Source organism: Buttiauxella agrestis (assembly GCF_900446255.1).
Classification (GTDB): Bacteria; Pseudomonadota; Gammaproteobacteria; order Enterobacterales; family Enterobacteriaceae; genus Buttiauxella; species Buttiauxella agrestis.
In genome coordinates, this window is record NZ_UIGI01000001.1 from 2,697,352 (window position 1) to 2,753,843 (window position 56,492).

57 protein-coding genes (2 of these 57 only partly in view) are annotated in these 56,492 nt (G+C 52.7%); 29 read left to right on the forward strand and 28 right to left on the reverse strand.

What is annotated here, in order from left to right:
- Positions 1-264 carry the end of a LacI family DNA-binding transcriptional regulator gene (locus tag DY231_RS12850; protein ID WP_115628808.1) on the forward strand. 708 nt of this gene lie to the left of the window's left edge, so the window shows 264 of its 972 coding nt (coding positions 709-972); its start codon lies off the left edge, out of view; its stop codon occupies positions 262-264.
- 59 nt (positions 265-323) lie between these two features.
- On the opposite strand, the gene DY231_RS12855 is transcribed toward DY231_RS12850, so the two are convergent.
- The gene (locus DY231_RS12855) at positions 324-749 is read right to left on the reverse strand and encodes an ester cyclase (RefSeq protein WP_115628810.1); all 426 of its coding nucleotides are present in this window, start codon (positions 747-749) and stop codon (positions 324-326) included.
- A 102-nt stretch (positions 750-851) separates the two neighbouring features.
- On the opposite strand from DY231_RS12855, the gene DY231_RS12860 reads away from it, so the two are divergent.
- Entirely contained in the window at positions 852-1,787 is a 936-nt protein-coding gene (locus DY231_RS12860; RefSeq protein ID WP_172588691.1) for a LysR substrate-binding domain-containing protein, read from the forward strand.
- Positions 1,788-1,827: 40 nt separating this feature from the next.
- On the opposite strand, the gene DY231_RS12865 is transcribed toward DY231_RS12860, so the two are convergent.
- Entirely contained in the window at positions 1,828-3,186 is a 1,359-nt protein-coding gene (locus DY231_RS12865; protein WP_115628814.1) for an esterase-like activity of phytase family protein, read from the reverse strand.
- 159 nt (positions 3,187-3,345) lie between these two features.
- Between DY231_RS12865 and DY231_RS12870 the strand changes: the two genes are divergently transcribed.
- Entirely contained in the window at positions 3,346-4,884 is a 1,539-nt protein-coding gene (locus DY231_RS12870) for a methyl-accepting chemotaxis protein (RefSeq protein WP_115628816.1), read from the forward strand.
- A gap of 90 nt (positions 4,885-4,974) precedes the next feature.
- On the opposite strand, the gene DY231_RS12875 is transcribed toward DY231_RS12870, so the two are convergent.
- Complete coding sequence (locus tag DY231_RS12875; RefSeq protein WP_115628818.1) at positions 4,975-6,087, reverse strand: cobalamin-independent methionine synthase II family protein; 1,113 nt, start codon at positions 6,085-6,087, stop codon at positions 4,975-4,977.
- A 237-nt stretch (positions 6,088-6,324) separates the two neighbouring features.
- On the opposite strand from DY231_RS12875, the gene DY231_RS12880 reads away from it, so the two are divergent.
- Positions 6,325-7,242, forward strand: coding sequence for a bestrophin family protein (locus DY231_RS12880; RefSeq protein ID WP_115628820.1), 918 nt, complete (start codon positions 6,325-6,327; stop codon positions 7,240-7,242).
- Positions 7,243-7,258: 16 nt separating this feature from the next.
- Here DY231_RS12880 and DY231_RS12885 read toward each other — a convergent pair whose 3' ends face one another.
- Both DY231_RS12885 and DY231_RS12890 read right to left on the reverse strand, forming a co-directional pair.
- Positions 7,259-7,762 carry a DUF1993 domain-containing protein gene (locus tag DY231_RS12885; protein WP_115628822.1) on the reverse strand — a complete coding sequence of 168 codons (504 nt, stop codon included), beginning with the start codon at positions 7,760-7,762 and terminating at the stop codon, positions 7,259-7,261.
- Between the two features lie 77 nt (positions 7,763-7,839).
- Positions 7,840-8,229: a rhodanese-like domain-containing protein gene (locus DY231_RS12890; protein WP_115628824.1), complete on the reverse strand. Its 390-nt coding sequence runs from the start codon at positions 8,227-8,229 to the stop codon at positions 7,840-7,842.
- A gap of 65 nt (positions 8,230-8,294) precedes the next feature.
- Between DY231_RS12890 and ftrA the strand changes: the two genes are divergently transcribed.
- Positions 8,295-9,323, forward strand: a complete 1,029-nt coding sequence (ftrA, locus tag DY231_RS12895; protein WP_115628826.1) for a transcriptional regulator FtrA — start codon at positions 8,295-8,297, stop codon at positions 9,321-9,323.
- A 54-nt stretch (positions 9,324-9,377) separates the two neighbouring features.
- Positions 9,378-9,746, forward strand: a complete 369-nt coding sequence (locus DY231_RS12900; RefSeq protein WP_115628828.1) for an RcnB family protein — start codon at positions 9,378-9,380, stop codon at positions 9,744-9,746.
- 35 nt (positions 9,747-9,781) lie between these two features.
- On the opposite strand, the gene DY231_RS12905 is transcribed toward DY231_RS12900, so the two are convergent.
- Positions 9,782-10,075 (reverse strand): hypothetical protein, encoded by a 294-nt coding sequence (locus DY231_RS12905; RefSeq protein ID WP_115628830.1) that lies wholly within the window; start codon positions 10,073-10,075, stop codon positions 9,782-9,784.
- Positions 10,076-10,211: 136 nt separating this feature from the next.
- Here DY231_RS12905 and DY231_RS12910 point away from each other — a divergent pair, with 136 nt between their 5' ends.
- Positions 10,212-10,622, forward strand: coding sequence for a GFA family protein (locus DY231_RS12910; protein ID WP_115628832.1), 411 nt, complete (start codon positions 10,212-10,214; stop codon positions 10,620-10,622).
- A 47-nt stretch (positions 10,623-10,669) separates the two neighbouring features.
- On the opposite strand, the gene DY231_RS12915 is transcribed toward DY231_RS12910, so the two are convergent.
- The gene (locus tag DY231_RS12915) at positions 10,670-11,692 is read right to left on the reverse strand and encodes a DUF2157 domain-containing protein (protein ID WP_115628834.1); all 1,023 of its coding nucleotides are present in this window, start codon (positions 11,690-11,692) and stop codon (positions 10,670-10,672) included.
- A 119-nt stretch (positions 11,693-11,811) separates the two neighbouring features.
- Here DY231_RS12915 and tam point away from each other — a divergent pair, with 119 nt between their 5' ends.
- On the forward strand, positions 11,812-12,573 hold the full coding sequence (gene tam, locus DY231_RS12920) for a trans-aconitate 2-methyltransferase (RefSeq protein WP_115628836.1): 762 nt from the start codon (positions 11,812-11,814) through the stop codon (positions 12,571-12,573).
- Here the strand turns inward: tam and DY231_RS12925 are convergent.
- From DY231_RS12925 to DY231_RS12935, 3 genes are all read right to left on the reverse strand, one after another.
- A complete protein-coding gene (locus DY231_RS12925; protein ID WP_115628838.1) occupies positions 12,563-13,507 on the reverse strand; it encodes an AraC family transcriptional regulator in 945 nt (314 codons plus the stop codon). The genes tam and DY231_RS12925 overlap by 11 nt on opposite strands.
- Before the next feature lies 1 nt (position 13,508).
- Positions 13,509-14,909, reverse strand: coding sequence for an aldehyde dehydrogenase family protein (locus DY231_RS12930; protein WP_115628840.1), 1,401 nt, complete (start codon positions 14,907-14,909; stop codon positions 13,509-13,511).
- Positions 14,910-15,015: 106 nt separating this feature from the next.
- Positions 15,016-15,444, reverse strand: a complete 429-nt coding sequence (locus tag DY231_RS12935) for a multidrug/biocide efflux PACE transporter (RefSeq protein WP_115628842.1) — start codon at positions 15,442-15,444, stop codon at positions 15,016-15,018.
- Positions 15,445-15,546: 102 nt separating this feature from the next.
- Here DY231_RS12935 and DY231_RS12940 point away from each other — a divergent pair, with 102 nt between their 5' ends.
- Positions 15,547-16,410 carry a LysR family transcriptional regulator gene (locus DY231_RS12940; protein ID WP_115628844.1) on the forward strand — a complete coding sequence of 288 codons (864 nt, stop codon included), beginning with the start codon at positions 15,547-15,549 and terminating at the stop codon, positions 16,408-16,410.
- A 71-nt stretch (positions 16,411-16,481) separates the two neighbouring features.
- Here DY231_RS12940 and DY231_RS12945 read toward each other — a convergent pair whose 3' ends face one another.
- Positions 16,482-18,443, reverse strand: a complete 1,962-nt coding sequence (locus DY231_RS12945) for a peptidase U32 family protein (RefSeq protein ID WP_115628846.1) — start codon at positions 18,441-18,443, stop codon at positions 16,482-16,484.
- Between the two features lie 245 nt (positions 18,444-18,688).
- Here DY231_RS12945 and DY231_RS12950 point away from each other — a divergent pair, with 245 nt between their 5' ends.
- Both DY231_RS12950 and DY231_RS12955 read left to right on the forward strand, forming a co-directional pair.
- Entirely contained in the window at positions 18,689-20,635 is a 1,947-nt protein-coding gene (locus tag DY231_RS12950) for a putative bifunctional diguanylate cyclase/phosphodiesterase (RefSeq protein ID WP_115628848.1), read from the forward strand.
- A gap of 52 nt (positions 20,636-20,687) precedes the next feature.
- The gene (locus tag DY231_RS12955) at positions 20,688-21,854 is read left to right on the forward strand and encodes a benzoate/H(+) symporter BenE family transporter (RefSeq protein WP_115628850.1); all 1,167 of its coding nucleotides are present in this window, start codon (positions 20,688-20,690) and stop codon (positions 21,852-21,854) included.
- Here DY231_RS12955 and DY231_RS12960 read toward each other — a convergent pair.
- The gene (locus DY231_RS12960; RefSeq protein WP_115628852.1) at positions 21,834-22,706 is read right to left on the reverse strand and encodes an AraC family transcriptional regulator; all 873 of its coding nucleotides are present in this window, start codon (positions 22,704-22,706) and stop codon (positions 21,834-21,836) included. The two genes, DY231_RS12955 and DY231_RS12960, sit on opposite strands and share 21 nt — an antisense overlap.
- A 178-nt stretch (positions 22,707-22,884) precedes the next feature.
- On the opposite strand from DY231_RS12960, the gene DY231_RS12965 reads away from it, so the two are divergent.
- Positions 22,885-23,790: a DMT family transporter gene (locus DY231_RS12965; protein WP_115628854.1), complete on the forward strand. Its 906-nt coding sequence runs from the start codon at positions 22,885-22,887 to the stop codon at positions 23,788-23,790.
- Positions 23,791-23,840: 50 nt separating this feature from the next.
- On the opposite strand, the gene DY231_RS12970 is transcribed toward DY231_RS12965, so the two are convergent.
- Entirely contained in the window at positions 23,841-24,509 is a 669-nt protein-coding gene (locus tag DY231_RS12970; protein ID WP_115628856.1) for a DUF3313 domain-containing protein, read from the reverse strand.
- A gap of 200 nt (positions 24,510-24,709) precedes the next feature.
- Here DY231_RS12970 and DY231_RS12975 point away from each other — a divergent pair, with 200 nt between their 5' ends.
- Positions 24,710-25,102, forward strand: a complete 393-nt coding sequence (locus DY231_RS12975; RefSeq protein ID WP_115628858.1) for a VOC family protein — start codon at positions 24,710-24,712, stop codon at positions 25,100-25,102.
- On the opposite strand, the gene tehB is transcribed toward DY231_RS12975, so the two are convergent.
- Positions 25,099-25,686 (reverse strand): tellurite resistance methyltransferase TehB, encoded by a 588-nt coding sequence (gene tehB, locus DY231_RS12980; protein WP_370511311.1) that lies wholly within the window; start codon positions 25,684-25,686, stop codon positions 25,099-25,101. The genes DY231_RS12975 and tehB overlap by 4 nt on opposite strands.
- Before the next feature lies 1 nt (position 25,687).
- Positions 25,688-26,680 carry a dicarboxylate transporter/tellurite-resistance protein TehA gene (tehA, locus tag DY231_RS12985; protein WP_115628862.1) on the reverse strand — a complete coding sequence of 331 codons (993 nt, stop codon included), beginning with the start codon at positions 26,678-26,680 and terminating at the stop codon, positions 25,688-25,690.
- 112 nt (positions 26,681-26,792) lie between these two features.
- On the opposite strand from tehA, the gene ydcK reads away from it, so the two are divergent.
- Entirely contained in the window at positions 26,793-27,722 is a 930-nt protein-coding gene (ydcK, locus tag DY231_RS12990) for a YdcK family protein (RefSeq protein ID WP_115628864.1), read from the forward strand.
- A 6-nt stretch (positions 27,723-27,728) separates the two neighbouring features.
- Here ydcK and rimL read toward each other — a convergent pair whose 3' ends face one another.
- Positions 27,729-28,283: a 50S ribosomal protein L7/L12-serine acetyltransferase gene (gene rimL / locus DY231_RS12995; protein WP_115628866.1), complete on the reverse strand. Its 555-nt coding sequence runs from the start codon at positions 28,281-28,283 to the stop codon at positions 27,729-27,731.
- Between the two features lie 185 nt (positions 28,284-28,468).
- Between rimL and hpxO the strand changes: the two genes are divergently transcribed.
- The 3 genes from hpxO (at position 28,469) to DY231_RS13010 (ending at position 30,375) form a co-directional block, all read left to right on the forward strand.
- Positions 28,469-29,626 carry an FAD-dependent urate hydroxylase HpxO gene (gene hpxO / locus DY231_RS13000; RefSeq protein WP_115628868.1) on the forward strand — a complete coding sequence of 386 codons (1,158 nt, stop codon included), beginning with the start codon at positions 28,469-28,471 and terminating at the stop codon, positions 29,624-29,626.
- A 114-nt stretch (positions 29,627-29,740) separates the two neighbouring features.
- Positions 29,741-30,016: a type II toxin-antitoxin system HicA family toxin gene (locus tag DY231_RS13005; protein ID WP_115628870.1), complete on the forward strand. Its 276-nt coding sequence runs from the start codon at positions 29,741-29,743 to the stop codon at positions 30,014-30,016.
- On the forward strand, positions 30,013-30,375 hold the full coding sequence (locus DY231_RS13010) for a type II toxin-antitoxin system HicB family antitoxin (RefSeq protein WP_115628872.1): 363 nt from the start codon (positions 30,013-30,015) through the stop codon (positions 30,373-30,375). Before DY231_RS13005 ends, DY231_RS13010 begins: the two co-directional genes overlap by 4 nt.
- Before the next feature lie 71 nt (positions 30,376-30,446).
- On the opposite strand, the gene DY231_RS13015 is transcribed toward DY231_RS13010, so the two are convergent.
- The 3 genes from DY231_RS13015 to DY231_RS13025 form a co-directional block, all read right to left on the reverse strand.
- The gene (locus tag DY231_RS13015; RefSeq protein WP_115628874.1) at positions 30,447-32,102 is read right to left on the reverse strand and encodes a glucan biosynthesis protein D; all 1,656 of its coding nucleotides are present in this window, start codon (positions 32,100-32,102) and stop codon (positions 30,447-30,449) included.
- A 232-nt stretch (positions 32,103-32,334) separates the two neighbouring features.
- Positions 32,335-33,111, reverse strand: coding sequence for a transporter substrate-binding domain-containing protein (locus tag DY231_RS13020; protein ID WP_115628876.1), 777 nt, complete (start codon positions 33,109-33,111; stop codon positions 32,335-32,337).
- 12 nt (positions 33,112-33,123) lie between these two features.
- On the reverse strand, positions 33,124-34,293 hold the full coding sequence (locus DY231_RS13025; protein ID WP_115628878.1) for a pyridoxal phosphate-dependent aminotransferase: 1,170 nt from the start codon (positions 34,291-34,293) through the stop codon (positions 33,124-33,126).
- Positions 34,294-34,415: 122 nt separating this feature from the next.
- Between DY231_RS13025 and DY231_RS13030 the strand changes: the two genes are divergently transcribed.
- From DY231_RS13030 to fbpC, 7 genes are all read left to right on the forward strand, one after another.
- The gene (locus tag DY231_RS13030; protein ID WP_115628880.1) at positions 34,416-35,273 is read left to right on the forward strand and encodes a LysR substrate-binding domain-containing protein; all 858 of its coding nucleotides are present in this window, start codon (positions 34,416-34,418) and stop codon (positions 35,271-35,273) included.
- Positions 35,274-35,552: 279 nt separating this feature from the next.
- A complete protein-coding gene (locus DY231_RS13035) occupies positions 35,553-36,182 on the forward strand; it encodes a response regulator transcription factor (RefSeq protein WP_034495122.1) in 630 nt (209 codons plus the stop codon).
- Complete coding sequence (locus tag DY231_RS13040) at positions 36,183-37,724, forward strand: MASE1 domain-containing sensor histidine kinase (protein WP_115628882.1); 1,542 nt, start codon at positions 36,183-36,185, stop codon at positions 37,722-37,724.
- An 87-nt stretch (positions 37,725-37,811) separates the two neighbouring features.
- On the forward strand, positions 37,812-39,155 hold the full coding sequence (gene uhpC / locus DY231_RS13045) for an MFS transporter family glucose-6-phosphate receptor UhpC (protein WP_115628884.1): 1,344 nt from the start codon (positions 37,812-37,814) through the stop codon (positions 39,153-39,155).
- Between the two features lie 9 nt (positions 39,156-39,164).
- Entirely contained in the window at positions 39,165-40,196 is a 1,032-nt protein-coding gene (locus DY231_RS13050) for an ABC transporter substrate-binding protein (RefSeq protein ID WP_034495116.1), read from the forward strand.
- Positions 40,197-40,262: 66 nt separating this feature from the next.
- On the forward strand, positions 40,263-42,341 hold the full coding sequence (locus tag DY231_RS13055) for an ABC transporter permease (RefSeq protein ID WP_115628886.1): 2,079 nt from the start codon (positions 40,263-40,265) through the stop codon (positions 42,339-42,341).
- A 14-nt stretch (positions 42,342-42,355) separates the two neighbouring features.
- Positions 42,356-43,405 (forward strand): ferric ABC transporter ATP-binding protein, encoded by a 1,050-nt coding sequence (gene fbpC / locus DY231_RS13060; protein WP_115628888.1) that lies wholly within the window; start codon positions 42,356-42,358, stop codon positions 43,403-43,405.
- 119 nt (positions 43,406-43,524) lie between these two features.
- On the opposite strand, the gene hglS is transcribed toward fbpC, so the two are convergent.
- Positions 43,525-44,868: a 2-oxoadipate dioxygenase/decarboxylase HglS gene (hglS, locus tag DY231_RS13065; RefSeq protein WP_115628890.1), complete on the reverse strand. Its 1,344-nt coding sequence runs from the start codon at positions 44,866-44,868 to the stop codon at positions 43,525-43,527.
- A gap of 255 nt (positions 44,869-45,123) precedes the next feature.
- On the opposite strand from hglS, the gene pcaH reads away from it, so the two are divergent.
- From pcaH to pcaQ, 3 genes are all read left to right on the forward strand, one after another.
- A complete protein-coding gene (gene pcaH / locus DY231_RS13070; protein ID WP_034495085.1) occupies positions 45,124-45,861 on the forward strand; it encodes a protocatechuate 3,4-dioxygenase subunit beta in 738 nt (245 codons plus the stop codon).
- Positions 45,861-46,481: a protocatechuate 3,4-dioxygenase subunit alpha gene (gene pcaG / locus DY231_RS13075; protein ID WP_115628892.1), complete on the forward strand. Its 621-nt coding sequence runs from the start codon at positions 45,861-45,863 to the stop codon at positions 46,479-46,481. Before pcaH ends, pcaG begins: the two co-directional genes overlap by 1 nt.
- A gap of 224 nt (positions 46,482-46,705) precedes the next feature.
- The gene (gene pcaQ, locus DY231_RS13080; protein ID WP_115628894.1) at positions 46,706-47,629 is read left to right on the forward strand and encodes a pca operon transcription factor PcaQ; all 924 of its coding nucleotides are present in this window, start codon (positions 46,706-46,708) and stop codon (positions 47,627-47,629) included.
- A gap of 53 nt (positions 47,630-47,682) precedes the next feature.
- On the opposite strand, the gene pcaC is transcribed toward pcaQ, so the two are convergent.
- Genes pcaC through DY231_RS13110 form a run of 6 tightly spaced genes read right to left on the reverse strand, consistent with a single transcriptional unit; the run spans position 47,683 to position 52,756 of the window.
- The gene (pcaC, locus tag DY231_RS13085; RefSeq protein ID WP_115628896.1) at positions 47,683-48,069 is read right to left on the reverse strand and encodes a 4-carboxymuconolactone decarboxylase; all 387 of its coding nucleotides are present in this window, start codon (positions 48,067-48,069) and stop codon (positions 47,683-47,685) included.
- A 4-nt stretch (positions 48,070-48,073) separates the two neighbouring features.
- Positions 48,074-48,832 carry a 3-oxoadipate enol-lactonase gene (pcaD, locus tag DY231_RS13090; protein WP_115628898.1) on the reverse strand — a complete coding sequence of 253 codons (759 nt, stop codon included), beginning with the start codon at positions 48,830-48,832 and terminating at the stop codon, positions 48,074-48,076.
- On the reverse strand, positions 48,829-50,184 hold the full coding sequence (locus DY231_RS13095; protein ID WP_115628900.1) for a 3-carboxy-cis,cis-muconate cycloisomerase: 1,356 nt from the start codon (positions 50,182-50,184) through the stop codon (positions 48,829-48,831). Before DY231_RS13095 ends, pcaD begins: the two co-directional genes overlap by 4 nt.
- A gap of 9 nt (positions 50,185-50,193) precedes the next feature.
- On the reverse strand, positions 50,194-51,396 hold the full coding sequence (pcaF, locus tag DY231_RS13100; protein WP_115628902.1) for a 3-oxoadipyl-CoA thiolase: 1,203 nt from the start codon (positions 51,394-51,396) through the stop codon (positions 50,194-50,196).
- Positions 51,397-51,405: 9 nt separating this feature from the next.
- Positions 51,406-52,062 carry a 3-oxoacid CoA-transferase subunit B gene (locus DY231_RS13105; RefSeq protein WP_115628904.1) on the reverse strand — a complete coding sequence of 219 codons (657 nt, stop codon included), beginning with the start codon at positions 52,060-52,062 and terminating at the stop codon, positions 51,406-51,408.
- Positions 52,063-52,072: 10 nt separating this feature from the next.
- Complete coding sequence (locus DY231_RS13110; protein ID WP_034495072.1) at positions 52,073-52,756, reverse strand: 3-oxoacid CoA-transferase subunit A; 684 nt, start codon at positions 52,754-52,756, stop codon at positions 52,073-52,075.
- A gap of 172 nt (positions 52,757-52,928) precedes the next feature.
- Between DY231_RS13110 and DY231_RS13115 the strand changes: the two genes are divergently transcribed.
- On the forward strand, positions 52,929-53,735 hold the full coding sequence (locus DY231_RS13115) for an IclR family transcriptional regulator domain-containing protein (RefSeq protein WP_115628906.1): 807 nt from the start codon (positions 52,929-52,931) through the stop codon (positions 53,733-53,735).
- A 33-nt stretch (positions 53,736-53,768) separates the two neighbouring features.
- On the opposite strand, the gene smrA is transcribed toward DY231_RS13115, so the two are convergent.
- Complete coding sequence (gene smrA / locus DY231_RS13120; protein ID WP_034495069.1) at positions 53,769-54,332, reverse strand: DNA endonuclease SmrA; 564 nt, start codon at positions 54,330-54,332, stop codon at positions 53,769-53,771.
- Between the two features lie 67 nt (positions 54,333-54,399).
- Positions 54,400-55,296 (reverse strand): LysR family transcriptional regulator, encoded by an 897-nt coding sequence (locus DY231_RS13125; protein ID WP_115628908.1) that lies wholly within the window; start codon positions 55,294-55,296, stop codon positions 54,400-54,402.
- A 175-nt stretch (positions 55,297-55,471) separates the two neighbouring features.
- Between DY231_RS13125 and DY231_RS13130 the strand changes: the two genes are divergently transcribed.
- On the forward strand, positions 55,472-56,492 hold the 5' portion of the coding sequence (locus DY231_RS13130) for a M20 family metallo-hydrolase (protein WP_115628910.1). Its footprint extends 290 nt past the window's final position; the window shows 1,021 of its 1,311 coding nt (coding positions 1-1,021); it begins with the start codon at positions 55,472-55,474; its stop codon lies beyond the right edge, outside the window.

Below are 56,492 nucleotides of genomic sequence, written 5' to 3' on the forward strand. Positions count from 1 at the left end.
GCCATCTCCGATGCATTAGCGGGCGGCGCGCTGCATTTTGCCCACGAGCAAGGCCTGCGTGTCCCGGAAGATGTGGCGATAATGGGGTTTGATGGCGTCCCGTTTGGCTCGGTGACTTATCCCCCGCTCACCACCATCGAACAGCCGATGCATCAGCTTGGTGTGCGCAGCGTGCAGTTGTTGCTCGAACGCATCGATAACCCGGAAGTTGAAACTGTGAATGAGATTCTGGACTGGAAGCTGGTGGTTCGGGGATCGGTGTAGGGCTTTATCGTGGTCAATAAGCGCTGCTTTTTATATCCTGAAGCAGCGCCGTATTAATATTACTGGTAATCAATAATCCCGACTTGTTTGGCCATGAATAATTCATTCCTTTCGACAATTTCTTCTACTACTTTACCTGCGGCGTTAAATCTAAAATAAGTCAATGCCGTCCAGGTGACGTCTTTTCCGTGAACATCAAATCCGTGCCAGGTATTAGAACCACGCGCCACATGTTTCAGATGAACCACAACCACATCGTCGGTCACGACTTCTTTGCTGAAGGTGGTTTCTATCGATTCATAGCGGTTAATAACATGTTCGAGCAGCGCTTTTTTGAAGTTCTCAACACCGTGAACAGGCGCATCACAATCAGGGCGATGAATAATCACGTCTTTATCAAAATATTCTTTAACGCGCTCCGCATCTTTTCCATCAACACAATATTTAAAGTATTTCTTTACTGTTTCAAGATTATTTATGCTCATCACTCAATCTCCGATTTAATTATTTAAAACGAGTATAGGGACGTTTGTGATATTCGTAAATAACATATATATTGCATGTGGTATGCAAAAAATGGATATCTTATGAAACTCGACAGACTCGAACGCTGGGCAACCGTCAGGCACTTTCGCCTGGCTATCGCACTCTTCGAATACGGCAGTGTTTTGCACGCTTCACGTTCGTTAAATGTGTCGCAACCTACAGCCAGCAAGCTGTTGCTCGATCTTGAGGATGCGGTAGGGGCTAAGTTGTTCCTGAGAAATCGCCGGGGAGTCACGCCCACCGAACTGGGACGCGCATTTGTTGACCGCAGCAAAATGGTGCTGGCTCAACTTGATCATGTTTCGCAAGCTATCAGTGCCCTGGGAACGGGTCATGCCGGGCGGGTTGCCATCGGCAGTTTATTAACCGGTTCGAGTTATCTGGTTCCGGCGGCGATTGCAAAACTGAGCGTTTCCCGGCCCGACATTCGTATTAAGATTATTGAAGGTGTCAGCGGGGAATTATTGCCGCGACTGGTTTCCGGTGAACTCGATTTTTTAATTGGCAGATTATCAGATATTAGTTCCAACGCGGTGGTCACTCAGGAAGCTTTATTTAATGAGAATGCCATGGTTGTCGTCCGTAAAGGTCATCCGCTGGAGCAAAATCCTCATGCAACACTCGAGAAATTAAAACAGGAAGCGTGGATATTACCGCCCATTGAAACGACATTACGTAAGCAGTTTGATAATACTTTTTATAATAACAACATTGATCCGCCGCATGCGACTATCGAGACGGTTTCCTTCTTCAATATATTATGGCTGTTAAAAAAGACCGATTTATTAGGGATTCTGCCGCAATCCATTGTTACGGATATCACTTACAGCAACGATCTTGTGCGTTTACCGTCATTTGAACCGCTGGTTCTTGAGCAAATCGGTATTTCCCGTTTGACCGGAACGGAACTCTCGCCTGCCGCCACTGCGTTGGTGGAGTCCATTCGTGATGTGATGGGAAGTTCATCGGGAATGTAAAACAGGGCAGCCATGTGGCTGCCCTATTTTTACCTGAATCTTACTTCAACGCTTCTGGCAGCTTAATCACCCAAAGCTCATTTTGCGACTCGGGTTTTTCCAGCGGTTTTAACGAGATTTTGGTGGCAACTTCTTTACCGTCGCGGGTTAAATGCCCTTTGCCGTCCACTTCATATTGGTCAGCTTTTTTAGCGTCGGCATCAGGATTTTCCAGCACCGGTTGCAGGCCGAAATCGTTGTCATTGATCACCGCGATGGTCTGGTTATCAATCAGCGTCATGCCTTCGGCTTTCTCCTGCTGCCAGCCCAGTTTACGCAGATCAACCACCTCTTTTTTCTGCGCCAGTTTAATGCCACGGGCATTCAGTTGTGTGGCATCGTCAAACTCGGGCGCTTTATCTTTATCAAACGAACTCAGATCGCTGGCCTGGCTGAGATCAACCACATACACCAGGTTGCGCATGACTTTGTTTTTGTCGCCGCCCTGTTCGATAAGCAGCAGGCGGTTGTCATCCAGCGCCACGATATCGCCGATTTTGGCATCTTTAGCTTTCTTATAAACATCCACGTCAATCGGATAACCGTACATTTCGGTTTTGCCGGTTGCAGGATTGAAGCTCACCAGGCGGGTAAATTGCGCGGTGTTTTTCGTTTTCCCGTCGATATCCAGCGTACTTTGCACGGCAGCAATAATGCGCCCGTCTGGCATACGCGTAATGCCTTCAAAGCCACGGTTAGCCTGGCGCCATTTGATAATGTTTGGCAAACCGCCCGCCACGCCCTGCTCGCCTTGTTCCGCCTGCGGGCCATATTTTTTGAGGATTTTACCGTTGGCATCAATGTTAATGATGAAAGGACCGTATTCATCACACAGCCAGTAACCGCCTTTGCCGTCCGGCGTGATGCCTTCGGTATCCAGCCCGCGCTTGTCGCTCGATAATTGCTGCAAAGTGTCACCCAGCGCGATTTCATTGGTCGCGCCAATCAAACCTTCAGGCAACGGCAAGCCGCTAATTGGCCCGTTTTCATCATGTAAGGCGTGTGCATCTGTCGCTTCGGCTTTGCCCCCCGCCACGCGAATGGTCATCAGCAATGGGGTGAACTTTGGATTAGCAAAAATCTTCGACTCTTTTTTGCCTGATTTAGGCGAGTCGGCATTCGGGCCGCGATCGGTGACTGTCGCAAACACCAGCGCATCGCCGTCTTTACGGATAAATTGCAGGCCGGAACCCACGCCCACCGGCAATCCGTTCGGGAAGTTGGCAGCGTACGCGCCCTGATACTCAACATGATCACCCTGAGGAAATGTGACAACGTAACGATCAACTTGCGGCTCCGCCGCCTGGCTTGCCAAAGGAAATAGTGAGGTCAATAACAGCGCAAAAGGTTTTAATTTCATGATGTTCGCATCCTTTATTTTGGTCATCGATTTATAAAGCAGCCTTATGACAGAAATATGACGAAAATAAGACCGCTAAATTTCCCGCCCCGAATGCCGATAACCCTCACAGCACTGGCTGAAACGAGTCAGGTTATTTTCTAAACATAAGGGTTTTGTATGTCAGTACGGCGTTTTTCGATTTTAGTTTTCAGTACGTTGCTGCTTATTTTCTTAGCCAGTACCGCATCCAATATCTGGTCTTTAACGCGTAGCAACCAGTCTCTGGATAACGTCAACCGGGAAATCCGCGTGGTGTTATCGGTGATCGACCCGATTAACCACAGCCGCACCATGCGTGTTCGCGCCATGGAAGCGTTAGAAGAACGTGAGCAAGGTTCAGGCGACCAAAGTCAGCTGGCGTTGGATGGCGCAAAGCTGGTGCTCGGCAAAGCGAATTCCGCCTTTCAGGCTTATCTGGAAGCGCCAAAACAGCCTGGCGAACAAGTGCTGGCCGATGCTTATCAAACTGCTTTCGTAAATTATCGCGAACAGGGTTTGCAGCCGTTACTGGATGCGGTTGGCGCAAATGATTTGCAGCGCGCCCGCACGCTCGTGACCTCCACTCTGCCGCTTCTCGACAAACAGTTTGAAGTCGCGCTGGATAAGCTGCTGTCGTTTCGCGAGCAGTACGCGCAACAGCTCAACAAAGATGCGCAATCGGGCTTCAAGCAAAGCCTGGTAAGCATTGCGATTTTTGCGCTGATCTTCGCCATTATTCTCGGGGCAGCGTTCCTGCTGTTGAAGAAAAGAGTCCTTAACGAGCTGGATAAAGCGAAAGCACATTGCACAGAAATCGCCAGCGGTATCCTGCATACGCCGATTGTCGCCAACGCTCGGGATGAAATTGGTGCCATGATGCGCGAGCTGGAGCAGATGCGCGTTTCGTTGGCGAGTATCATCGGCCAGGTGCGTGAATCCAGCCAGACCGTGGCCTACGCGTCTGAAGAAATCGCGGCCGGGAACACCGATCTTTCTGCCAGAACGGAAGAGCAAGCGTCGTCTTTGGGTGAAACAGCCGCCAGCATGGAGCAGCTTACCGTGACGGTGAAATCTACTTCCGACAATTCTCATCAGGCAAATAAGCTGGCAAATGGCATGTTGATTGCCGCCAATGACGGCAACGAGATTGTTAGCGAGGTGATTGATTCAATGCGTAATATTGAGTCTAGCTCCAGCAAGATCGATAACATTATTAGCATTATCGAAGACATTGCTTTCCAGACCAATATTCTGGCGCTGAATGCGGCGGTTGAAGCCGCGCGTGCCGGTGAACAAGGGCGTGGTTTTGCCGTGGTCGCCAGCGAAGTGCGTAACCTGGCGCAACGTTCGTCGGTTGCCGCGAAGGAGATCAAAGAGCTGATTGAGCTGTCAGGTGAGCAGGTGAATATCGGCAGTAATCTGGTGAATCGTGCGGGCGAAAGTATGCAGCGGATTTCTAACGCCATTAAGCAAGTGACGGGATTAATGGAAGAAATTGCGGTGTCGACCGGCGAGCAAAGCCGCGGCATTGAACAAATCAACCTGGCCGTGGTGCAAATGGATGTGGTGACGCAGCAGAATGCCGCGCTGGTTGAACAAGCCTCAGCGGCGGCGATGTCGTTAAAAGAGCAGTCGCAGGCGCTCAATGAAACGGTGGCGGTGTTTAAGCTGGCGTAAACTTGATGTCGGGTGACGCATGCGCTTACCCGACCTACAACTACATGATTTCGTAGGTCGGGCAAGCGCAAGCGCCCCCGACAAAACCGCTTACCAAACCTTTTCGGCAAGCTCCGTCACCAGACGCACTTTGTCCCACTGCTGCTCAGGCGTCAGGCTGTTACCCTCTTCTGTCGAAGCAAAACCGCATTGTGGGCTAAGGCAAATCTGGTTGATATCAACATACTGTGCCGCTTCGTTAATGCGTGCCTGAATCAACTCCGGGTTTTCAAGTTCGCCATTTTTCGTCGTCACCAGACCTAAAACCACTTGCTGATGGCCGGGACGCACAAAGCGCAACGGCGCAAAATCACCGGAACGATCGTTGTCATATTCAAGGAAGAACGCATCAACGTTCACGGTGCCAAACAGCACTTCAGCCACCGGCTCGTAACCGCCTTCAGAGATCCACGTCGAGCGGAAATTACCGCGACAAACATGCAGCCCAATAACCAAATCATCAGGCTTGCCTGCCAGGGCTTTATTCAGCACTTCGGCATAAATCTGCGCCAGTTGGTCCGGGTCGTCACCACGCTGGCGGATTTCCTGACGCTGCGCATCCGAACACAAATATGCCCAAACGGTGTCATCAAGTTGCAGATAACGGCAGCCCGCCGCGTAAAACGCCTGAATCGCATCGCGCCAGGTGGTTGCCAGATCGTCGAAATATTCTTTCAAATCAGGGTACACGGTGCTGTCGATTGCATTACGTCCGCCACGGAAATGCAACACGCTCGGGCTTGGGATCGTCATTTTCGGTACGGCATCGCCACTGATGCTCTTCAGATAGCGGAAATCTTCCAGCATCGGGTGTTCACCGAAGCCCAGTTTGCCGACCACTCGCACGCTGTGGGCTTTGGTCTGCACGCCGTTAAACTGAATGCCCTGCTCCGACTCATAACGCTCAACACCTTGCAGGCCATCGAAAAAGTCAAAATGCCACCACGCACGACGAAACTCGCCGTCAGTCACCACATGCAGGCCGCAGGCACATTGCTGCTCAACCGAGGCACGAATCGCCTCATCTTCCACTTTCCGCAGTTCAGAAGCGTTGATATCTCCTGCCGCAAAAGCAAGACGTGCGTTTTTAATGGTGGCCGGGCGTAAGAAACTACCGACGATGTCGGCACGGAACGGGGCGCGATGAGCTGTGGATTGTGGCATGTGTCTTCTCCTTCCCTGGCTAATTAATTTAGGCAGGTGATAATTCATTATTTGAATATTTAGCCATCTGGATGGCTATTGTTTGAATGAGAATGTCAGATGCGCCCCATGAGGACAAACGAAGATCTTTCATGGTTATTGAAAATTATTCATGTTGTTAAGGCGATGTAAATTCAAAGTTGATCTGCGTCACACTTTGCCGTTAAATATGACGTCCTGTTTTTGAGCATCCTGATTATGATTGTTCGTCCGCATCAACACTGGTTTATCCGCTTGTTTGTCTGGCATGGCTCGGTTCTACAAAAAATCTATTCCCGCCTGCTGCTAAACCTTGCCCTTTCGATTGGCATTATTTTCTTTCTGCCCTGGTATGAAACACTCGGCATTAAACTGACCACCGCCCCGTTCAGTATTCTCGGCGTGGCAATTGCTATCTTTTTAGGCTTCAGAAACAGCGCCTGCTACGCACGTTTTAACGAAGCGCGCGCGCTGTGGGGAAATCTGGCCATTACGCAGCGCTCATTCTTGCGTGAGGCGAAAAGCGTGCTGGGTGAGAATCAATGTCAAATTACCGCGCTGGTAAATTTGCAGACTGCGTTTTGCCATGCTTTGCGGCTGACGCTGCGTAAACGCCCGGTGGAAGAGACACTTAAAAAATACCTGAGCGCAGAAGAATTGCAGTGGGTGGTTAAAAGCCAGGCGCCGTGCCAACGTATCTTGTTGCTGATGGGGAGCTGGCTAGGCGATAAACGCAAACAAGGGCTGATTTCCGATGTGGTGTGGAGCAGTCTGAATCATCATCTTAACGATCTTTCGGCGGTTGCCGGTGGCTGCGAGCGCATTGCGACCACTCCCGTTCCGTTCGCCTACACGCTGATTCTGCACCGCACCGTTTACCTGTTTTGCATCATGCTGCCGTTTGCGCTGGTGACAGACCTGCATTACATGACGCCATTTTTGTCGGTGTTTATCTCGTATACGTTTATCTCGCTCGACACGCTGGCCGAAGAGCTGGAAGAGCCGTTTGGCACCGAAGACAACGACTTGCCGCTGGATGCGATATGCAACAGCATTGAGCGTGATTTACACGATATGGATGAAAGCGAGGAATTACCGGAGAAGTTGCGCCCAAACCGCCATTATCGGTTGAGTTAGGCGCACTATTTATTTATTAGAAGATTGGGCCGACAAAATCACGCTTACCCAATGGCACACCCGCCTGACGCAGGATGTCGTAAGCAGTGGTGAAGTGGAAATAGAAGTTCGGCGTAGCGAATTTGTAGACGTAGCTACGAGCGGTGAAACGCAGTTCGTGTTCGCGAGCCATCACCACGATTGGGCGCTCATCATCGCCGTCCAGTTGAGCATCGGTAATGCCTTTCATGAACTCAACCGTTGCCGCAATGCGAGCCTGAAGCTGGGCAATAGTGGTTTCGTTATCTTCCATCACTGGAGCGTCAACACCCGCCAGGCGTGCAACCGCACGTTTGGCCATATCGGTAGAAATTTGCACCTGGCGCACCAGCGGATACATATCTTCCGCAAGTGTTGCCGCCAGCAGGCTCTCTTCAGTTTTGCCATTCTCTTTTGCCCAGTTGGCGGCTTTATCAAGAATCGCAGATAAATTGTTTAAACCGAGAATAAACTGAGCGTTAGTTTCGCTGTAAATCGACATTGTAACTTCCTTCAGGGATGACAAAAGTGAGCCAAGATTACACTCACTTCACGCCTCGCGGATAGCAAATTCACCACTCAGGCAAAGCTAAAACCTTCATCAGCCCAACCCGCTATTCCACCAATCATAATTTTCACCGGGCGACCCAGGCGCGCCAGTTTAAGCGCTGCGCGATCGGCACCGTTGCAATGCGGCCCGGCGCAATAAACCACGAATAAGGTATCGGCGGGCCACTCGGCCATCCGCTGCGCCGACATATCGCGATGGCGCAAATGCAAAGCGCCAGGAATATGGCGAAGAGCGAAGGCCTCCGGGGAGCCGACCACGTGCAGCAGAACAAAATCCATATCTTCGTCTTTCATCGCGCTATGCACATCGTCGCAGTCTGTCTCGAGACACAGACGCTGGAGAAAATGAGCAGCGGCGATTTCAGGCGCAGCGGCAGGATAATCAGTGACGAAACTCATACAACCTCCTCGTGTGGGTGAGAGACCACTATAGATTGCTGCTTGCCGCTTGACGTGTGGCAGAAATGACAGATAACGTGAAGATCATGACAAACTCTCTTGCTCCACATAATCCCCTTGTTGTCGCCCTGGCGTATGACGGTCTGTGCACGTTTGAATTTGGCGTGGCGGTTGAAGTGTTTGGCCTGCCGCGCCCGGAAATGGGCAACGACTGGTATCGCTTTGCGGTGGCGGGAATCGAAGCTGGCGACTTCCGCGCGACCGGTGGCATACGTTTAACGGTCGATGGCGGGCTTGATTTGCTGGCACAGGCGGGGACGATAGTTGTGCCGGGCTGGCGCGGTGCCGATGAGCCTGTTCCCGAACCTTTATGCGAAGCGCTGCGTGCGGCACATGCTCGCGGGGCGCGAATTATGTCGATTTGCTCCGGCGTATTTGTGTTGGCTGCTGCCGGTTTGCTGAACGGATTACAGGCTTCCACACACTGGCGTTATACCGAAAAACTGCAACAACGTTACCCTGAAATTCAGGTGATGCCGGATGTGCTCTACATCGACAACGGCTCCGTTTTGACCTCCGCGGGCAGTGCGGCGGGTATCGATTTGAGTTTGCATCTTGTGCGCCGGGATTACGGCCAGGCGGCGGCAAACAGTGTCGCACGTAGATTAGTGGTCCCGCCCCATCGCGTCGGCGGCCAGGCGCAGTTTATCGAGCAACCGGTGCCTACGCCTTATGAAAGCAAGCGCCTCAGCCCGCTGTTTGATTATCTCCACACTCACCTTGCCAATGAGCATTGCGTGGAATCACTTGCCGCTTTTACCGGTATGAGTCCGCGCACATTTTTACGCCGCTTTAGCGCAGCAACCGGCACCACGCCCGCGCGCTGGTTGCTCAATGTGCGCCTGGCGCGCTGCCGCGATCTGCTGGAAAGCAGCACGCTTTCGATAGATGAAATTGCCGAGCGCGTTGGCTTTGGCAGCGCCGCCACTCTTCGTCATCATTTCAGGGCAAAGCTCGACACCACGCCCGCCGCTTACCGTAAAACATTTACTTCAGGTAACGAAAAAATGATTACTTCACGCGAAACAACGTGATAGAGATAACGGCATTATTTTGATAGTCAGCAGATGAATGTATCTGGAGAAGATATGCGTAAATTGAATGTTTTTGTTTTTTCAGCGGTTTTGATGGCCGGTTCTGTGCCAATGGCGTTTACGGCTGTTGCCGCAGACGCGCCTGTGACCGCGCCGGGTGCCGTCGCGACGCCAGCACCGCAAAGTTCTTCTTTTGAAATCCAGGAGTTCCACGCCGATTACAAGCCATTTAAAATTGGCGACATCGTGCCGGATTTATACCGCACCAAGCCTTACCAGATTGATGCCTGGCAGATTCGCCATCTCCCGGCACCAGAAGCCGGAAGCCACTGGACATACATGGGTGGGAACTACGTGTTGATAACTGACGCGGAAGGCAAAATTTTACGAGCCATGAAAGGCGAGATTTTTTACGGCCACTAACAGAACAAACCCCGGCATTGCGCCGGGGCTTTTGTTTATGCAGCACGCATCGCTTTAATTTTTGAATACCCGTACTCAAAAATCATATCTGTGGTGCACATAAAGACAATCACATCACCCGACTCGCACTCTTCGATCGCTTCGTTTAATTCCGCATCAAAATCTTTCGATAGCTGCGGCATTAGCATCTGCATATAGCCTGGATAATCTTCGTCTTCATCGGCTGGCATATCTTCAATTTTTGAACCGCGAACCACGTAAACCAACAGATTTTTGTCGTTGACGACGATGGGTGCGCGCAGGTGTTTGCCCGTAGGATGCTTAGCCATGTTATTTACCCTTTTGCTAATAGCCGAAATTTGGCGCTATCCTCGCAAAAGATGGCGCGAAAATACAGCCTTGCCGTGATGACAAGCCACGAATACCCACTAAGCTGATGAAAGAAAAACTCAGACGGAGGTCATTATGAACAAAAAGTTGTCTGCTCAATGCCATTGTGGTGCTGTCGCTTTTACCGTTGAACTGACGGACGGGTTCAACACCGCCCGCCGCTGCAACTGCTCATTTTGCCGGATGCGCGGCGCGGTTGCCGTTTCGGCGCAACTGTCTGGCATCGAAGTCATTAAGGGTAAAGACAAACTAACCGAATACCGTTTTAACACCGGCGAAGCGGTGCATTTTTTCTGTTCTGTGTGCGGGATTTACACCTTCCACCAGCGCCGCTCCAACCCGGAACAATACGGCGTCAACGCTGCCTGCATCGAAGGCGTTTCGCCTTTCGACTTCCCCAAAGTCACGGTAATGGAAGGCTCGCACCATCCAAAAGATGGCGGTGGCGGCGTGGCGGGATATTTGACGTACACGGCGATTAAGTGAATCCAACGTCTAAGCATTGAGGATACCGGTTGGTATCCTCAGAATCATTAACGCCCTTCTCCCACGCGCCAAATCCTCTCTGCATAGCGTCCTACAAGGGCCAGCGAGGTAGCGAGCAGCAAGAAGAAAATGACTTTGTTGGTATCGTCCCAGAACATTTCGAAATAGCGGGTATAGAGGTTGATACCTAAAAACGTCAGGCCAAAGCCGCGCAGCATGCCGTCGTCGGTTTTCAGGCTTATCCAGATGCATGCCCCCGCCGCCAGGGCAAAAAGCAGCGACCAGTGCAGCAACTCCATCTGGCGCACGCTTTGCCAGATATCGTAATCGTAGTTACCGAAGATCGACAAAATCCACAGCGCGATAAACAGGTACAGCAATCCCATCGCCTTGCTGGTGTTAAATAAATTTCGCTGCTGCAAGATAGGTTGCAGTAAATAGCAGGCTGCCAGCAGTACACCACCGAATAACACAAAGCGAATCGGGTAATTCATGCCAAGCCAGTACGCGCCCCATCCTGATGCGTATCCCGTGGACGTGCCGAAAAAGCTGCCCAGTGCCAGCAGGCAAAATAGCCAGATTAGCCCGGACCGTCCCAGGTAGCCGATGGCGCCATAGATGGCGCAGCCGAGTAAGAACAGTGGCGCGACGTTGCCGCTGCCGGTGTCCAGCGCCATGCCGACCTGGGACAGGCTTAACGCGGTGAACAGCACGCCCATAAACAGAATCGCTTCGTTGCTGTAGCGTTTTTCAGGTGTGATTTTTTGGCGACGAAAACCCCAGAAATATAACGCGGCGGAAATGAGCGCCAGAATAATGGCGCGAGTGAGGTAGCCAAAATTGAACAGCAACGCCATCAAATATTCATCGGCGACCAGGCTTCCAATAGCGATAATGGCGCAGGCCAGTGCAATCCAGAAGGCGTAACGGCTCAGGCGCTGCCAGTCAAAAAGCTGTACCGAGAGATTTTGTTGCAAGCGCTGTTGCTCGGTTTCGTCTATCACCCCTTCTTTGCGCCAGCCTTCAAGCGTATGCCGGATGACTTTTTCCTGTTTGCGTGTCACTTTCATTACGGTTTTCCTTACCTGATTTGATCGACTACGTTACAACAGTTTGGTGTAATCCAGGATATATACAATTTCCGAATTCATCACATCGCTCAATGCAATTTTAGCCTCAGGAGAAGCCCATGCGAGACTGGAACCCCGCCCTTTATTTGCAGTTTGAAGCAGAGCGCACCCGCCCGGCAGCCGAGTTAGCCGCCCGCATCCAACACCCTGCCGCGCAGCACATTTCTGATTTAGGCTGCGGCCCTGGGAACAGCACTGCGTTACTGCACAAAGCCTTCCCGCATTCAAGCGTGACGGGGGTCGATAACTCTCCGGCGATGCTGGACAAAGCCCGCGCGGCACTACCCGATTGCCAGTTTGAAAGTGCCGACATTGCCCACTGGCAACCGGCGGTGAAACAGGATTTGATTTACGCGAATGCGTCTTTGCAATGGCTGGGGGATCATCCGTCGCTCTTTCCACATCTCGCGGCGCAACTGGCGGAAGGCGGTGTGTTAGCAGTACAAATGCCGGACAACTGGCAGGAACCGACGCACACATTAATGCGCCAGGTCGCTTTTGAATTGGGTCAGCCCGACTCGGGGCGTGAGGAATTACTCCCCGCGCAGCAGTATTACGATTTGTTGGCGCAGGCGGGTTGTACGGTAGATATCTGGCGCACCACCTATTTTCACGTGATGCCCTCTGCCCAGGCCATTATTGAATGGCTCAGTTCTACCGGCCTGCGCCCTTATCTGGCGAAACTCGATGACATCCAGCAGCAGGCTTTTCTGTCCCGTTATCACTCGCTTTTGCAGCAGGCCTATCCGCCGCAACACGACGGAAATGTGCTGATGCTGTTTCCGCGTCTGTTTATTGTGGCGCGTAAAACTAAAGCGTAACGCCCATCTGGCGCAGCGTTTCCACATCCTGCAATGGGGCTGCGCCGAAGGAACGGCGATATTCGCGATTAAACTGTGACGGCGATTCGTACCCCACAAGCCAGGCGACGTTCGCCACATCCAGGCTGCCGCTCAGTAGCAATCGCCGCGCTTCGAGTAGACGGATCTGCTTTTGATACTGCAACGGACTCATCACCGTCAGTGCCTTAAAGCGGTGGTGCAGGCTCGATGAACTCATCCCCACGCGTTTTGCCAGCTCATCAATTTTCAGCGGTTCGGCAAAATGGTGCTTAATCCACGCCAGCGCTTCACCGACACCTTTACCTTGCGTCCACGCCAGCGTCTGTTTCCAGAATGCTGACCCGGCGGGGGCAGTCACCAGGCGATAGAGTATTTCCTGTTTGATGAGTTTTGATAAAACCGCCAGGTCGTCAGGCGTATCCAGCAGTTTAACCAGGCGCAAAAAGGCATCCTGTAACGCTTCGTCGGATTGCGTCACCCAGGCACCCGCATTGGCGGCTTCATGCTGTTTTTCCGGCAGGGTAATTTGCAACGAGACAATAAGATCGGCAATTTCTTTGCTGTCCAGATCGATGCGCACGCCATAGTAAGGCGCGGATTCATTGGCTTGTGTGACCTGCCCGGAAACCGGCATATCCACGGCGGCCAGCGAATAACTCCCCGGCCCATATTCCGTGACATTGTCACCAATCAACATCTTTTTGCGCCCTTGCAACACGATGCACATCGAGGGTTGCAACATGCCTCGATTGAGCACCGTCGGCTCGGGCATGCGCACAAAACTCAGCCACGGCAACGCCGTCACAAAATCACGATCCAATGTGCCTCTGCGCTGATAATGTGCCGCCACGCGCTGGCATAGTTCCGTTAAAATGCGGCCCTCAGGCCGCTGAATATTTTCTTCTTCTGGCATATCACTGCCCCATGATGGCTTTCGGTTCAAGATACCCTTCCAGCCCGTAAGTGCCAAACTCGCGCCCCAGTCCTGATTGCTTAAAGCCGCCAAACGGCGCGTTCGGCTCGTCATAAACGCCATTTACGAAGACGCGCCCGGCAATCAATTGGTTCGCCACCGCCGCCGTGCGCGCCGCATCTTTCCCGCTCACGTAAGCCTGCAAACCGTAAATCGTATCGTTAGCGATAGCCACGGCGTCGGCATCATCTTTGTAAGTTATCACTGATAATACCGGGCCAAAAATTTCTTGTTGGGCGATGGTCATATCGTTGCGAACATTAACAAAAACAGTCGGTTTCACATAGTAACCGCGATCGAAACCTTGCGGGCGACCCAATCCACCACACAGTAATTCCGCCCCTTCTTCGATGCCTTTGCGGATGTAATCCTGCACGCGTTGATATTGCTGGGCGGTGACGGATGTCCCGATGTTTTCGCCAGGTGTCAGGTGTGAAATGTGTTTGCGCAGTTGTTCTTTTACCGCTTCGAGTCGGCCTTCAGGCACCAGTAAACGAGTGCCTGCGATACAAGCCTGGCCGCTGTTCCACGACATCACCTGCAACGCGAGCGGAATCGCTTGCTCCAGATCGACATCATCGAGTAGTACATTAGCTGACTTCCCGCCCAACTCCAGCGTGACGCGCTTTAAGGTATCCACAGCGCCGCGAGCAATGGTTTTGCCGACCTGGGTCGAACCGGTAAACGAAATTTTAGCGATATCCGGGTGACGGGTGATTTCCGCCCCGACGACGTCACCGCGCCCGGTCACAATGTTAATCACCCCGTCCGGCAGACCCGCCGCGTGCAGGCATTCGGTGATAATTGCCGTTTGTTGAGCACTCAGTTCGCTGGGCTTTATCACTGCCGTAGAACCGGAGGCGATGACCGTTGAGAGTTTGCCCGCAATAAAACCATAGTTGGCGTTCCATGGCGTGATAAGACCGACAACGCCAAGCGGTTCCATCACCACGTTTGCGCCGCCGACGCGGGTTTCAAAAGCGTAATCAGCGAGAATATCGCGCATCTGCAAAAAGCCGGTATAAGAGCGTTGAACGGTGCTTTCGGCAAAGAAACGCGGGCAACCATACTCTTCAACCATGGTGTCGATAAGTTCGGCTTCGCGGGATTTTACTGCGTCGTGCAGCTGTTGCAGCCACGCCATACGCTGTTCACGTGTTGACAGGCGCATCGCCGGGAATGCCGCTTTTGCCGCCGCAATTGCCCGATGCGTATCGTCCACATCGGCCAGTTGAACCTGTGCCATTTTAGTTTCGTTGGCGGGGTTGATAAGGTCGATAATTTCTTCCCCGTGAGGGGTAACAAACTGGCCGTTGATATAGATTTTATTGATAGTTTTCATGTTGCGCTCCAGGTGTGTTTGACCGACTTAGTGTCACCTGGAGGCGAATTTCTCTGTAGCGCAATGCTGTCGGATGATTGCACAATCCTGCAAATATCTGCTCTATTTAAGCCGCAGCGGAGACCCAACGCGCTCGCAAGGTGTCGTACGCCCAGTTGTAAATCACGCTATACGGCAGGAAGAACAGGAAGAAACCAATCTCGACCATAAACGCCTGTAGCAATGAAATGTTGAGCATCCAGGCGGCCAGCGGCAGGCCAATCAAAATAAAGCCCCCTTCAAAACCCAGCGAGTGCGCGATGCGCAGCGGCAGCCGACGCTTTTGCCCAACCGGGAAAAACTTATCAAACCCGGCGTTATAAATCATGTTCCATACCATGGCGACGGTAGATAGCATGATCGCCAGCGCACCCATCTGGAATAAGGGTTTGTTCAGGATCCACGCCGCCAGCGGCGCACAAATCGCAATGGCGATAACTTCGAAACCCACCGCATGCACGATGCGTTCGGAAAAGGTTCTTTTTTGAGACTGCATAAAACTCACTCCAGATAAATCAAGCAATATGGCTATGGGGCGTATTATCATCGCAATTTCTGATAGTATTAAGTGATTAGCCATCTAAAAAACCGATAGATCATGAATTACTCCCCCGAATCCCTGGAAGCCTTTGTGCAGGCGGTAGAAACCGGTTCGTTTTCTGCGGCGGCGCGCAAACTGAAGAAAAGCCAGTCAACGATAAGCAGCGCCATTGCCAATCTGGAAGCCGATTTGGGAGTGATGCTGTTTGATCGCCAGAGCCGCCAGCCGGTTTTGACCGACCAGGGGAAACACATTTTGCCCTACATCCAGTCGATTATGGCGGCAAGCGAAAGGCTGAATGAAGTCTCAGTGCGCCTGGCGGGAAATGTCGAGCCGCGCCTGAGTTTTGTGCTGTCGGATGTGTGGCAAACTTCGCATCACGAGTCGATTCTCCAGCGGTTTTCACAACGTTTTCCGGATATCGAATTTGAGTGCTTGATTGCTGAAGATGAAGACGTTATCGACCTGATTCAGATTGGCCGTGCCCATGTTGGCGTGCTGCGCGTGCAGCCTCGTTACCCGGTGGATGTGACGGTGGCGCGTTTGCAGGTCGGGGCGGAAATGGCGATTTATATTCACCGCCAGCATGAGTTAGCCCGCTTGCCTGCCGTCGAGATGGACACCTTGCAAACCGTGCGTCAGCTCAGTTTGAGCACCTTTACCGATCCGACGCGCAATAAAAGCGGCGGCCCGACGTGGTCGTCACCGTCATTGCTGATGCTGCTGGAGATGGCGGAGCAAGGTTTTGGCTGGGGTATTTTGCCGCGTTGGCTGGTGGAGCAGTTTGGTCACGATGTTTTGCGGGAGTTGCCCGTCGCGGGCTGGCCGCAGCGGATTGACGTGGATGTGTTGTGGTCGAACAAAACACCGCCTGGCCCCGCCGGGCGCTGGATGATTGACCAGCTGCGGGCGCAGAATTAAAAACGGGGCATCGAATGCCCCGTCGGGTTTTGTAGGTCGGATAAGCGTAAGCGTCATCCGACAATCAAAGCTTATTTGCGCTTCGGCATCGTCTTCAATAATTCATCGGGGCTAATCGACGCCACAATATCGCTGCCCGGCAATGGCATCTTCAGAATGTGATTCTTCATCTTGCCAATCACGTGCATCTCACACGGGCGGCAATCGAATTTCAGCGTTAACACTTCATCCTGATGCACCAGTTGCATCGGCGTCGCTTTCCAGCTTTTTACCGAACCTTTCGCCTGTTTCGGGCACAGGTTAAACGCAAAACGCAGGCAGTGTTTGGTGATCATCACCGGCACTTCGCCCTTCTCTTCGTGCGCTTCATAAGCGGCATCGATCAGTTTCACGCCGTAACGTTGGTAAAACTCACGCGCTTTGTGGTTGTAAACGTTCGCCAGGAAAGTGAGGTGATCTTCCGGGTAAACCGGTGCGGGAACGCTCACCGGTTTGCGGGTGCCACGCTGATATTGCTCAAGACGCGCATCCGTCAGCGCATCAATCACTTCACGGCGCAGTTGGTTGAGCTGGCTGTTTGGCACGAATAACGGCGCAGGCAGATTCAGGTCAACTTTACGAGCCTGATACATGGTCTGGCCGAGTTTCGCCAGGCTATCACGCAGGCTGGAATACGCTTTTTCCGGGTTGTTCGCCACCTCGAACTGCCCTTCCAGCGTTTTCGTCACGCTCACGCCGTCTTCGCAGGTCGCGGTCAACACCAGTTGTTCTTCCCAACCGCCGAGTTCCAGATCCACTCTGATGCGGCGCTCGCTGGAGGTTTTGGTCAACGCCTGTTGCCAGTTATGGTCAAGGTTACGGTTAAGCGGATGGTTCGGACGCACGTTTTTCAGCGTGTCCGGCATTTCATTAGGCCAGACGCGATACTGATTTTTACCGGTTTTTTCTACGGTATTGGCACGGAAACCGACGATATCACGCTTGATGAGGACATTCAGCCCATCGCCGTTGGTCAGCGTATCGGTGACATTCACATCAAGAAAATCTTTGCCGACTTTCAGCACTTCGCCCACTGGCAGGCCGATGAATTTCGGGGAATCAAACGCGCCGATATCGATTTTGCGCTCGTTAACGAAGTAGTCGGTGCTGCCACGATGGAAGGTTTTATCCGGCGATGGGATAAAGAAGTGCGAGGTCACGCCGGAAGAAGCACGAACCAGATCGGTGCGCTGCTCCATTAATTCATCCAGCAACTGACGATAATAAGAGGTGATGTTTTTCACATAGCTCATATCTTTGTAACGCCCTTCAATCTTGAAGGAGCGCACACCCGCATCAACCAGTGCCGCCAGGTTGGCGCTCTGGTCGTTATCTTTCATCGACAGCAGGTGTTTTTCATAAGCCACGACGCGGCCTTGATCGTCTTTAAGCGTGTACGGCAAGCGGCAAGCCTGGGAGCAATCACCACGGTTTGCGCTGCGTCCGGTCTGAGCGTGAGAAATATTACATTGCCCGGAATACGCCACGCAGAGCGCACCATGAATGAAGAACTCAATCGTCGCATCGATATTTTCATGGATTGCGCGGATTTGATTGAGGTTCAACTCTCGTGCCAAAACGATTTGCGAGAAACCCGCATCGGACAAGAATTTTGCTTTTTCTGCGCTGCGAATGTCGCACTGGGTGCTGGCGTGCAGCTCAATCGGCGGCAGATCCATTTCCAGCACGCCCATATCCTGCACAATCAGCGCATCGACACCAATCTGGTACAGGTCGTGAATCATACGGCGCGCAGGTTCGAGTTCGTTGTCATGCAAAATGGTGTTAAGCGTAACGAAAATCTTCGCCCCATAACGGTGAGCAAAAGGCACCAGTTCTGCGAGATCCTGTAGGCTGTTACCGGCATTATGGCGAGCGCCAAAACCAGGGCCACCAATGTAGACCGCATCCGCACCATGCAAAATGGCTTCGCGGGCGATGGCGGTATCACGGGCGGGGCTGAGTAATTCAAGATGATTGGCGTGCAGGCGCATAGTCGGTCTGTTTTCTGTGTTATGGGTGAAAGGCGGCTATTGTAGTCAGATTGGACGCGTAAGCATATACCCAAACGTCGCCAAAACTGCCCAGCCGCTACGCTTGCACGGGGTTCGCTGATAATCCATCTTCTCTGTAGAGCGGTTTTTAATTATAATTACATCCAAAATAATTACATGATGTAATCACATTAGCGTTCTTGATGTTGAGCACCTTTTGAATGACTCAGTTAAGATGATCGGAAATGACAAAAAACCTAGAACACTCAAAGCTTTACCAATCCGAAGGCGTAAGACTGTTATACAACAACTCATTACCGGGCATTCTGATTACCTTTGTTGCTTCCAGCGCTCTTGCCTTTACATTTATTGATGAGAACAACTTTAACTGCAAATTAGCCTGGTGGGTGGTGATGACTTTAATCCTCGCCATCCGGGTTTTTGATACGCGTATGTGGTTAAAAAGTAGAGTAGAAACTAAAACGAGCAAGAGCTGGTTACTGCGTTTTTCCTGCGGTTGTTTATTGAGTGCGGCAATGTGGAGTTTGTATGCCGTTATCTTCTACCCGCATTTTTCTATTGAAGAATTAAGCACCACTAATGTGATTCTTGCCGCCATGGCTGGCGGGGCGACCAGTATACTTTCCGGGAATCTGCTGCTCGCCGCGTTCTACAACATTATTATCCTGATGCCCATGTCGATATTGCTGCTGATGCAACCGGAGCAATATAAAATTAATCTCGGCGGCCTCGGCGTGTGTTTCACCCTCATCATGATTGTCTCTTCCGCCCGCTCGTCTAAATATATTAAAGAAGCCATTTTATTGCGCTACCGAAACAAAAACCTGGTGTCCCGGATGGAAGAAACCATTCGGGTCCGAACGCGGGAAGTCTACGAAATATCCAATAAAGACTCTCTCACCGGGTTGTACAACCGCAGCGCATTTTTATTAGCCGCACAGCTGGTTGAACAAGAGTTTAAAAGCCAGAAAAACGCCGGATTCGCCATTTTCTTTATCGACCTTGATGGTTTTAAAAATATTAACGATACGCTGGGCCACAATGTGGGCGACCGGGTATTAGTCGCCTTAAGCGACAGGTTGAAAACATTTATTGATAGCGAAAATTTAATCTGTCGCTGGGGAGGCGATGAATTTATCCTGCTGGTTAAAGATAAATCCTCCGATGCCATCAGCGATCTGGCCGAAAAAATCGTCACCAGCCTTTCACGCCCTATCCGCGTCGATGAACAAAACGTCACGCTGAATGCCACCATCGGTATTTCAGTTTGCCCGGAACATGAAAGCTCCATCACGCGGCTTATACAGCTGGCAGATATCGCCATGTATTCGCAGAAAGGTAAATATCCCGAGCGCGTGGCTTTCTATAATCTCGGCCTCGAGCGCGATTTACACCGTAAAATTACGCTGAATGAGGCGCTCAAAGGCGCACTCGACCGCCATGAATTCCGCCTGGTGTATCAGCCGATTGTCGATACCAGAGGCCAGGTGGTCAGTTTTGAAGCCCTGATGCGCTGGCGTTATCAGGAGCAGGAAATCTCTCCCGTCGAGTTCATTCCTTTAATGGAGCAAAGCGGGCGCATTGTTCAGACCGGGCACTGGGTATTAGAAGAAGCCTGTAAAACGCTGGCACAAATGAATAAACGCAATGCCGGAATTTGCATGTGCGTGAATATTTCGCTGATTCAATTCTACGACAAAGGATTTGTGAATAACGTCAACCGACTGATTGAACGCTACGCGATACCCGGCCATTTGCTGCATCTGGAAGTGACGGAATCTATATTTCAGTCCGATCAAATGATGATCAACCAGAAAGTAAACCAGTTACAGCAGCGCGGCGTGAAATTCTCAGTGGATGATTTCGGCACCGGTTATTCCAGCTTGTCGGTTATCCAGAATATGAATATTGATTACATCAAAATCGACCGTTCATTTATTCAGAATATCGAGCTGAAAGGCCTTTCTATTGTCCAGGCCATGATGAATATTTCCCGCAGCCTCAATTTCAGTGTGATCGCTGAAGGTGTTGAAACAGGGAAACAACGCCAGTTGCTCGAAGAGTGCGGCATTCCCTTTATGCAGGGCTATTATTTTTCACGACCGCTTGAACGCCAGAATGCGCTGGTTTATCTCGAGAATGCTCTGCATCCTGTTGTTAACGGTTTGTAAGTCTATAGCCGGGTAATGCTATAGTTTCGCCGTCAACAATAAGGAAAACATGATGCGCTTAATTTCGATTCCGTTACCGACGGTATTGGCAGGGTTTGTCGCGGTATTAGTCGGTTACGCCAGTTCAGCGGCGATTATCTGGCAGGCAGCCGAAGCGGCGGGTGCCAACACCATGCAGATCGCAGGCTGGCTGACGATGCTGGGCATCGCCATGGGAATCAGCACCTTAGCGCTCACACTCTGGTATCGCACCCCGATTCTTACCGCCTGGTCAACGCCCGGTGCGGCACTGCTTGCCACCAGCCTGCCGGGGCATTCCCTCAACGAAGCCGTCGGCGTGTTTATTTTCGCCTCATTTCTGATTCTGATTTGTGGCGCAACGGGTTTGTTTGCCCGCCTGATGCGCCTGATCCCCGCCACGCTTTCAGCCGCCATGCTGGCTGGTATTTTACTGCGCTTCGGTCTGGATGCTTTTACCTCGTTACAGGGGAATTTCTTGCTGTGCGCCAGTATGTTGCTTGGCTGGCTGCTGGCGAAAACCTGGGCGCCGCGATATGCGGTGGTAGTGGCGATGGTCGTCGGCCTGGCGGTTTGTCTGCTGAGTGGCAATCTGCAAAGCGCTAATATGCCGGTTGCTATTGTGATGCCGGAATTTACCGCTCCGCACTTCTCGCTTTCCAGCCTGCTGGGTATCGGCATCCCCTTTTTCCTGGTGACGATGGCCTCACAAAATGCGCCCGGTGTCGCCACGTTAAAAGCGTCGGGTTATCACGTTCCGGTATCACCCTTAATTGTTGTCACCGCTGCGATTGCCTTGCTGCTGGCGCCGTTTGGGGTATTTTCAATTTGTATCGCTGCGATCACCGCCGCAATTTGCCAGGGTTCGGAAGCCCATCCTGATCCCGCAAAGCGCTGGCTTGCCGCTGCTGCTGCCGGGGTGTTTTATTTGCTGGCGGGGGTTTTTGGCGGCTCTATTACTACTCTTCTGACGGCATTGCCCGTCGCCTATATTCATACGCTGGCAGGCCTGGCATTACTGAGCACTATCGCCGGGAGTTTGTATCAGGCGCTTAATCATGAGCGAGAGCGTGACGCGGCGATAGTGACGTTTCTGGTCACCGCATCGGGTATGAGTTTGCTGGGGATTGGCTCTGCATTTTGGGGTCTGGTCGCGGGTGGGATCTGCTACGCGTTATTCTCATTTATTCGTCGACCGTAACTGCGAGGGCGTAACGCCGATCGTGGCTTTAAAACGGTTACTGAAATGGCTTGCGGAGCTAAACCCGCAGGCCATCGCGATATCCGTCAGTGACAGCGAACTGTTCTTCACCAGGGTTTGTGCCCGTGACATGCGGCGATGCATCACATACTGATGGGGCGCGAGTTGGGTGGATTGCTTAAACATGCGCGCAAAATGAAATTCGCTTAACCCCGCCTCCTTCGCTAGCTCGCTCAACGTTAACGGCTCGCTAAGATGCTGCTCAATGTACGCCTGAATATTACGCAACACCGCAGGCGCAATTCCACCGCGCACATCCGGCAAACGCCACTGCACGTTGCTGTAATTTTGCACCATGTGAGTCAGCAATAAGGTTGAAGCGGTGCTTAACATCAAGTGATTCGCCTGCTGTTGCCAGTCGGTGCTTAACAGAAAATGGCGATAAAGCTGGGTAATACGCGGATCTTCGCTGAAGATTTTCTCATCAAGAGATATCGCCGCCGGGCTGCGATCCCAAATCTGCTCGGCAATATTGCGCAAGTGTTCATCTGTGCAATACAGGTGCACAAACGAAAAATGGTTGCGAATATCCCAGGTGGTTTCGCTGTCTTCAGGCATCAGGCAAAAACGGTCCGGGCCACCGCCATTCTTCCAGCCCGAAGAGGTTTTCTGATAGGTTTCATAGCCTTCATTCACATACATACTTAATGTGTGATGGTTGCTGCATTGGGTGACGCGGTCGAGGCTATTTGACCAGGCCGACAGTTGAATGCCAGAACCTAGCTGCACGTTATCTTCCAGCACGGCGTTGTGCTGGCGAAGATTTTCAAATGCGTGATACGGCTGGGTCATGGTTGGCAACCTTCAAAGATCAGGAATAATAGTTTAAGTAGTGTGGGTGCCTGTTACCAGCCTTTAACAAACTAGCGGGTAAATAAAACCGCAAGAATATGCAAGTCGCGCAAACCGATGAAAGCGCACGCCGCCCCACTCATAGATACTCCCGCTATCCGTTCTGGGAGACAACAAGATGAATGCTTTACTTTATATTTCGGTGGTGGTGATTTGGGGCACGACCTGGCTGGCGATTTACATGCAGCAAGGCGTGGTGTCAGTGCCGGTTTCAATTTTCTGGCGTTTTGCGGTAGCCGCTATCGTTATGTTGGTGGTGCTCCTGGCGTTAGGGCGTTTACGCCGTATCAGCCTGCGTGACCATCTGTTTTGTATACTGCAAGGCGGCTGCGTTTTCGGCTTTAACTTCTTCTGTTTTTATCACGCGGCGGCGTACATCAGCTCAGGTCTTGAGTCGGTCATCTTTTCTATGTCCGTATTATTTAACGCTATCAATAGCATGATTTTCTTCCGCCAGCGTCCCAGCAAAAATTTGCTGCCCGCAGCGGTGCTCGGTATTGCGGGTGTTATTGCCCTTTTCTGGCACGATTTGGTCGCCACTCAGATGGCACCGACTTTATTAATGGGCATTGGCTTAAGCGCGCTCGGCACCTTTGGCTTTTCCATCGGTAATATGATCAGCACACGTCACCAACGACGCGGGCTTGAAACGCTTTCCACCAATACCTACGCCATGTTTTACGGCACCATTATTATGGGCGTGCTGGCTTTGGTTCGTGGGGATTCGTTTATGCCGGAGTTCACGCTGCGTTATCTCGGCTCGCTGTTCTACCTGGCTATTTTCGGCTCGGTCATTGCCTTTGGGGCATACTTCACGCTGGTCGGGCGCATCGGGGCAAGTCAGGCCGCTTACAGCACATTGCTGTTTCCGCTCGTGGCACTGAGTCTGTCGACGATTTATGAAGGTTATGTCTGGCACAGCAATGCGGTTATTGGTCTGTGTATGATTTTGCTCGGTAATCTGGTGATGTTCTCAAAACCGGGGATGTTTACCACCCTGCCGTGGCGTAAACGCGCCGCGTAAAGCCACAAAAAAGGGAGCCAGGCTCCCTTTGTGATTTCACGATATCTTCACTATTTCTGTTCGGTATCGAACACCGTCGCGTCGGTCGCGAGATCGTCAACCACTTGCTTGAGCGTATCAATCGTCATTGGCGTGCTTTCATTGCTCAGGTCTTTACCCTCGCCTTTACGCACTACGCGCATCACCGTTTTATGGGTCGCCGCATCAATCAACTCCGCCTCAAAGTAGAGGTTGGTATCCATAGTACGGTGCCCGGTGGCGACTTGCGTTCCCGCGACGACCAGTGCGATAGGCACCACTTCGTAGAATTGCAGACCTTCTTTAGTACAATCTACTGCGGTAATTGCGCCACGGAAAATCAGGCTATGTGGGCCTGCTTTTGTCACCAGTGGCTTGCGTGCTGCTGCGGCGGCTTTAAGCTGAGCGTTGGTGTATTTTAATAATCCATCCAGAACTTTTTGCCCCACCTGAGTGTTCGGTTTAGGCACCGGATAATAAGTCACTGGATTAAAAACAAGGCTGTCATAATTACTGCCTTTGAAAGCAGGATCAATCCAACGCATGATATCTTTACCTGAGTTAGATTTAGTTTCCTGCAAGCCGGAATAATCCTTTAAAAAGCCCGAATACTTTTCAGGCGCCGGTAAAGAAGAAGCACAACCTGCCAGCGATAAAACTCCCGCCAGACACGCCGCTTTAAAACAAAATGAAGTGCGCATTATTACTATGACTCCCTGTGGATTGCATGTAAGCGTGCGCGTTATAACAATAAACCCTGTTAAAAAATGAGGTTAAAATGCTACTTATCTAAAATTCGGATATTAGATATGTATTTTGTTTCGATGAATAATCAGCAAGCCATTAACTATTTACTGGCAGATGAATTAATATTAAGCATGGCTACACATTGGAGACAGACATGACACCTCATCTGCGGATTGCTCGCCCCGTAACGAACCTTGCTCAAAGCAAAGAGATGTACTGCCTGGGTTTGGGCTTAAAAGAACTCGGGGAATTTAGTGAACATGACGGCTTTAGCGGCGTGATGCTTGGCCTGGAGGATGCAAGCTGGCACCTGGAATTCACGGTTTGCCATCGCCACCCTGTGGAACCAGCTGCCACAGCGGATGACTTATTGGTGCTTTATTATCCAGATAAAAACCAATGGCAAAAGACCTGCCAGCAAATGCTTGATGCAGGTTTTTTGACCATAAATAGTTTTAATCCGTACTGGGATGTCGCCGGGCGCACATTTATAGATAACGACGGTTATCGCATTGTGTTACAAAATCGCGCCTGGCCGCCCGCTTAAATTTTACGCGCCAGCATTGTGGCGAAGCGTAATTTAATCCGGTTCCCTTGCTCATCGGTTTTATGCAATTGGCCGATGTCTTCGTTGTATTTAATTAATTCCCAGCCCGCGTAATAATTGCGCAATTCGCCTTCTGCAAAAGCAAATGGGAATCCGACATTACAAGGACAATCTTCGGTGTCCATGGCGGCGACAATCAGATTGTATCCGCCCAATTTGGTGCAGCGCTGCATATTTTCAATCAGCCCTGGAATGGATTTGCGCTCCAGAAACATCATTACAACTGTTGAAAGAATAAAATCATATTCACCATCGAAATGTATTGAATTCAGATCGACAGTATCGGTGACGATATTTTTCAGCCCTTCCGTTTCGATTATTTTATTCAGATTGCTGATGCTCATCGGGTTTTTATCCCACGCTGTCACATCAAACCCTTTCTGATTTAAGTACAGACTGTTGCGCCCACTCCCACAACCAAGATCCAGGGTTTTACCCGGCGGGACAATCGTTGCGGCATTGACCACATCAGAATGGGTCGCCGTTAAGCCATATTTCTCGGTGTAATAATTTTCAGAAAGCATCTTAATTTGTCCTTTTTGCCGGCCTTTCGACTCGCAACAGCAGCTTTCCCTGATAAAGCAGGATCACCGTGCGCGCAAGCAGCAGGCCAATAATGAAATTAGTGAAGATAAACAGCGGCACCGCGAGTGCGGTAAAAAGTCCGTCATTGCTGGCGGCATGGCTGAGATGCAACGCGGTGCCAGCGAGGGCTGAAATACCAAATGAGAAGCTCCAGAACGACGCATTAAACGGCTGCTTCAAATACCAGGGCATCAGGCGGAACATAAATAGCAGCTGCAACAACCCATAACCAAACAGCATTTTGGCAAAGAAATCAGGCTGCCCGCCGTTGACACTAAGATACGCATTGCACGCGACCAATGCAGGTGCAAGCTGAATGCCCAGCGCGGTGCGCGCGGGCGGCGGTAATTCTCCGGCGCTGCGCAAACGATGCAAAATGGCAGGTTCGAGGCTTAACCACGAGAACACGCCCGCGCCGAAAAACAGAATCCCGAGGTCGTGATATCCCAATGCCCCGCAGGCCATCGCACTGATAAAATTATTGGCCACCGTCGGCAAATATAAACCGGGCGTGGTGTCGGCGTGTGGGTGGCTACCGCGCCATAAACCGGCACTCTGCCAGGCGGCGTAAATCAATTGTACCACCGCGCCAAAGGCAAACATCCCCACGGCTAACGGGCGAAAATAAGGTGCAATGGCAATAGAAACCAGCATGGTCGTGGCCGGAAACAGGCTGATAAAACTGCCCTTTTGCGGATGGCGAATTTCATCAATAACCGTTTGCGGGTATTTCAGCGCACGCACAACAAAAGCCAGCGCCAGAGCAACCCAGATGGCAATCGCCAGGCTCTCAAATGCCTCACCGATGCGCGGAGATACCGACCAAATCGTGGCCGCATATCGCCACGCAAAACCCATCCCTATGGTCCCAAGCACCATCCCAAAATACCCTGCGGGGAGATTGAGCATGGTGCGCGATACTGATTTATTCATTTCGTTTAAATTATAAAATGTATTTTAGATGCATTTTATTCGAATGCGCCGTAGAACGCTACCAGGGGATTAATCTGCTACGTTTTAAGAGGGAAAACTCTGGGATACAGCGATGAACAAGTATCAATTAACGGGCGATTCGCGACTACACGACTACCTGGTCGACGGCAAAAAACAGCAGGTCAAACTCTGGCAAGTGGTAGCGCTTTGCGATTTCAGCGACGTTAAAGCCGGGCAATCTGGCGGATGGATTGAATGTGAAGACAATCTCAGCCAGCGTGGAAACTGTTGGATTTATGGCAGTGACAGCGTGGTGTATGGCGGCTCCAGCGTGAGTGATGATGCGCAAATTCACGGCGAATCAACGCTTTGCCACCAGGCCCATATCAGCGGGAAAAGCGTGGTGAAAGAATCGCTGGTTAGCGGTGAGTGCCGTATTTTTGATGCTGCTCGTATCCTGAATGGCAGCCAGATCATAGCCGTCCGTGGCCTAACCGCCGACAACGACCAGGTGCTGCAAATTTATGGTAACGCCACGGTAAACGCATCCCGCGTCGTTCATCAGGCCCAGATATTTGGCAACGCCAGGGTGAATAACGCTTTTATTGAGCACCGCGCCGAAGTTTTCGGGCAGGCCATTCTTGAAGGCAACGACGAAAACAATATCTGGGTTTGCGACTGCGCTCGCGTTTTTGATAACGCACGGATTATTGCCGGGCGCGGCGACGATCAAATCCCGACCATTCGCTACTCTTCCCAGGTGTACGGCAACGCACTCATCGAAGGCGACTGCGTGCTTAAACACCAGGTGCATATTTTTGATGACGCCACGCTTATCGGTGGCCCTATTCAGCTTGATAACCAGGTGCAAATTTACGGCCAGGCGCGGATCACCGGCAACGTCCTGATAGAGAATAATGTGCAGGTCTACGATAAGGCGGCAGTTGATGGACTCGATGGCGAGCTGATTCACATTCGCGGTATTAAGGATATTAGTGGCGAACAACGGGTAACGCGCTCGCCGTTTTACGGGGTGTTTTGATGGCGGCTACTCGATTATCCGCCCATATATATTTTGATCGTGAAATTCCCCATTGAGAAACTCGGCTTGCTTCAGTCGCCCCTCCAGCGTAAAGCCATTACGCTGCGCGACCCGATTGCTGGCGGTGTTGCTCACAATGCATTTGATAACAAAACGACGAACCAGACCTTCACGAGCATATTTCTGCGTCACCGCTTCTAACGCCCGGGAGATAATTCCCTGCCCAAGAACATTCTCATCCAACCAGTAACCGATATACGCCGTCTTATTGGTTGGCTCAATCTGGTTAAATGAAATCACACCCATGATTTTCCGATCGCGCATGATCAGAAACATTTTTGCGTAACCGCGGTGATGCAAAATGTAATTACCCTGCGCGTTCTTACGTGAATCCTCAACGGAGATGACAAACTGCGGCCAGTCCATCGCCGTCTGTAACCAGGCTTTATTTTTTTGCACCACGGCAAAAAGTTCATCCGCATAACGTTCGTGGATGGAATGCAGCGCCAGGCTGTCATCCACCTCAATCACTTCATCCTGCCAGTTATCTGAATCCCGCACCCATTTGCTCCTCTGTTCTCCCACCCGACAACATTATCACCATGGAAAATAATGGTGCAGAAAATCACATTGCACCACTGATGCCCCCCACCATTGCGCAACCTTTGCCACGCGCGTTCTGCCATGCGGCTTCGCGGTCTGGTACGGATATTGCTTAACATCTTTGTAACCCAAAGGAGACTCAGATGAAAGCGATCATAATTGGCGGCGGCATTGGTGGACTCTCGGCGGCAATTGCCCTGAAAAGATGTGGCATTGAGACCGAAGTCTATGAGGCGGTAAAAGAAATTAAGCCTGTTGGCGCGGCGATTTCAATTTGGCCCAATGGCGTAAAATGCCTGAACTGGCTTGGCATGAAAGAACCACTCCAGCAATTGGGCGGGCCTATGGAATATATGGCTTACAAAGAATTTGTTCACGGCCAAACGTTGACGCGTTTCAGTCTCGATCCATTGATCAAAAGTGTGGGCGAACGCCCTTATCCGGTGGCGCGCGCGGAATTGCAGGACATGCTGATGGATACTTACGGGCGTGCCGATATCCGCTTTGGTCAGCGTGTGGCGCGTAATGAAGAATTCGACGGCGGCGTGCGAGCCTGGTTTGAAGGGGGCCACGTGGCCGAGGGCGATGTGTTGATTGCCGCCGATGGCACCCATTCGGTGATTCGCCCCTACGTCCTCGGCCATCAGACCGAACGCCGTTATGCCGGGTATGTTAACTGGAATGGTCTGGTCGAAATCGATGAATCTATCGCTCCGGCGAATCAATGGACGACGTTTGTCGGCGAAGGAAAACGCGTTTCGCTCATGCCGGTAGCCGGGAATCGCTTTTACTTCTTCTTTGACGTGCCGTTAGACAAAGGGCTGGCGGAAGACCGCACCACGGTGAAGGCCGATTTGACGCGCTATTTTGCTGGCTGGGCGCAACCGGTTCAAAAACTCATTTCTGCTATTAACCCCGACACCACCAATCGCATAGAAATTCATGATATTGAACCCTTTATGCAACTGGTTCGCGGGCGTGTTGCACTGCTTGGTGACTCAGGCCACAGTACCACGCCGGATATCGGCCAGGGCGGATGCGCTGCCATGGAAGATGCCGTGGTGCTGGCGATGGCGCTGCAAACCAACTCATTAGGCGTGGAAGATGCCCTGCTGCGTTACCAGGAAAAGCGGGCGTATCGCGTGAAAGATCTGGTGCTTAAAGCCCGTAAACGCTGCGATGTGACTCACGGCAAAGATATGAACGTCACCCGCAGTTGGTATGAAGAGCTGAAAAGTGAAACCGGCGAGCGTGTGCTTTCCGGCATGCGGGAAACCATTCTCGGCGGGCCGCTGGAGTAGATTGCATTAAATTTCATTGAAATCCTGAAGGGTGTTCCAGAAATGACGTCATAAATTGACGTCATTTTTATATATGCTAGCATGACTTCATAAATTGACTTCATGGAAGGGTTCATGGGCTATGGCAAGGACTACCTCAGAAACAAACATCAAGGCACGTTAAAACAGATCTTCAACAAACCCACATCAACGAGCGTCAAATGGCAGGATGTGGAAATGCTGATCGTGGCGCTGGGAGGCGAAGTGAGTAACGGTAGAGGATCCAGGGTACGTTTTCTGCTCAAAGGCAGTGTCGCCCGCTTTCATCGGCCTCACCCAATGCCGGAGACTGACAAAGGTGCCATGGTCAATTTACGAGAATGGTTTGAAAGTATTGGAGTAACACCATGACGGATTCACACGCAATTCCCAACACAATGGTGATTTGTGGCCAGCCCGCGTTGATCACCTGGGTTCCTGAAATCAGCCTGTTTCGTGGCAAATTTCTTGGGCTTTCCGGTTACTGCGATTTTGTCGCCGATAGCGCCAAAGGCCTGATGGAAGAAGGCGAAATTTCTCTTGGGGAGTATCTCGCTGATTGTAAAGCCAGCGGAATTGAACCGTACGAACGTGAAGAGAAAATCAAAACGTTTACCCTGCGCTACCCGGAATCTTTTGGCGAGCGCCTCGCGATTGCCGCAGCCGAGCAGCGTATGTCGGTGAATAGTTTTATTGTCGAAATGCTCAGTAAGCAGATGAAATTAAAGTAGTTAGTGAGGATATTTGTCGGGTGACGCTGCGCTTACCCAACCTACAGATAAGCACAGCGTCATCCACTGTTTTACTTCATGATGCGATCGTCAACGTATTTACGTTTATCCGGCGCTGGCGGGAAGTAGTGATACAACCAGGTTTCACTGATGGCATCACCCTGGCAGCGCAGGAACATGCGCATATCTACCGGGTCGGTGGAGTCGTCCGTTGGATACCAGTCGAACAAAATGCGATACCCGTCGAATGGCTCGACATACAGAATTTCAATTTGACGCGCTTCGCCATTAGACAGGGTAATCACCGGCTCAATACCTTTCGGTGCCGCAGCTTTCAAATCCCCGCCAATGAAATCAATCGCGAAACGACGCGACCATTTATCCGGGAAATGCTCGCCTGGCGCCCAACCTTCCGGGAAGCTGCCCATGCCGGTACGCGTGGCGTAAACACGTGCCAGCGGCGACTGGATTGGCGGCAAACCGCTCCAGTACAAACGGTATTTAAATTCCAGTTCGTCACCAGCTTTGACTGATTTTTCCGGCTGCCAGAAGCAGACGATATTATCGAGCGTTTCGCCGGTAGTCGGGATTTCCATCAGGCCAACGGTGCCCTTGCCCCACTTGTTCAGCGGCTCCACCCACAGGCTTGGGCGCTTGTTATACCAGCCCATAATGTCCTGATAATTAGCAAACTCGTGGTCGAGTTGCAGCAGACCAAAACCTTTCGGGTTATTGTCGGTATAGGCGTTGTACTGCAACTTCTGCGGGTTATTGAGCGGCCGCGTCACCCACTCGCCGTTACCGCGCCACATCGCCAGGCGATCGGAGTCGTGAATTTGCGGGTGAATGGTGTCACACATGCGGCGCTCATTGGTGCCGCAGGCGAACATGCTGGTCATCGGGGCGATACCCAATTGCTTAATATCTTCACGCGCATACAGGTGATTATCGACATCCATCACCACGCGTTCAGCCTCACAATTGATAGTAAATTTGTATGCCCCGGTGACACTGGCGCTGTCGAGCAGTGCGTAGACCACAAATTTGGTGTCGCCTGCTTTCGCCGTTTCAAACCAGAACGAAGTAAAGTCCGGGAACTCTTCGAGCTGATCGGTATAAGTGTTTACCGCAAGGCCACGTGCGGACAGACCATATTGGTATGTGTTATCAACCGCACGGAAGTAGCTCGCGCCGAGGAATGAAACCACATCGCGACGCGCCAGTTCCGGCGCTTTAAATGCTTTAAACCCGGCAAAGCCAAGATCTATCTGGCCTTCGAGCTGTTTGGTATCCACGCCTGCATCGTTATAGTTGAACAGCTCAGGGCGGAAGTGAATTTCACGCGCCTGATGGCTGGCTGCATCTACGGAGAACATGCGCACACGGCGGCGGAACCCCATGCCAACGTGGAAGAACTGCACGTCAAGCTGGCGGTTTTCGATGTTATTCCACAGCGAGTGTTCAGCATCATACTGAATTGCGTTATAGGCCTGTGGAGTCAAGTTGGCCAGTGTATCTGGCAGCGGACGCGGTTTGCCGACCCAGGGTTTCTTCGACAGGTCATGAGCCATGGACTGAAGCACAGAAAAATCGAATTCAGTGGTGCGACCATCGGCAATTTCAGACTCGCTCGCATAGGCTGCGCGCGAGAAGAGCGTGGCAATTGAAGTAGTGCCGCTGACTGCGGCGAGAGCCATTGAGGCTTTGATAAAACGTCTGCGGTTCATGCCTGAAAAATTGTCCTTCTTTGTCGATGTGTTACGTCCCACCCGGGGCAGAACAGCGGCAAAATCTAGACCGCACACTCTAGACAAAAATCACTGAAAAACCAATCAGAGACACAGACCTTTACGCAATATTTGTAGGGGGGAGTTTGTTGGGTGGATAAGCGTATGCGTCATCCACCGAATTGTCGGGTGGCGCTACGCTTACCCGACCTACGAACGGCTTGGTATCTGCCTATTTGACGGCGACATCGATACCAGGGAAATACTTTTTGGCAAGCGCGGTAATCGTGCCGTCAGCACGCACTTTGTCGATAGCCGCATCAAGCTGTTTCTTGGTAGCCTCATCGCCTTTACGCAGACCGTAGCCGATACCGCTGCCCAGAATTGTATCGTCGCTCACCGGCTTGCCGATAAAGCCAAAACCCTTGCCCTGCGGCTTGCTGAGGAAACCCGCCTGGCCTGCTGCGGACATCACCAGCGAGGCATCAATACGGCCGTTGAGCAAATCCCCCCACGCCATATTTTGGTCTTTGTAAGAAACGACCGTCACACCGTGTTTTTCCCAATGCTCTTTCGCATAAGTTTCCTGAATGGAACCTTGCAGAACGCCGATGGTTTTGCCTTTCAGCCCGGCTGGCGTGGCTTCCATACCGCTGTCCGCTTTCCCGACCAGTTGTGATGGAATACGGTAAATTGGCTGGGTAAAATCGATGCTCTTACGGCGCTGCTCGGTGATGTTCATCGCAGAGTTGATGGCATCAAACTTCTTCGCCATTAAACCTGGGATCAACGCATCAAACGACGTTTCGACCCATGCGCATTTCAGGCTCGCCGCTTTACAAATCGCGTTGCCCAAATCGATATCAAACCCTTCAAGCTCGCCCGCCGAATTACGGCTTTCAAATGGCGGATACTCGGCTTCCACGCCGTAGCGCAACTCGCTTGCCGCAGATACCGCGAAAGAAGCGCACATCCCAACCAACAAACTTAACGCGTAAACTTTTTTCATTATGACCTCGTATCAGCGTGGCTTAACCTGGCAAAGTGCCTGAGCACCCGCACGTAACGTAGCTTCATCTTTCGCAAATGACAAACGAATCAATTTGTTGTCTGTCCCATCGGTATAAAACGCGGAGAGCGGAATGGTCGCCACGCCATATTGGGTAATTAAACGCTTCACCATTTCACTGTCAGATTCATCACTGAAATGATCGAACTTCGCCAGCAGGAAGAATGAACCGGCGCTTGGCAACAGTTTAAACGGCGAGTCCACCAGCAATGATTGCATTAAATCGCGTTTGCGCTGGTAAAAAGCCGCCAGCGATAAATACGTTTCCGGGTTCGCCATATATTCAGCAAACGCATATTGCATCGGCGTATCCGCTGAGAACATCAGGAACTGATGCACTTTGCAGATTTCATTCATCAGTTCAGCCGGAGCCAGGCAGTAACCTACGCGCCAGCCGGTCACGTGGAATGTTTTGCCGAATGACGAAACAATCACGCTGCGCTCGGCCAACGCCGGATGCGTCGCCATGCCGTGATGGCGCTCGCCATCAAACACGATGTGTTCGTACACTTCATCGGAAAGAATAATGATGTCAGTGTTGCGCGTCAGTTCCGCCAGCCTATCCAGATCGTGGGCGCTGAACACCTGCCCGCTTGGGTTGTGCGGCGTATTGATGATAATCATGCGGGTGCGCGGGGTAATGGCGGCACGCACTTCATCCCAGTCGACGGTGAAATCTGGCAGCGCCAGTTTCAATGCCACGGGGGTCGCACCTTGCAGGCGAACAATGGGCGCATAGCTATCAAACGATGGCTCGAAATAAATCACTTCATCGCCCGGATGCACTAACCCGCTAATTGCCGAATAAAGCCCTTCGCTGGCGCTGGCGGTAATTAAAATTTCATCGTCAACGTCATAATGAGAGCCGTAAAGCGTGGCGACCTTTTCTGCGATCAGCGTTTTTAACGGCCTGAAACCGGTCATCGATGCGTATTGGTTATGATTATCCTGCATCGCTTTGGTTACACCGGCGATCAGCTTGGGATCCGGTGCAAAGTTTGGCGCGCCCTGAGAAAGGTTGATGGCGTTATGTTGCGCCGAGAGTTGGCCGATAACGGTAAAAATGGTGGTTCCAACATCCGGTAATTTTGAACGAAATTGCACCGGGGTTTGCATAGTCATGGCCGCTCCTGTGAATGCGCGATTTGCATAACTATTCAAACTGTAACAGGTTGCGACCACAACCGAATTGTTGTCATAATAGCCATGCAAAAAAATCATGGCTCAGCGGAGAGTAACCAGACATGCGGCGCAATTTTCCCCTCAATACGGTTGATGCTTTCCTGGTGACGGCCAAACATCTCAATCTCACTCGCGCGGCCAAAGAACTGTGCCTGACGCAAGGTGCCGTGAGCCGTAAAATTTCCTCACTTGAAGAGTGGTTGGGCTTTTCCCTGTTTGACCGCCATGCCAGGGGGTTGCATCTTACGCCGCAAGGCAGCGCCCTGCTCCCTGAGTTACAGCAAGCGTTCGAGCATCTGCTGAATGTGGCGAGCGATGCCGCTCACAAGCCAAGCGTTATCCGCCTGAAAGCACCGACCTGCGCCATGCGCTGGCTGGTGCCTAAACTGGTGCAACTGGAAAACGTGTCGCCGGATATCCAGGTGGCATTGACCACGACGGTGGAACATGGCGTGAACTTTAATAACGAACCCTTTGATGCTGCCATTATTTTTGGTAAGCCTTCCGCCAGCGGCACGTTGCTGTTTGAGGAGCGCCTTACGCCGGTGATAAGCCAGCATTTAATGCCTGAAAACACGTTAACGCCTGAGGATCTGAGCCGTTATACCTTCCTGCACCCGACGCGCGATCGCACGGACTGGTCGTTATGGTTTGCGCAGAACGTGGCTCATCCCCCTGTTATGAATAAAAATCAACACTTCGACACCATGGACTTAGCCATCAGCGCCGCAATTCAGGGTTTTGGCATTGCGATCGCCGATGCCACGCTGGTGGCGGAGGATTTGCATCGTGGAAGACTGGTGCAGCCGTTCGCGGGCAGCGTGAAGACGGGGGCATGTTATTGCCTGGCGCTGCGGCCGGGGGAGGAAAGCCACACGGGGCTTGAGGCGTTTAAACGGGCGCTGTTGGCGGTAAGCTAGCTGGCGGTTAAGCGATCTATCTATGTCGACGTGGTGATTTTCCGTTCACCAGAACGTTATTCGATCCCATAAATATCGATGAACGGTGAACGTTTAGTGAACGGAAAAAATGCGGACATAAATATTCCCCCCGGGTGAACGGAAAATCTCGATCCTCCAAAAGCCATAAGCTTACTTCCCCCCATTTCTGTTATCCCCGTAACATATTCCCTACATCTCCATTGCAAGGAATAGATTCACACGCATGATGTCGCCAGACTCCCCTTATTGAGCAGAACGATGATTGCCGTTGCTTTAGTTGATGACCATGTGGTGGTGCGCTCTGGATTTGCGCAGTTACTCAGCCTTGAAAACGATATCAAAATCGTGGGCCAATACAGCTGCGCCGCCGAAGCATTTCCTGCGTTGATAAAAAACCAGCCCGATGTCGCGGTGCTTGATGTTGCGATGCCGGACGAAAATGGGCTGAGTTTGCTCAAACGCCTACGCCAACAGCGCCCAGGATTTCGCGCCATCATTCTGAGCATTTATGACACCACCGCCTTTGTGCAAAGCGCGCTCGACGCCGGGGCCAGCGGTTATCTTACCAAACGCTGCGGCCCGGAAGAGTTAGTGCAGGCGGTGCGTACCGTCGGGATGGGCGGGCATTATTTGTGCGCTGATGCCCTGCGAGCCTTGCGCCATGCGGGCCAGCCCGCCAAAGTGCTGGAAGTTCTCACGCCACGCGAGCATGAAGTCTTCGATCTGCTGGTCAAAGGCGAAAGCGTGAAACACATCGCGGAGCAACTCAACCTGAGCCACAAAACAGTGCATGTTCATCGCGCTAATATCCTCGGCAAACTGCAATGCGAAAGCACTATCGACCTGGTGCATTTTGCCCTCGAACACCAACTGTTAGCCGGGCACTAAATGTCTCGTTCGTGGCGTCATCTGCTGTTATCACTGTTTATTATTTTCGCCTGGGGTTTGACCTGGCTTGCGCTGTGGACGATCAGTTTTTATCTCACCGATAACGGTCAGCAAGCCACGCTGTTGCTACCGCAAGGCGTGCATCTGGCGCTGCTGATTCTGCTGCATCGCCGCTATTGGCCAGCGCTGTTTATTCCGGTGCTGGGCCTGCTCGGCGGGCTTTGGCAACAGCAGTTGATGACCGAGCCGGTGATGTTACTCTCGCCCTTCCTCAGCGCCGTTCCCGCTCTGGTTGTTCAACATTACTGGCACCGTTACACGCTTTACTGGCAGCGCCTTTCGCTGTTGATGGCGGCGATTACCAGCGACGCGCTACTGCACACATTAGTGCTGACACCTTTTCTCTCGAGCACTCCATCTCAAACGCTCCTGGCGGCGTTTACCGGCGGCGTGGTACTGACGCCCTTCGTCTATTTGATTTATGAATATCTGCGCCAGCAACACCTGGAAAGTCTGCTGGCTCAGGAAACACCAAATCCGCCGCTGCGCACCTCGCTGCTCATCTGGTGCAGCCTGTTTTTTATTATTGGCGTCGGCGCGCAAATGGTGGTGTCACCGGAAATCGAGCGGCTGTTGTTGATTGTGGTGTTTTTGCCAAACGTGGTGATGGCCTACAAATTTGGCTGGCAAGGCGGCGTGCTGGCAGCCCTGCTCGGCAGCATGATGATTACCATCGCCCGGCAAATTGGCAGCGGCTTTAACGGCCTGATGGAAATGGAACTGTTTCTTTCAACGCAGGCGCTTTTGGGGATTGGGCTGGGGATTGCGATAAGCCGCCAGCAGCATCTGGCCAATAATCTGCACCGTTATCGCCAACGCCTTGAAGTTGAGTTGCAGGCGCGGCGCGAGCTGATGGAACAACTGGTGCACACCGAAGAGGACACGCGCAAAGACCTGGCGCGTGAACTACATGACGAAATTGGTCAGAATATTACCGCCATACAAATTCAGTCGATGCTGGTGAAACGTACCGCCAGCGGTGACGCCACGGTGCTCGCCGCCGAGCAAATCAACCAGCTTGCCCAACGTATTCATCACTCAACTCGCCACCTGTTGCGCCAGCTTCGCCCGCCAGTTTTAGACGAAATTTCTCTCGATAAAGCGCTGCATCACTTGATGCAGGAGTTCGCCTTTGCCGAGCGCGGAATTACCTGTCGTTTTCACTACGATTTACCCGGCCAGCCGACCAGCGACCCGGTGGTGTTTACCCTCTACCGTCTGGTGCAGGAACTGTTGAACAACATCTTCAAGCACGCTGATGCCAGCCTGATTGAAATCTCGTTAACTCAACAACCCCAGGGCGTGCGTCTGGAAGTCAAAGACGATGGAATTGGTTTTAGCGGCACCACCCATAACGGCCACGGTTTGCAGGGAATTGCCGAGCGGATCCGCGCCTTAGGGGGAGATTTACAGCTCGAAAGCCAGTCTGGCACGCGCGTAATTGTTAACCTGCCCACACTTTTTGAACAAAAACAGGAATAACCAGGAATAATTCCTGGTTGGCTAAAACCTTGTCTCATCCCCTTTCTATCAGCGTTTTCTATAGTCATTTCAACCCGGAGGGCGAGCATGATTTCCGAGCAAACTATCGGTCGTGATTACCGTTACTGGCGCCCACGTTTGCTGCTGTCGATGGTCGTGGGATACGCCGCATTTTACCTGACGCGCAAAAGCGTCAGCTTCGTACTCCCGGCAATGCAGGTCGATCTGGCGTTAAGCAAAGGCGATATCGGCTTATTAGGCACGCTGTTTTATCTCTCCTACGGCCTGTCAAAATTTGCCGCAGGATTGTGGCACGACCGCCGGGGCGCTCGCTGGTTTATGGGCGCGGGATTACTGGCAACCGGGATACTTAACATTCTTTTTGCCTTCGGCACTAACCTGACGATGTTGCTGATTATCTGGACGCTAAACGGCTTCTTCCAGGGTTGGGGATGGCCGCCGTGCGCGAGGTTGTTGACGCACTGGTATTCGCGTAATGAACGCGGTTTCTGGTGGGGATGCTGGAATACCTCCATTAACCTCGGTGGCGCTGCCGTTCCGCTGATTTCCGCGCTGATGGCGCTGTGGTTCGGCTGGCAGGCCTCGTTGTTCGCTTCGGGTGCCATCGGCATCGTGATTGGGATTTGGCTGTGTCGCAGCTTAACCGGCACGCCGCAAGAGCTGGGTTTACCCCCGGTCGGCGTCTGGCGACATGACCCGCTGGAAATGCGCCAGCAACAGCTCAGTCCGCCGATGCCGCAGTGGCAAATGTTTCGCAGCACGGTGTTGCAAAACCCGATGATCTGGCTGCTCGGCGTAAGTTACGTGTTGGTTTATCTGATTCGTATCGCGCTCAACGACTGGGGCAATATCTGGCTTTATGAAAGCCACGGCGTGAATTTACTCAGCGCCAACGCCACGGTGATGCTGTTCGAAATGGGTGGATTACTTGGGGCGCTGTTTGCTGGATGGGGTTCAGATTTGCTGTTTCGCGGCCAGCGCGGGCCGATGATTTTACTGTTCGCGCTGGGGCTGTTTGTCTCGGTTGCCGCACTGTGGTTATCGCCGGTTCACCACTACGCGCTGCTGGCCGTGTGCTTTTTTTCCATCGGCTTTTTTGTCTTTGGCCCGCAGATGTTGATTGGCCTTGCCGCCGTGGAATGCAGCCATAAACAGGCGGCGGGTAGCGTCACAGGATTCTTAGGTTTATTTGCCTATCTGGGTGCGGCACTGGCGGGATGGCCACTGTCGCAAGTGATTGAGCGTTACGGCTGGTCTGGGATGTTCGCGTTATTAACCGTGGCCGCCGCACTGATTGGATTTTTGCTGATGCCCCTGTTAATGGCGGGCATCAGCGCGCAGGACAGGAGTGTTGGCGCCATGGACCCGGCAGTGACTTTACCTCAGGACCCTTTATCTCAGGACAAATAGGATAATAATATGAAACTGACCGTGCTCTCTTCTCTGGTTGCCGCGGGTGTGGCGTTGGCTACCCTGTCCGGTGCCGCGCAGGCCAAAGGCCGTCTGGTGGTGTATTGCAGCGCCACCAACGAAATGTGTGAAACCGAAACCAAAGCCTTCGGCGAAAAATACGATGTGAAAACCTCGTTTATCCGCAACGGTTCAGGCAGCACGCTGGCGAAAGTCGATGCCGAGAAGAAAAACCCGCAGGCCGATGTGTGGTACGGCGGCACGCTGGACCCGCAATCTCAGGCGGGGGAAATGGATCTTCTGGAGCCGTACAAGTCAGCCAATCTTGCGCAAATTATGCCGAAGTTCCAGGACCCGGCTAAACGCAAAGGCAACTATTCCTCGGCGGTGTACATCGGCATTCTCGGTTTTGGCGTCAACACTCAGCGCCTGAAAGAGAAGAACCTGCCGGTGCCGAAGTGCTGGAAAGATTTGACCAACCCAATTTATAAAGGTGAAATCCAGGTCGCTGACCCGCAAAGCTCAGGCACCGCCTATACCGCGCTGGCGACCTTCGCCCAACTGTGGGGCGAAGATCAGGCGTTCGATTACCTGAAAAAACTCAACGGCAATATTTCCCAGTACACCAAATCGGGTATCGCCCCGGCGCGTAACGCCGCCCGAGGTGAAACCGCCATCGGCATAGGCTTCCTGCACGATTACTCGCTGGAAAAAGAGAACGGTGCGCCGCTGGAGTTGATTTCCCCTTGCGAAGGCACCGGCTATGAAATCGGCGGCGTCAGCATTCTGAAAGGCGCACGCAACATGGACAACGCCAAACTGTTCGTTGACTGGGTGCTGTCCAAAGAAGCACAAGAACTCTCCTGGAAAAAAGGCAAGTCTTACCAAATTCTGACCAACACCACGGCTGAAAGCTCCCCGCTCTCGCTCAAGCTCGATGACCTGAAATTGATCAACTACGACATGGATAAATACGGTGCGACCGACATGCGTAAGGCGCTGATCAATAAATGGGTTAGCGAAGTGAAAATGGGTAACTAACCCATCAACAGGTGACGTTGTCACGCCACCTGTTTCTCTCTTTTTCTTTTGGCCGATGAGGCACTTATGTCTGAAACTTTACTTTTGCGTACGCAGCGAAAGCGGGACGCTATTCTCTGGTGGGTGGCGCTGTGCTGGCTGGCTTTCGCCCTGCTGCCAAGCTGGAGCCTGGATTACGGCCTGTTTGAATCGACCCGCGAAGAACTGATCGCGGCTTATAGCTGGTCGGGCATCAATATTAGCCTGCTGTGGTACGTTTTGCCTTCGCTCTTGCTGCTGCGCCCGTTCAATGAACTGGGGCCAGAAAAGCGCCAGCGCCACTATTTTGACGCCGGTTGGGCATTGTTTTGCATGGCGTTTGTGGTCATCAGCGCAACCATAACCGAGCGCGGTATGGGCTACGCCACCATCGTGCTGTTTATCGCCCTCGGCATGGTGGTAACACTCGCCCTGACTCGCCTGGAATGGCTCGGTGGCGACAGCTTTGTGATTGGTTCACTGGTCACGATTGTGGCGCTAATTGGCGTGTTTATCGTCTGGCCGAGTGTCGCCATTTTCATTCCGATGTTTACCAATGATGCCGGGGAATTTGCGCCGCTGGCGTTTATGGCGGTACTCAGCCAGGCGCATATCATTCAGGTGATTATCAACTCCATCGCGCTGTCGATTGCGGTGGGGATCGGCTGTACGTTCTTCGGTCTGGTGCTGGCGATCTACACCACCCGCATCGCCAAACGCAGCGCGATTATTGGCCGTATCTTCTCGATTCTGCCGATTGTCACGCCGCCATTTGTGGTCGGCCTTGGCGTCACCCTGATGATGGGGCGCTCGGGTTATGTGACTGAGCTGATGGTGGACTGGTTCGGGCTGACCAACACCAACTGGCTGTACGGTTTTACCGGCATCTGGCTGGCGCAGGTTCTGGCCTTCACGCCGATGGCGTTTATGATCCTCGACGGCGCGATTAAAACCATTCACCCGTCGCTGGAAGAAGCCTCTTATACCCTGCGTGCGACGCGCTGGAAAACGTTCAAAGGGGTGTTTTTACCGCTGCTGAAACCGGCACTGGCAAACGCCTTCTTGATTGTGATTGTGCAATCGCTTGCAGACTTCAGTAACCCGCTGGTATTGGGCGGCAACTTCGACGTGCTCGCCACGCAAATCTATTTCTACATCACTGGCTCGCAGCTTGATTACCAGGCCGCCAGCACGCTCGGCGCCTTCTTGCTGGTGTTCTCATTGCTGGTGTTCTGCATCCAGTACATGTGGATTGGGAAACGCTCCTACGTCACGGTTTCCGGTAAATCCAACCGTGGCGATGTACAGCCGCTGCCAGTGACACTGGTGTGGGCGGTGATCGCATTATTAGCGGTATGGATTGCCTTTAACGCCCTGCTCTACGGCAGCATTTTCTACGGCAGTTTCACCGTCAACTGGGGCGTGGATTACACGCTGACGTTCGATAACTTTATCAAACTGTTCGGCCAGGGAATGAGCGATGGCGCGTGGCCTTCACTGCTCGACACGCTGCTGTACGCGGGCATTGCGGCACCGATCACCGCTTTCTTCGGCTTGTTGATTGCCTGGATTGTGGTGCGCCAGCAGTTCCGTGGCAAAAAGACTATCGAGTTCACCACCATGCTGTGCTTTGCCGTTCCAGGCACCGTGGCGGGCGTTTCGTATATCCTGGCGTTTAACAGCGCCCCGGTTTACCTGACCGGAACGGCGGCGATTGTGATTATGTCGATGGTGATGCGTAACGTACCGGTGGGGATTCGTGCCGGTATTGCCGGACTTGGGCAAATCGACAAATCACTCGATGAAGCCTCACTGAGCCTGCGAGCCGGGTCGCTGCGCACCATTATCAACATTCTGCTGCCGCTGCTGCGCCCGGCGATTTTATCCGCGCTGATTTACAGCTTTGTGCGCGCCATTACGACAGTTAGTGCAATCGTCTTCCTTGTCACGCCGGATACCCGAGTGGCTACCGCCTACATTCTTAACCGCGTGGAAGATGGCGAATACGGCGTGGCGATTGCCTACGGCTCGATTCTTATCGTCGTAATGCTGACCATTATTTTCATTTTTGACTGGCTGATTGGTGAAGCGCGAATCTCACGCTCAAAAGCCAAAACCAACGCGTGATTACGGAGTAAAACATGACACAACCTCATTTTGTAGAACTGCGCAATGTCACGAAACGGTTTGGCAATAACACCGTCATTGAAGGCATTAATCTGGCGATCCCAAAGGGTGAAATGGTGACGCTACTCGGCCCTTCCGGCTGCGGGAAAACCACGGTTTTACGCCTGGTTGCCGGGCTTGAAAAACCCACTGAAGGGCAGATTTTTATTGATGGCGAAGATGTGACGCACCGTTCCATTCAGCAGCGTGACATCTGCATGGTGTTCCAGTCCTACGCCCTGTTCCCGCATATGTCGCTGGGCGATAACGTCGGTTACGGGCTGAAAATGCTGGGCACGCCACGGGCGGAAATCAAAACCCGTGTCAAAGAAGCGCTGGCCATGGTCGATTTAGACGGTTTCGAAGACCGTTTCGTTGATCAGATTTCCGGCGGCCAGCAGCAACGTGTGGCACTGGCGCGCGCACTGATCCTCAAACCCAAAGTGCTGCTGTTTGATGAGCCACTGAGTAACCTTGACGCCAACCTACGGCGCAGCATGCGCGACAAAATTCGCGAGCTGCAAAAGCAGTTCAACATCACTTCGCTGTATGTCACCCACGACCAGAGCGAAGCCTTTGCCGTGTCGGACACGGTGCTGGTGATGAACAAAGGCGAAATCATGCAGATTGGCAGCCCGCAAACCCTGTATCGCCATCCTGCTTCGCGCTTTATGGCAAGTTTTATGGGCGATGCCAACGTCTTCCCGGCGCGTTTCGGCAGCGATTTCGTCGAGATTCACGGCTACCGTTTACCGCGCCCGCCGCAGTTGACCATCACTCAGGCGCAAGGCACGGTTGGCGTGCGCCCGGAAGCGATAACGCTGAGTGAGCACGGTGACGAAAGCCAGCGTTGCGTGGTCCGCCACGTGGCATATATGGGGCCACAATATGAAGTGACCGTGGAATGGCATGGGCAGTCGCTGCTGTTGCAGGTGAATGCCACTCGCTTACAGCCTGATGTCGGGGATAATTACTATCTCGAGATCCACCCATACGGCATGTTTATATTGGCGGATGCGGCGTAAATGGTGGATGACGCCTGCGGCTTATCCACCCTACAAAATCATGCATTTGTAGGTCGGATAAGCGCCAGCGTCATCCGACAAAAACCGTTATCTGTGGGCCGCAATAATGCGGCCCTTTATTACAGCAACCCGCAGCGCTTTTTACTGCGATCCGATGCCTGTTGATACAACTCAAACTCATCGGCAACGGGCGCACCAAGCGCTTCTTCAAACGCGGTGCGGCTGGAATGACCGTGGCTGCGCGCCCCGCCGTCGCTGCCCAAATTTGACTGGAAAATCCCTGCCGCACTCACCGGCAGGAAATCTTCGTAGATGATCGGTTGTGCCACCAGCCAGCCGCGCTCAATCAACGGTTGCGGGTCATCGCCGGGTTTAATCGCCTGGCGGTGCATTTCACCCACTGGCGTTAAACGGTAGCGGAAATACGCCAGATCCTGGCAGCGCATCAGCGTTTCGCTGTCCGGCAGGCGACTGAATATTTCCTGCAAATGCTGCTGATGGCTGAAGTTATCCTGGCCGCTGCCCGCCTCGTTAAGCAATTCATCATATAAGGCGCGCCCTTTCGGGGTGAGCGCAACGCCGCGCTGCTCGATTTCACCGAAGCGTGCGGTATGCGTGCCGTGATGGACGCCCGCAAAAATAATGGGTTCTTCGAGCGCCTTGAAGCTGGTCTGACGCAGCAAAATCGGGAAGTTGCGGCGTGGTGGACCTTCGATAATCGCTTTCGGAGCAATACCATATTCCGGCATCAGCGCTTGTACGCGGTCGATATCCAGCGTGCGTGGCGTGAGGTGGTTAATATGGCAGCCCCGGAAACAGACCACGTCGGCAATTAAACGATGCTGCTCATGAAACGCCTGATAGGTCTGCGCATCCACCGTGGCGTGGCTGTGCCAGCGGAACGTTTCCAGCGCCTGAGTCACAAACTCGTCGGCCTGCGCTTCAGTAAATGCACCCTGCTGGTCGTAAATATCGAGCAATGCCCGGCAACGCGGGGTGAAAATGTCACGTTCTGCGAGAATGGCCGCAGCGGTTTTACGCAACGCTTCGTCGTCAATCAGCTCTAAACGCAGCAACGAGGTGAAAATGCGGAACGGGTTACGCGCCAGCGCCGCATCGTCAATCGGGCGAAACGCCGTGGAATGCACCGGAACGCCAGCCTGGGAGAGGTCGTAATAGCCGACCGGAACCATGCCCATAACGGCAAAAACGCGGCGCAACGTCGCCAGTTCTTCCGCTTTCCCCACCCTGATTGCCCCGTGGCGTTCAACATTCAAACGCGCCAGTTCGTCAGCATTTTCTAGCTGTTGTTGCAAATCGGGACTGTTTTCTAACACCGCCAGATTCACGTCGGCCACTAACTCTAACAAGGTGCCGTACTGAGGCACCTCTTGCTGGTACATCGCCGACATTGCTTGCGAAAATTTTTCCCGAATATCATCAGCCGTGATGTTGTTCGCCATGATGTCGTATCTCCAGTGAATATTGCTGAAAGCGTAGAATGTCGTGCGGGGGTTTTGGGGGAAGAATTTTCGTTTTGTGACCGACTATACAGCCGTACATCAGAAGTAATGCTAACCGCCAGTTACATAACTAAAAGCTATGTAAAACCACGCTTAAATTCACTTTAATTTAACAACTTATTAACTGAGACTGGGTGTGGCGATTTTTAAAACCACAACACATCGCCCCTGCATACCCTACAACTGGAGCTGGCTATGTCTCAGATTTGGCAACCTCGTGAATTAGTTCATCGTGATTACGATTCGCACCCACCGGCATTCGCGCCGGGCTACAAAACCAGTGTGTTACGCTCGCCGCGCAACGCGCTTATCTCATTGCAGAACTCCCTTTCTGAGATAACCGGGCCTATTTTTGGCGCAAAAGATCTCGACCCGCTCGATAACGATCTGATCATGAATTACGCCAAAGACGGCCTGCCGATTGGCGAGCGTATTATTGTGCACGGCTATGTGCGCGACGGTTTTGGTCGCCCGATGAAAAACACGCTGGTTGAAGTGTGGCAAGCCAATGCGGGCGGGCGTTATCGCCACAAGAAAGACAAATATTTAGCGCCCATCGACCCTAATTTTGGCGGCTGCGGACGTGTGCTGACCGACGAAAATGGCTATTACTTTTTCCGCACCATCAAGCCAGGCCCGTATCCGTGGCGTAATCAGGCCAGCGACTGGCGGCCTTCACACATTCACTTTTCACTCTCTGGTGACGCCTTCGCCCAGCGTCTGATTACGCAGATGTATTTTGAAGGCGATCCGCTGATCAAGCAGTGTCCGATTGTGAAAACGATCAATAACGATGACGCCATCCGCACGCTGATTGCCGAACTGGATACCCATGCTGCGGTGCCGCTCGATTGCCTGGCGTATCGCTTTGATTTAGTGCTGCGCGGGCAACGTGCCACGTTGTTTGAAAATCGCACTCAAGGAGCCGTGTGATGAAAGATTATTTAGCCGAAACCGCCTCGCAAACCGCAGGCCCGTATGTGCACATTGGTCTCGCTCCACAGGCTGCCGGATTTAACATTTTCGAGAAAAACTTCAGCCATGTGCTGACAAACTCCCACACCCAGGGCGAGCGCATTGTCGTTGAAGGCCGGGTGTTCGACGGCTCCGGCACGCCGGTGCGTGATGTGCTGTTAGAAGTGTGGCAAGCCAACGCTGCCGGGCGTTACAACCACCCTGCTGACCAGCAAACGAAGAAAGCCCTGGATGAGGATTTCCGTGGCTGGGGCCGCACGTGTTCAGATTTTGACAGCGGTGTGTGGCGTTTTGACACCATCAAACCTGGTGCGGTTATCGGGCGCGATGGGCGATTAATGGCTCCACATCTGAATCTGTGGATTGTGGCTCGCGGGATTAACATCGGCCTGAATACGCGGATGTATTTTTCTGACGAGCAAGAGGCAAATGAAACCGACCCGGTGCTGAATCTTATCGAATGGGAAGTGCGCCGCAATACCTTGATTGGCAAGCGCGAGCAGCGCGGATCTGAGATTGTTTATACTTTTGATATTTATCTTCAGGGGGAGAAGGAGACGGTGTTTTTTGACGTGTAGGTGGGGCACCGTTCACTGGCACGTTCACCGTTTCGGTAATTCCTGGGAACACTGAACGCCAGGTGAACGGAACAAACACCATTCCGGCAAAGGCCCTGCCAATAACCCCACCCTCACCATTTGTTATCAATAAAACTCAATTGTTAATGAAATTTTGCTAGCAAGTTATCAAAATTAAACAACTTATCTTGTCAGTGCGACGGGTCTGTTTTTAACATCAGGTTATGGAAAAAAACGGTTTGTTCAGTCAGCGCATTCGCTTGCGCCATCTTCATACTTTCGTGGCTGTCGCTCAACAGGGAACACTGGGGCGCGCAGCTGAAACTCTTAATCTTAGCCAGCCTGCACTTTCAAAGACGCTTAATGAGCTTGAGCAACTCACCGGCACGCGTTTGTTTGAGCGTGGGCGGCTTGGCGCGCAGATGACGCTGATGGGCGAGCAGTTCCTGACGCATGCGGTGAAGGTGCTCGATGCGCTCAATCACGCCGGGCAATCGCTGAATCAGAAAGATGGGCAAAGTACCACGGTGGTTCGCGTCGGCGCGCTGCCCACGGCGGCGCTGGGGATATTGCCTAAAGTTATCGGCCAGTTTCATAAGCAGCAAAGCGATGTCACGTTACAAGTGGCGACCATGAATAACACCATGCTGCTGTCCGGTTTGAAATCGGGCGAGCTGGACCTGGGTATTGGCCGCATGTCAGACCCGGAATTGATGACCGGGCTGAATTATGAGCTGTTATTCCTCGAGTCATTAAAACTGGTGGTGCGCCCTGGGCATCCGCTGTTGCATGAAAACATCACGCTGAGTCGCGTGATGGAGTGGCCTGTGGTGGTGTCACCGAAGGGGACTATTCCACGTCAGAACGCGGAAACGCTGCTCGTCAGCCAGGGGTGTAAAATGTCTGCCACCTGTGTTGAAACGCTGTCTGCTTCGCTTTCGCGCCAGTTGACCGTCGATTACAACTACGTCTGGTTTGTGCCTTCAGGTGCCGTGAAAGAGGATTTGCGTCAGGGAACGCTGACTTCGCTACCGGTCACTACACAAGGTGCAGGTGAGCCAATTGGGGTTTTAACGCGGGTGGATACGCCACTGTCTCCAGCGGCGCAGATTTTACTGTCGTCGATTCGCAAGTCGATTCCGGGGTGAAAAAGGGAGGATGACGCGTAGGTCGGATAAGCGTTAGCGTCATCCGACACTCATTAACCCGCAGCATCCAACTCATCAAACACCTGTTGTGCCAGATGCATGGTGGCGTTGGCTGCGGGTAAACCGCAATACAGCGCCGAATGCATAATCAACTCTTTAAGCTCATCCCGCGTCACGCCGTTATTAAATGCGGCGCGCAGGTGCATTTTCAGCTCGGCTTCACGGTTAAGCGCAATCAACATCGCGATGGTGATCATGCTGCGGGTATGGCGCTCAAGCCCCGGACGTGTCCAGATATCACCCCAGGCATAGCGCGTGATGAAGTTCTGAAACTCGTCATTCAGCGGCGTGAGCTGGGACAGTGTGCGGTCTACGTGGCTGTCGCCCAGCACTGCACGACGCACTTCCATGCCCTGCTGATAGTGTTCTTCGTCCTTCATGATGTCAGTCGTCCTGTTGAATAAAGTTAAGCAGCGCCACATTGAAACCGTGGGCATCGCCGACATTGGAAAGATGCGAGGATTCAAGCGTGACGAGATGCGAGCCGTGAATTTGCTGATGCATAAATTCGCTGTCGGCGACGCTGCAAACCGGGTCACTGGCTCCGGCGATAAACTGCATCGGTAATGTGATGTTGCCAATTTCACCCCGCAAATCGGCGGCGGCAAGCGCTTCGCAACAAGAGGCATAACCTTCGGCATCAATGCCTGCAAGGGTTTCACACAGGGCATCAACTTGCGAGTGGTGATGTTTCACAAAATCTTCGGTAAACCAGCGCTGTGGCGCACTGTTAGCGATGGCCGCCATCCCGTCATGACGCACAGTCCGCGCGCGCTCCAGCCAGCCGCTTTGCTCGCCCACTTTCGCCGCACTGTTGGCAACGGTGACGGAAAGAAAACGCTCCGGGGTAAAACGTGCCAGCCATAAACCCGTCAGCCCGCCCATGGAAATCCCGCAGAAATGCGCCTGTTTAACGCCTGCATCATCCATCACGCTGATGATGTCTTCCGCTAGTTGCGGCAGCGTTGTTTTGCCATTTTTGGTGGTCCGTCCGTGACCGTGTGTGTCGTAACGCAGCACGCGGAAATTCTCAAGCAGTGCCGCCATTTGTGGCTGCCACATCTCAAGCGTGGTGCCCAGCGAGTTCGACAACACCACCACCGGTGCGCCGCTGCGCCCTTCGAGTTGATAATAAAGGCTCATGTTACCCTCCTGGTTTGTTGTGCCGCCCGCGCCAGAACCTGGCGGATAAACGCGTCGTTGCTGCCGAGGGCGTGTTGCGGGTCGAGCAAATGTTCGATTTGGGTCAAAGAAAGATAAGGCGTGACTTGCGGGTTTTCTGCGAGCAATGCCGCAAGCGGCTGGTTTTCATCCAGCGCACGGTGGCAGAGCTGTTCCACCAAGTGATGCGCAGGCTGTTTGCCCATAAACTCCGCCAACGCCAGGGTCACGGATTCCGCCATAATCAGGCCGTGAGTGATATCCAGATTGGCGCGCATTTTGGCGCTATTTACCTGCATGCCGTTGAGTAATTCCAGCGACGTTTGCATCACCCCGCCCGCAAGCGTAATCAGTTGCGGCAGCACTTCCCATTCAGCCTGCCAACCGCCAAGCGCCCTTTCATGCTGCTGATTCTGACTGGCGTACATCGTCGCCATCAGCCCCGGAATGCGTGTGCTTGCCGTTAAAATTGCCGCACAGCTTACCGGGTTACGTTTATGCGGCATGGTTGATGAACCGCCGCGCCCTTCTGCAATCGGCTCGCCGACTTCGGCAACTTCGGTTTGCATCAGTAAGGAAAAATCACTGGCGAATTTCCCAAGCGTACTCGCCACACCCGCGAACCAGGCGGCGGACTCCAGCAACCTGTCGCGCTGGCTGTGCCAGGGTGTATCGGCTTGATGAAGATCCAGGGCGTTTGCCAACGCCTGCGCCACCGTAATTCCCTGCTCTTTCAGCGAGGCCAGCGTCCCGGCGGCTCCGCCGAATTGCAGCACCAGCACACGCGGTTTGATTTCACGCAAACGTTGCTGCCAGCGCAATAGAGCATCAAGCGTTCCCGCGAGTTTCAGACCAAAAGTTATCGGCAGCGCGTGCTGCATCCAGGTGCGGCCCGCCATGACGCTGTGCTGATGGTGTTGAATTTGTTCGGTTAACGCGCGGATGAGTTGTTCGATAAGCACTTCAGAAACTAAAAACGCTTCCCGCAGTTGCAGAACCAGGCCCGTATCTATCACGTCCTGGCTGGTTGCTCCCCAGTGAACGTACCGCGCGGCCTGTTCATCCTGACGTTTTACGTTAGCGGTGAGCTGTTTCACCAGCGGGATCGCCAGGTTTCCGGCTCCAGCCGCAGCTTGCGCCAGCGCCTGCGGGTCGAGTTTATCGGCCTGACACTGCGAGGAAATCACGGTGATAACCGATTCCGGGATCACGCCACATTTCGCACAAGCCAGCGCCAGTGCCGCTTCAAAATCCAGCATCCCTTGTAACGTGTTGCCATCGCTGAAAATTTCGGTCAACGGTGATGCACGCAACATGGGGGTAAACAGTGTCATGCCTGCTCCTTAAACGCGTTCGATTATCAGTGCAATCCCCTGACCGACACCAATACACATAGTACATAGCGCGTAACGCCCGCCGCTGCGCTTGAGCTGATACGCGGCGGTCATCGCCAGACGCCCACCGGATGCGCCAAGCGGGTGCCCAAGCGCAATCGCGCCGCCGTTCGGATTCACATGTTCAGCGTCATCCGGCAGGCCTAAATCGCGCATTACTGCCAGTGCCTGCGCGGCAAAGGCTTCATTTAATTCAATCACATCCATCTGCGCCAGCGTTAAGCCCGTTTGCGCCAGCACTTTACGCACTGCGGGAGCCGGGCCAAAACCCATAATCCGCGGCGCAACCCCTGCGGTTGCCACGCCGACGACCCGCGCCAGCGGCTGCAATCCATGAGTATTTAGCGCTTGTTCACTGGCTAACAGCAAAGCACATGCGCCATCGTTAACCCCGGATGCATTCCCGGCGGTGACCGTGCCATCTGCCCGCACCACACCTTTGAGTTTTGCCAGCGCTTCAATAGAGGTGGATCGCGGATGTTCATCGCGGTTAAACAGCACCGCTTCGCCTTTACGCTGGGCGATGGAAACCGGAATCAGTTCGTCGTCGAACATCCCCGTTTCCTGAGCGCGAGCGGTACGAAGCTGGCTACGTAGGGCAAATGCGTCCTGATCGGCCCGGTTGATGTTGAAATCCGTCGCCACGTTTTCAGCCGTTTCTGGCATCGCATCCACGCCGTATTGCGCTTTCATCAGCGGATTAATAAACCGCCAGCCGATGGTGGTATCTTCCATTTTCATACTGCGACTAAACGCGCTTTCGGCTTTGCCCATCACAAACGGCGCGCGCGACATGCTTTCCACACCGCCCGCAATCATCAAATGCGTTTCACCGCTTTTGATTGCCCGCGCCGCTATACCCAATGCATCAAGGCTTGAGCCGCACAAACGGTTGATGGTGCTGCCCGGCACGGTTTCAGGTAAACCAGCCAGTAACAGCGCCATGCGGGCGACGTTGCGGTTATCTTCCCCGGCCTGGTTTGCGCAGCCGTAGATCACATCGTCAATCGCTGACCAATCCAGGTTCGGATGGCGCTCGAGTAACGCTTTCAACGGCAACGCGGCTAAATCATCGCTGCGAACGCTGGAGAGTGTGCCACCAAAACGACCAAACGGAGTCCGCACTCCATCACAGATAAATGCTTGATTCATCATAGTTCCTTACGCGCTTTCTGCCAGTTGTTCGAAGCCAAGTGTGACCGGGGTAATACGTTGTAATTCTTCAAAAGAGAGGCCATTGAAGATCTCGCGCACCACCGGGCCTTTTTCGGTGATATCAATCACCGCGAGGTCGGTATAAATACGGCTGACGCAGCCGATTCCGGTGAGTGGATAAGTGCAGGTTTCCACCAGCTTTGACTCACCGTCGCGAGTTAAATGATCCATCATCACAAACACCTGGCGTGCGCCAATCGCAAGATCCATTGCCCCGCCGACAGCGGGAATGGCATCCGGCGCACCGGTGCTCCAGTTTGCCAGGTCGCCCTGGGCTGAGACCTGGTAGGCGCCAAGAACACAGATATCGAGATGGCCGCCGCGCATCATGGCAAACGAGTCGCCGTGGTGGAAAAAGCAGCCGCCGGTCAGCAACGTAACGAACTCTTTCCCGGCGTTGATAAGCTCAGGATCTTCTTCGCCTTCCGCGGGTTTTGGCCCCATGCCTAGCAAACCGTTTTCACTGTGCAGGAAGATTTCTTTATCGGCCGGAAGGTAGTTGGCAATGCGTGTTGGTAATCCGATACCGAGGTTAACGTAAGCGCCTTCAGGGATATCGCGAGCCACACGCTGCGCCATTTCATCACGGGTTAGTTTTTTCACATCAAGCTCCTTATGCGCTTTGTGCCAGGGCACTTTCGACCGCCACCAGGCGCTTGACGAAAATCCCAGGGGTGACGATATTTTCCGGGTCCAGTGCGCCTAACGGAACAATTCGGCTCACCTCCGCGATAGTTTCGGTGGCGGCTGTCGCCATGATTGGCCCGAAGTTACGCGCCGCTTTGCGATAGACCAGATTTCCCCAACGGTCGCCTTCATACGCTTTGATCAAGGCAAAATCAGCTTTCAGCGGGTATTCGAGTACGTACTGACGCCCGTCAATTTCACGAGTTTCTTTGCCTTGCGCGAGCGGCGTTCCAAAACCGGTTGGCGTAAATACGGCACCTAATCCAGAACCCGCCGCCTGAATACGCGCGGCCAGATTGCCTTGCGGCACCAGTTCCAGCTCAACTTTTCCGCGACGATACAGGTCGTCAAAAATCTGTGAATCCACCTGGCGAGGGAATGAACAAATCATTTTGCGCACCCGCCCGGCTTTCAGAAGTGCAGCCAGCCCCACTTCGCCGTTCCCCGCGTTGTTATTAATAATCGTCAGGTCAGTTGCGCCTTGAGCAATTAGCGCGTCAATAAGATGGGTGGGCTGCCCGGCGGTGCCAAAACCACCGATCATGATGGTGGCACCGTCGAAAATTCCGGCGACTGCCGCTTCCAGCGTCGCCACACTTTTGTTGATCATCACGGTTCTCCCTGGGGGTGCGTTATTCGCACAAGATTGCGTTTCTTGAACAAAATGTGACCCGCTTAACGAAGCTGGTCAAGGGCGATAATCGAAATATGGTGCGATTATCGAACATCATGTATCTTTGTTTTCAGACTGTGATCAACGGCGAAAATTTGAGGAGAACGAGATGGAAATTCAACGTGATGAGTTAACGGCAGAAGTCGATCCGTTTAAGGGCGATCCCAATTTTATGGCGTCACTGGCGCGGGGGCTTGAGGTTATCCAGGCGTTTACCCCGCAGCGCAGGCAGCTCTCTATTTCACAAATCAGCCAGAAAACGGGGATCCCTCGTGCCGCAGTGCGTCGTTGCTTGTATACCCTGAGCAAGCTCGGTTTTGTCTATGCGGATGATGGCAAAAACTACCAACTTCGCCCGCGAATTTTATCCCTCGGTCATGCTTATCTGGCGTCCACGCCGCTGGCAAAATCGACGCAGCCGGTGCTTAAGCATTTGAGTGAAATGCTCAATGAATCCTGCTCGATTGCCACGCTTGATGGCGACGATATTCTGTATATCGCCCGCGCCTCCAGCTCGCGCATCATGACGATTGATTTGGATATCGGCAGCCGATTGCCCGCCTGGTCAACGTCGATGGGGCGCGTGTTGCTGAGTTATTTGCCGGAAGAACAGCTGAATGATTTCCTGGCCCGCATAACGATGATTCGCTACACGCCGCAGACGGTGGATTCGGTGAGCAAATTGCGTGAGGAGCTAAAGCGGGTGCGCCAGCAAGGCTACGCGCTCAATGACCAGGAACTGGAGATGGGATTACGTTCTATCGCCGTACCGCTGGTTAACCCGGAAGGTGCGGTGGTTGCCGCGTTAAACGTGGGCGTGCATGCAGGCCAGGTTTCCGCGCAGGAGTTGCGCAGCCGCGTATTGCCGAAGTTGCAGGAAGCGGCGCAAGAGCTGTCGTTGTTGTTGAAGTCGTGATGTAGGGGCTAATGTCGGATGACGATACATCACCTAGCGACTGCGTTTGGCGTGGCGTTCCCAGTTTTCGACTTTGGCCTGGTCAGATTTTTTGAGCGCCACATAGCATGCCCCGCTGCCGCCATGGTGCGGCATCGCGCTGCAAAACGCCTGAACTTCGTCAAACTCCGCCAGCCAACGCGCAACGTAACTGCGCACAATATTGGCGTGGGATTTGTCTTCACGCCCTTTGCCATGAACGATCAGCAAATTACGCAGGCCGTCTTTTTTGGCTTCCTGAATATAGGCAAAAAGCAACTGACGGCACTGTTCAACCGGCTGGCGAATCAGGTTTAAACTCGCTTCCTGTTTGTATTTACCCAGTCGAAGTTTATCCAGCACCCCGTTTTGCAGCCCTTCTCGCTTGAATTCAAGCAAGGTGTTGAGCGGAATAATTTCCAGAAAACCGGTGGTCAGGAAGTTATCCAACTGAAGGGTGTCGGGTTTTTGCACAACCTTCTCTTTGACCGGTTTCAACCACTGGCTGCTGTTGCAATCTTTCAGCGGTTTCACGTCTTCCATCGCATCGAGAAACAGCGATTTTTCGTCAAGGTTCATGTGCAAATCCTCCAGGCTTGATTCTGAAGTCACTATAGCTGCCGATGTGCCGTGGCTCAATGCCGGATTAACGGCACTCGCGACGAAATTGATTGATAAGCGCCGTGGTTAACGGTGCCTGAGTCACATCACGCCGCTGAATCAAATAGTAGGTGGCCTGCGGCAACGTTTCAGTAATATTTATCTGTTTTAAGCTGTGTGCCAGCAACGGGTCGTGGCCTAATTCGGCGGGCAGGATACTCAGGAAGTCACTTTGCGCGATAAGGCTAATGCAGGCAGAAAACGTTTCGCAGAAGACGCTGATATTGGGAATCTCTGAGCGCTTTTGAAAGACTTCTTCCAGTTGTTTGTAATAGCTGCCGCGTGGCGTGGGCAGCGTCCAGTCATAGTGCAGCAGCTCTTTTAATGATGTCGCGCCCATCGCTGGATGCCCTTCGCGAGCAAATACCGCAAAAGGCTTTTCGAACAGCCGCTCAAAGGTAAATTCCTGGTCATACGGGCCTTGATAATAGGTGTTGATGGTGAAATCCAGCTCGCCCTGGCGCAGCGAGTTAATCATCGACACCAGTTGCCCTTCCATAATTCGTACTTTTACTTTCGGGTGTTTTTGATGAAACGCGGTGATAACCGGCGGCATCAGCGTGCGGGAAACACTCGCTCCCAGACCGATATTGATTTGCCCTGCCAGTTGCCCCTGGCGCTGCAAAATATCTTCCTGCGCGGCGCGTAACTCTTCGAGAATTAATTGAGCATGTTGGTAAAAGCTTTCCCCGCATTCGGTCAACGCCACGCCCTGGCTGCGCCGAATAAACAAACGTGCCGATAACCCTTCTTCTAATTCTTTAATCGCTTTTGTGAGCGCGGGTTGAGAAAGATTTAAAGCCCGACTGGCTCCGCGAATGCTGCCATTTTGCGTCACAGCCACAAACGCACGGATCTGGTGGAGCTTAACCTGGAAGGTCACATTGCCTCCTGATAACCAATAGCTATCAGACGAAAGATTTTAGCATCTACTGTAATTGAAACTCTTGTGCCAGGGTAATCCCATGACGGCGAAAACTACCAAATTTCGCTGAGCGATAAGTAAAAACTATCACAGCGTGAAGTTGATCACAGAAGATGCTTATACGGGATGTTTTATGACGCAAATTGAACTGGCTGTACATGAACTGGCACCGCGCATGCAGCACTGGCGGCGCGATTTTCACCATTTCGCCGAGTCCGGCTGGCTGGAATTTCGCACAGCCACCCTCGTGGCCGAAACGCTGCATCAATTAGGTTATCAGCTGGCGTTAGGCCGGGATGTGGTGGATGGCGCAGCACGCATGGGACTGCCATCGCCAGACGTGCTGGCACGCGAGGAACAACGGGCGCTGGAGCAAGGCGCATTGCCGCAATGGCTAAAGCATTTTTCCGGCGGATTTACCGGGATTGTCGCCACGCTGGAAACAAGTCGCCCAGGCCCAACGTTCGCGTTTCGCGTGGACATGGATGCGCTGGATTTAAGTGAGATGTTGCAACCGGCGCATCGCCCGTTTGCCGAAGGTTTTGCCTCGTGTAACGAAGGAATGATGCATGCCTGCGGACACGACGGGCACACCGCCATTGGCCTCGGCCTTGCCAGCGTTTTGCAACAGTTTGCCGACCAGCTCAACGGCACAATCAAACTCATTTTCCAGCCCGCCGAAGAAGGGACTCGTGGCGCTCGCGCCATGGTTGCGGCAGGTGCGCTCGATAACATCGATTACTTTACGGCGATTCATATTGGCACTGGCGTCCCTTCCGGCACCGTGGTGTGCGGCAGCGATAACTTTATGGCGACCACTAAGTTTGATGTGCAGTTCACTGGCGTCGCCGCACACGCGGGCGGTAAACCAGAAGAAGGTCGTAACGCCCTGCTCGCCGCCGCCCAAACCGCGCTGGCGTTGCACGGTATTGCTCCGCACAGCGCAGGCGCATCACGCGTCAATGTGGGCGTATTGCAGGCAGGCAGCGGGCGCAATGTGGTTCCGGCATCAGCTTTGTTGAAAGTCGAAACCCGTGGCGAAACCAATGTGATCAACGACTATGTGTTTGACCGTGCGCAGGAAATTATTCGCGGCACGGCGACGATGTATGGCATTGAAGCGCAAGTGAAGCTGATGGGTGCGGCAACCAGCA

Bases quoted from the DNA above. Each gene is read 5' to 3' on its own strand.
- DY231_RS12880 (WP_115628820.1), top strand. From the start codon at position 6,325: ATGATTGTTCGTCCGCATCAACACTGGTTTATCCGCTTGTTTGTCTGG.
- pcaF (WP_115628902.1), bottom strand. From the start codon at position 51,396: ATGAATCAAGCATTTATCTGTGATGGAGTGCGGACTCCGTTTGGTCGT.
- DY231_RS12955 (WP_115628850.1), top strand. From the start codon at position 20,688: ATGCGCTTAATTTCGATTCCGTTACCGACGGTATTGGCAGGGTTTGTC.
- DY231_RS13015 (WP_115628874.1), bottom strand. From the start codon at position 32,102: ATGAACCGCAGACGTTTTATCAAAGCCTCAATGGCTCTCGCCGCAGTC.
- DY231_RS13050 (WP_034495116.1), top strand. From the start codon at position 39,165: ATGAAACTGACCGTGCTCTCTTCTCTGGTTGCCGCGGGTGTGGCGTTG.
- hglS (WP_115628890.1), bottom strand. From the start codon at position 44,868: ATGGCGAACAACATCACGGCTGATGATATTCGGGAAAAATTTTCGCAA.
- DY231_RS12930 (WP_115628840.1), bottom strand. From the start codon at position 14,909: ATGAAAACTATCAATAAAATCTATATCAACGGCCAGTTTGTTACCCCT.
- DY231_RS13005 (WP_115628870.1), top strand. From the start codon at position 29,741: ATGGGCTATGGCAAGGACTACCTCAGAAACAAACATCAAGGCACGTTA.
- DY231_RS12925 (WP_115628838.1), bottom strand. From the start codon at position 13,507: ATGCCAGAAGAAGAAAATATTCAGCGGCCTGAGGGCCGCATTTTAACG.
- DY231_RS12975 (WP_115628858.1), top strand. From the start codon at position 24,710: ATGACACCTCATCTGCGGATTGCTCGCCCCGTAACGAACCTTGCTCAA.
- DY231_RS12940 (WP_115628844.1), top strand. From the start codon at position 15,547: ATGAATTACTCCCCCGAATCCCTGGAAGCCTTTGTGCAGGCGGTAGAA.
- pcaH (WP_034495085.1), top strand. From the start codon at position 45,124: ATGTCTCAGATTTGGCAACCTCGTGAATTAGTTCATCGTGATTACGAT.
- DY231_RS12970 (WP_115628856.1), bottom strand. From the start codon at position 24,509: ATGCGCACTTCATTTTGTTTTAAAGCGGCGTGTCTGGCGGGAGTTTTA.
- ftrA (WP_115628826.1), top strand. From the start codon at position 8,295: ATGACAGATAACGTGAAGATCATGACAAACTCTCTTGCTCCACATAAT.
- DY231_RS12865 (WP_115628814.1), bottom strand. From the start codon at position 3,186: ATGAAATTAAAACCTTTTGCGCTGTTATTGACCTCACTATTTCCTTTG.
- DY231_RS12945 (WP_115628846.1), bottom strand. From the start codon at position 18,443: ATGCGCCTGCACGCCAATCATCTTGAATTACTCAGCCCCGCCCGTGAT.
- DY231_RS12960 (WP_115628852.1), bottom strand. From the start codon at position 22,706: ATGACCCAGCCGTATCACGCATTTGAAAATCTTCGCCAGCACAACGCC.
- DY231_RS12855 (WP_115628810.1), bottom strand. From the start codon at position 749: ATGAGCATAAATAATCTTGAAACAGTAAAGAAATACTTTAAATATTGT.
- DY231_RS13035 (WP_034495122.1), top strand. From the start codon at position 35,553: ATGATTGCCGTTGCTTTAGTTGATGACCATGTGGTGGTGCGCTCTGGA.
- DY231_RS13110 (WP_034495072.1), bottom strand. From the start codon at position 52,756: ATGATCAACAAAAGTGTGGCGACGCTGGAAGCGGCAGTCGCCGGAATT.
- DY231_RS12935 (WP_115628842.1), bottom strand. From the start codon at position 15,444: ATGCAGTCTCAAAAAAGAACCTTTTCCGAACGCATCGTGCATGCGGTG.
- DY231_RS13115 (WP_115628906.1), top strand. From the start codon at position 52,929: ATGGAAATTCAACGTGATGAGTTAACGGCAGAAGTCGATCCGTTTAAG.
- DY231_RS12965 (WP_115628854.1), top strand. From the start codon at position 22,885: ATGAATGCTTTACTTTATATTTCGGTGGTGGTGATTTGGGGCACGACC.
- DY231_RS12905 (WP_115628830.1), bottom strand. From the start codon at position 10,075: ATGGCTAAGCATCCTACGGGCAAACACCTGCGCGCACCCATCGTCGTC.
- DY231_RS13030 (WP_115628880.1), top strand. From the start codon at position 34,416: ATGCGGCGCAATTTTCCCCTCAATACGGTTGATGCTTTCCTGGTGACG.
- DY231_RS13055 (WP_115628886.1), top strand. From the start codon at position 40,263: ATGTCTGAAACTTTACTTTTGCGTACGCAGCGAAAGCGGGACGCTATT.
- tam (WP_115628836.1), top strand. From the start codon at position 11,812: ATGCGAGACTGGAACCCCGCCCTTTATTTGCAGTTTGAAGCAGAGCGC.
- pcaQ (WP_115628894.1), top strand. From the start codon at position 46,706: ATGGAAAAAAACGGTTTGTTCAGTCAGCGCATTCGCTTGCGCCATCTT.
- tehB (WP_370511311.1), bottom strand. From the start codon at position 25,686: ATGCTTTCTGAAAATTATTACACCGAGAAATATGGCTTAACGGCGACC.
- DY231_RS12890 (WP_115628824.1), bottom strand. From the start codon at position 8,229: ATGAGTTTCGTCACTGATTATCCTGCCGCTGCGCCTGAAATCGCCGCT.
- pcaD (WP_115628898.1), bottom strand. From the start codon at position 48,832: ATGAGCCTTTATTATCAACTCGAAGGGCGCAGCGGCGCACCGGTGGTG.
- DY231_RS13095 (WP_115628900.1), bottom strand. From the start codon at position 50,184: ATGACACTGTTTACCCCCATGTTGCGTGCATCACCGTTGACCGAAATT.
- pcaC (WP_115628896.1), bottom strand. From the start codon at position 48,069: ATGAAGGACGAAGAACACTATCAGCAGGGCATGGAAGTGCGTCGTGCA.
- pcaG (WP_115628892.1), top strand. From the start codon at position 45,861: ATGAAAGATTATTTAGCCGAAACCGCCTCGCAAACCGCAGGCCCGTAT.
- uhpC (WP_115628884.1), top strand. From the start codon at position 37,812: ATGATTTCCGAGCAAACTATCGGTCGTGATTACCGTTACTGGCGCCCA.
- fbpC (WP_115628888.1), top strand. From the start codon at position 42,356: ATGACACAACCTCATTTTGTAGAACTGCGCAATGTCACGAAACGGTTT.
- DY231_RS13040 (WP_115628882.1), top strand. From the start codon at position 36,183: ATGTCTCGTTCGTGGCGTCATCTGCTGTTATCACTGTTTATTATTTTC.
- DY231_RS12915 (WP_115628834.1), bottom strand. From the start codon at position 11,692: ATGAAAGTGACACGCAAACAGGAAAAAGTCATCCGGCATACGCTTGAA.
- DY231_RS12860 (WP_172588691.1), top strand. From the start codon at position 852: ATGAAACTCGACAGACTCGAACGCTGGGCAACCGTCAGGCACTTTCGC.
- DY231_RS12910 (WP_115628832.1), top strand. From the start codon at position 10,212: ATGAACAAAAAGTTGTCTGCTCAATGCCATTGTGGTGCTGTCGCTTTT.
- DY231_RS12900 (WP_115628828.1), top strand. From the start codon at position 9,378: ATGCGTAAATTGAATGTTTTTGTTTTTTCAGCGGTTTTGATGGCCGGT.
- hpxO (WP_115628868.1), top strand. From the start codon at position 28,469: ATGAAAGCGATCATAATTGGCGGCGGCATTGGTGGACTCTCGGCGGCA.
- DY231_RS13025 (WP_115628878.1), bottom strand. From the start codon at position 34,293: ATGACTATGCAAACCCCGGTGCAATTTCGTTCAAAATTACCGGATGTT.
- tehA (WP_115628862.1), bottom strand. From the start codon at position 26,680: ATGAATAAATCAGTATCGCGCACCATGCTCAATCTCCCCGCAGGGTAT.
- DY231_RS12875 (WP_115628818.1), bottom strand. From the start codon at position 6,087: ATGCCACAATCCACAGCTCATCGCGCCCCGTTCCGTGCCGACATCGTC.
- ydcK (WP_115628864.1), top strand. From the start codon at position 26,793: ATGAACAAGTATCAATTAACGGGCGATTCGCGACTACACGACTACCTG.
- DY231_RS13020 (WP_115628876.1), bottom strand. From the start codon at position 33,111: ATGAAAAAAGTTTACGCGTTAAGTTTGTTGGTTGGGATGTGCGCTTCT.
- DY231_RS13010 (WP_115628872.1), top strand. From the start codon at position 30,013: ATGACGGATTCACACGCAATTCCCAACACAATGGTGATTTGTGGCCAG.
- DY231_RS12885 (WP_115628822.1), bottom strand. From the start codon at position 7,762: ATGTCGATTTACAGCGAAACTAACGCTCAGTTTATTCTCGGTTTAAAC.
- DY231_RS12870 (WP_115628816.1), top strand. From the start codon at position 3,346: ATGTCAGTACGGCGTTTTTCGATTTTAGTTTTCAGTACGTTGCTGCTT.
- smrA (WP_034495069.1), bottom strand. From the start codon at position 54,332: ATGAACCTTGACGAAAAATCGCTGTTTCTCGATGCGATGGAAGACGTG.
- DY231_RS12950 (WP_115628848.1), top strand. From the start codon at position 18,689: ATGACAAAAAACCTAGAACACTCAAAGCTTTACCAATCCGAAGGCGTA.